The sequence below is a fragment of the Lysobacter sp. ISL-50 genome, assembly GCF_018612875.1.
GTDB lineage: Bacteria > Pseudomonadota > Gammaproteobacteria > Xanthomonadales > Xanthomonadaceae > Lysobacter.
The window spans coordinates 115,604-170,703 of sequence record NZ_JAGGRI010000013.1 but is presented as its reverse complement, the minus strand read 5'-3'; the positions used below and the strand labels follow the sequence as shown (position 1 = coordinate 170,703).

The following is a 55,100-nucleotide window of genomic DNA, read 5'->3' as shown; positions in this document are numbered from 1 at the left end:
GCGGTCGTCGGCGATGGCCGCCGGCGGGCCGATCGGCGCTCTGTTGCCGAGCTTCAGCTACAAGCGCATGGACTACAAGCGCGTCGATAAGAAGAAGCTCAACGTGAACTTCTCCGAGCGCGTGGCGATCAAGCGTTCGATCTATCCGCAGGGGCACCTGGCGGCGTTGTTCAAGACCATCCGCGAAGGCAACGTGCCGCGCGATCGGCTGGTCAAGCAGATCAGCCTGGACAACGACTTCTTCAAGAAGCGCCGGGTCAAGGTGATCTCGCGCGCCGACCTCGCCGCGGACGACATCGGCAGCGTCAACGTGCGCGTGCGCTACGGCGACAAGGCGCAGAACGCGCTGTTGGGCGCCAACGCCGGCGAAGCCAGTTTCGAGTGGCTGAGCCAGCTCGACAAGGGCGTGATGAAGCGCGACGTGCAGGTCGAGTACGAGGTTAGCTTCAAGGGCGTGGATGCGGCCGAACGGCCGACCAGGCTCAAGTCCAAGCCGCAGATCTTCGATGTGGAAAACGTCGAGATCATTCCGCGCGACCTGTACACGATCAACACCGTGCCGGTGTTCGCGGAAAACTTCCCCTGGGAGCGCTACAGCTCGGTGGACGTGTTCCTGCGTTACCGCGATCCAGCCAACAAGATTAATCAGAACGACTTGGTGCGGCTGACCAAAGACGTGCAGTCGGGCGCTTGGAAAATGTTCATGCTCGACCAGAGCAAGACCGCCTATGAAGTGCGCACCGTCTTCCACGGCATCAGCGGCGGCGACACCGTGCGCGACTGGACCGCGCTCGACGAGCCGCAGGTCAGCGTGCGCAATCCGTTCCCTACCCGGCGCGTGGTGCAGGTGATCCCGAACTTCAACTGGAACGAGGTGCAGGAGGCGTTCGTCGATCTGCGCTACGTGGACAAGGCCAACAACCTGCAGGAAGAAATGCAGATGTCGTTCCAGGAAGGCTCGGCCTCGCAGACCTTCGCCGTGGACCTGCGCAATCCCGAGGTCAAGGGCGTGTTCTACAGCGTCAGCATCCTTTACAAGGACGGCCGCGACATCGAGGAGATTCCCGAGTCGGTGACCAACACCAGTCGGATCATGCTCAAGGGCGGCATGAAAGGAAGGCGCATCGTCACCGTCAAGCCGCCCCTGGATTTCGCCAAGCGCAAGATGCGCAAGGTCAAGGTCTCGCTGCGCTTCGAAGACTTCACCGGCGGGCTGTCGTTCGCGGAGGATTTCGAATTCACCGACGCGCAGGCCTCGGGCGAGTTCGAGTACGACTACCTCGACGCGGCGCGCATGCGCTACGAGTACAAGGCCAGTTATCTGCTCGAGAACGGCACCAACAAGAGCGTCAACTGGGCGCCGAGCGAAGTCACCGATCTGGTGTTGAAGATGCCCTGACGCCGACACCCGCCGCGCCGCGACCCTCGCGCTCTGGCTCGTCATCCCCGCGAAGGCGGGGGCGCGGACTTCAGCGTGATGGCGCGATAAAGCCCCGGAGGGATGACGGGGCGAGGGTGGACGGCGGTGGCGGCATCGGTTGCGTCCATCGCACAAGGAAATGTTTCCCCGCGCGCTTCGAGCTGCGTCGGGAGCTCACGATCTACAGGAGTTCGTCATGCTCAGCCTCGAAAAGCCGATCACCATCGACGGCATCACCGTCTTCCGCGATCACGCGGACAAAAGCCAGTTCTGGTACCTGCCGGGACCGGTCGCGCTGGCCACGCGCCAGCCCGACGGGCGCAAGGAATTCAGCTTCCTCAAATACCGCGTCGCCGACGCCACGGCCGCCGACAAGGGCGGCGGCTTCGTGATGTTCGTGACCACGCTGCAACTGCCCTCGTCGATGGAGTCCAGGATCATCGGCCGGCTCAACGCCGAACCGGACGTGAAGCTGCCGGTGCGGTTGACCTGCGCGACATTCGAAGAAGGCTCGGTGCAGTGCGTGGCGTTGAACGTGCAGGGCGCCGGCGGAACCTCGGCGCAGCCCGCGCAGCCGGGCACCTTCAACGCGGTCGAGCACATCCTCGGCGCGTCGGTGCCGTCGATGGATGCGGCCAACCGCGCCGCTTTCAGCCTGAGCCTGTCCTCGGAAGGCGCGACCATCCTGGAGTCCGCGCTCAGCGACGGCATGACCCCGATCGGGGTGATCTACAACTTCAAGTACCTGGCGATGCGGCCGGCCCTGAAGGTCACGATCACCGCCGATTTCGAGCGCATCTACAACCACTTCAGCGCCAGCCTGGAAGGCCAGTACGCCTGGTTCAAGGCCGGCGTCGATGCGGCGTTCGAATCCTTGGTGCAGAACGGCGTCATCGACATCCAGGTCGAGGCCTTCACCGATGCCGACGACAAGCGCGACCAGGAAAAGTGGGCGCTGGATTTCTTCAAGGAAGATCTGCTGAGCAAGTGGTTCGAACCGACCCTGGTGCCGGGCAAGCTCGCGACCGATGCGGCCAACGCCGGCGGTGGTTCGAGCGGCGGTAACACCGGCGGTACGGGTGGAACCGGTGGCGGCACCGGTGGAACCGGCGGCGGCACGGGCGGCACGGGCGGCGGCACCGGTGGAACCGGCGGCGGCACGGGCGGTACGGGTGGCGGCACCGGCGGAACCGGCGGCGGCACGGGCGGCACGGGCGGCGGCACCGGTGGAACCGGTGGCGGCACGGGCGGAACTGGCGGCGGTACAGGCGGTACGGGTGGCACCGGCGGAACCGGCGGTGGCACGGGTGGTACGGGTGGTACGGGTGGCGGCACCGGTGGAACCGGCGGCGGCACCGGCGGTACGGGTGGAACGGGTGGCGGCACGGGCGGAACCGGTGGCGGCACGGGCGGCACCGCCCCCGGGGGCGGCTTCAGCGGCGGTGGCAGCACCGGCGCGAGTTCCGGCGGCGGCACGACGGGCGGCACCGGCGGCGGCACCACGCCGCCTCCCGCGCCGCAGATTCAACGCGCGGCGCTCAGCGTCGATTCGACCGAACCGGCGCCGTTGCCGGCCGGCCTGTCGGTCACGCACACGCCGGCCGCGAGCGGCCTGGCCGAAACCATCACCGTGACCGGCGCAGGCGCGGTGGTGAAGGTGGACGATCAGGTCGTCGCCGCCGACGCGCAGGGACGCGTCGCCATCACGGTCAATCCCGATTCTTCCAAGCGCATCGATGTCGAGTGGCCGGCCACCGCGCAGGAACAGACCTTCGGCTTGTTCTTCGATTTCGACAAACCCGCCGAAGCCGGCTGGAATCCCAACACGCCTTCGCCGCAGTTCCGCGCCTACGTGGACAACACCACCACCGACCCGCGTTATCGTGACGCCTCGGGCACCTTGCGCATCGAAGGCGACGGCAACTGGACCGGCAGCGAACGCGGCGCCGATCGTCTGATGGCGTGGATTCGCGGCTTGCCGGCGCCGCGCAATCTCAACTTCCAGGCCTACGCCAGCCACGAGCATGTCAGCGGCGCGAACGAAACCCAGCGCGAACGCTACAACCGGCGCTTGTCGCAGCGGCGCCTGGATGTCGCGCTCGCGGTGGCGCGTCGCGCCGGCGCGACGTTCACCATCGCGGCGCAGGCCGCCAACGGCGATGTCCCGGCCAGCAGCCGTCCCGGTACGCATTCGGCGATGGGCGGCGATCCGGACAATCGCGTCGTGCACGTGACCGGCCGCGCCGCCGGCACCACGCCCAATCGCTGGCACGGCCGTCTGAGCCGTCCGGCTTCGGTGACGCCGCCGGTGACCCCACCGGTCACGCCGCCGGTGACACCGCCCGTCACGCCTCCGGTGACGCCGCCGGTGACCCCGCCGGTCACGCCGACCTTGCCCACGCCGCCCACGGCGGTGAGCCTGTCGCTCAAGCTCAAGTTCGTGCGCCAGGAAGAACGCAAGAAACTCACCTTGCGCTACAACCGTTCCGAAGCCACGCGCCGCACCTACGCGCCGCAGGGTTTCTTCGGCCTGATGCTGGGCGATCTGCGCGACAAGTCGAAGTACTTCAAGGAAATCGATCTGGACGATCCGTTCTTCCGCCAGTTCGCTGTCGAGGCGAGCATGCCGATCGCGTTCGAGCCGATCGATCTCAAGTCGGCGCAGGTCGCGCTGGATTACGGCGACAAGACCAAGCCGCGCGATCACAAGCACGCCGATTTCGTGTTCACGCCGGGCGAAGTCGGGGTCAAGCGCTTCGAAGTGTTCATGAACCAGACCCGCGACATCGACTACGACGCCGCCTACCAGTACCACTTCGATCCGCAGTCCGATTGGGCCGCGGATAAGACCTCGTACACGATCCCGGCGGCGAAGACCGAAGACCGCACCTTGTTCGTCAATCCTTACGAGCACGTGGAGTTCCGTCAGTTCACCGCGACCCCGGGCGATATCGACTGGGACGTGGTCGAAGCCATCGACGTCAAGCTGCAGGCGCGCGGCTACGCCACGCCCGAGCCCAAGACCACGCTGACCCTGACCGCGAACTCCGGGCCCAAGACCTGGCGTCTGCGCGGCGCCAAGCCGGCGCCGGCCAATCGCGGCGTGACCTATCAGATCGTGCAGCGGCGCAAGGGCGCGGCCAATCCCGATCCGGCGACGCCGCCGGTCGAGATCGATGTGCCCGAGCTGTTGATCCACGACAGCTTCGAGGACGCGCTGCAGCTGGAGTTCATCCCGGTGTTCGATCCGGCCATGGTCAAGCGCGTCTTCATCGACGTGAAGTACGAGGACGGCGCCTACAAGCGCAGCGAACGCATCGAGATGGCCGGCACCCAGACCGACCCGGTCAAGCTGCGCATCGCCCTGAAGAACGCGGACAAGCGCAAGTACCGCCGCCGCTTCACCTTCGTCGGCATGCAGGGCCAGTTCGATCAGCGCGCCTGGGTGGACGACACGGAAGAACTGGTGGCGGTGCAATAAGCCGATGAACGCGACGATCGCCACCACCGGCCAACCACGGCGCGACGCGAGGCAGCCGATGAACCACGATGCGGATGCGGCGATGGGCGCGGGCGCGAGCCCATCGCAGGCGAGGAGTGCGGCGATGTTGGCCGCGCCGGTCGTCGCCACCTTGCAACGCCTGCGCGCGGTGCTGCCCGCGCAGGCCGACGCGGCGCGGGTGATGCTCGCCGGCGTGCTCGCGCCGCTGCACGACTCGTGCTGGCCCGAGGTCGCCTGGAGTTTCAGCCGCCTCACCAACACCGGCCTGCCGGTGGAGTTCGCCTGGACCTCGCGCGAGGCCGCGGTGCGCTGGACCGCGGAAGTCGCCGCGCCCGAAGTCGATGAAAACGAGCGGCTGGCGATCGCCGCGCAAGCGCTGGGATGGCAGGGCGATCTGGCGCCGTGGTTCGAGCATCAGCGCGGCCACCGGCTCAAGTTCGGCGCCTGGGTCTCGGCGCGTCATGGCGATGGTCTGGCGACCAAGCTCTATGTCGATCTGCCCGACGGGCGCCTGCCGCCGGCATGGCGCAAGCGCCACGCGCTGTTCGATTCGGCATTGATGTTCTGGCGCATGTGCGGGGTCAATCCCGACGGCAGCGTGGAATGCTATGCGCGCGCCAGCGAACTCGATCTGGCCGCGCTGCGGATGTTGGCGCAGGCCAGCCTCGGCGATGCCGGACCGATGATGCGGCGCGTGGCGCAGGTGGTGCCGGCGAACGATCTGCCGCGCCCCTCGGGCATCAGTCTGGCCTTGTCCGCCGACGGACAGGTGCGCGCGCTGACCTGGTTCACCTTCGCCAAGGCGATTTTCCGCGACGACGCGCAAGTGGCCGCGTGCATGCGCGGGCTCGGCGAAGGGCTGTCGGCGCAGGTCTACGAGGCCCTGGCCGCCGGTCCCGCGGACGGGCGCTGGCGCCACGGCATGGTCGGCGTCGGCGCGGACATCGCCGGCAACACCTGGGTGCAATGCGGTTTGCGGCCGACGTGAAGCGCGCGAGCGGATGCGCAATGCGGGAGTCCGCGATCGATGGAGCGATCACGATGCATGTTGTGAATAGAACCGACGATGCGGGCCCGCGCCGCGGGCCCGGTCGCGAGCGCAGCGCGTGCTTCGACGTTGCCGCATCCGATGAGCGCATCGCGACCAGCTCCGGCGTAGTCGATCGCCTGCCCAGCGCCTATCTGATCGAAAGCCAGGTCAGCCAGGGCGGGCAACAACGCCGCGACCGCAACGGCTTCGTGACCGCATTGGGCGTGCGTGCGCTGCGTCGCCACGGGCTGCCGGTGCCGGGCGCGATGCTCGATACCCTGCAGGCGTGCCGATCCTCGCGCGGCGGCTTCCGTTTCTGGCCCGAAGGCGCGCAACCCGACTGGGCGCCGGTGTTGCCCGACGATGTCGACGACACCGCGATAATGGCGCTGGAACTGCTGCATGCCGGGCGCATCAATCTGGACGATGCGCGCCGCACCGCCTGCATGACCATCGCGCGGCGGCGCATCGCGCGCTTTCCCGCGCTGCGTCCGCCGTGGCTGCGCGTGGGCACCTTCGCGACCTGGAGCCGCGAGGGCGCGGCTTTCGACATGGTCGATTGCACCGCCACCGCGAACGTTCTCGGCTTCCTGGCCGCGGTCGGTCTGTCGCATCTGCCCGGCGTGCGCGAAGCCACGCAAATGCTGAGCGCGGCCTTGCGCTGGGCCGGCAATGAGGAATTGCGCGCGAGCAGTTTGTCGCCGTTCTATCCCGATCCGATCGAACTGACGCTGGCGCTGGAGCACGCGGCGCGATCCGGCGCGCAGGGTTTGTATGAGCTGCATGCCGCGGCCGCGGCGACCGGTTGGGGTGCGAACGCGGAACTGCGCAGCATGCGCCCGGAGCATCGAGTGTGTTCGAGTCCCTACGGCGTCGCGGTGTGGCGCTCGCCGGAGCTCGCGCGCCTGCGCGGCTGGGCGCGCGAGAGGGGCAAGGCGCGGATTCCCAAACCGTTGCCGCATTGGGTCGGGGATTTCGAATCCGAACTGACGTGCAGCGTGTTCGATTGACCACGCCAAAAAACGAAGCCCGGCGATGCCGGGCTTCGTTTCGAACCATCGCGCTCGGCTGTCGCCGCAACGATCAGGGCTTGGGCGCGTAACGCAGGGTCAGGAACCACTCGCGGCCGGGCTGGTTGTAGTACGACACGGTCTCGTACTCGCGATCGAACACGTTGGCCACGCGCGCCTGCAGGCTCAGCGAATCGCTGAACGCGTACTCGGCGCGCAGGTCCATGGTGCCGTAGCCGCCGACACGGACGGTGTTGGCGACATCGTCGTAACGCGAGCCGTAACCGACCGCGGTGGCGCCGATGCGGAACTTGCCGAACGCGCGATCCAGGTCGATGCGCGCGCTGTGCTTGGCGCGGCGCGGCAGGTCGTTGCCGCGGAAGAAACCGACGCGATTCTCGGTGTCCAGATAGCTCGCGCTCGCCGCCAGGGTCCAGCCGGCGAAGCTCGTGTCGATGCCGATCTCGGCGCCGCGCATGCGCGCGCGTTCGATGTTGTTCGGCAGGTTGATCGCCGAATCGAAGGTGATCAGCTCGTCGACGCGGGTGTCGAAGCCGTCGATGCGCGCGTTGAAGCCGTCGCCGCGGTAGGCCAGGCCGACTTCCCAGGTCTTGGATTCTTCCGGCTTCAGATGGGCGTTGCCGAAGAACGGGAAGTACAGCTCGTTGAAGGTCGGCGCCTTGAACGCGGTGCCGTAACCCACGGTCACGCGCCAGCTCTCGGCGAAGTTCAGGCCCCACGCGGCGCCGCCGGTGGTGTGGCCGCCGAACTGTTCGTTATCGTCGCGGCGCACGCTGGCTTCGAAGGACTGGTTGCCGAAACGGCCCTGGTACTGGACGAAGCCGGCCTTGTTGTCGCGATCGGTTTCGTCGTAGGAGGTGTCGCTGTCGAGGCGGTCGCGCAGCCAATCGAAGCCGGCGGTCAGCAAGTGGCCTTCGGCGAGGGTGAAATCGGCCTGCAAGGTCGCGCTGTCGCGATCGGTATCGAAATGGCCGACGCGCGCGCGGGACGTTGTGTTGGCCGGGCCGACGAGGCCGTTGACCAGGTAATTATCCGAACTGTCGACATTGCGGCCGGCGGTCAACTGCACGTGCACGGCTTCCGACGGACGCCAATCGACCTTGCCGCCGATCACTTGCTGGACCGTCTCGGAATAATTGCCGAAGCTGCCGTCGTACTCGTTCTGGCCTTCCGCGCGCAGCGCCTGGCCTTCGATGCTCCACTGCTCGTTGATCTCGACGCCGCCGCGCAGCGACAGCGCGTGGCTCTCGTAGCCGTCGCGATCGGGCTCGTCGGTGAAGCAGCCGGCGAACACCGGGAAGCCGGCGCCGCGGCAGGCGTTGATGCCCTGGGTCTTGCGGAAGCTGTAGTCGGCGCCGAACCAGCCGCGGCCGCCGCGGCCGCCGAAGCCGCTGCCGTATTCGATGGTGCCGTCGCTGCCGCCGCCGACGTGCACGCGCGGGGCGAAGCCCTGCTGCTCGCGACGGGTGAACACCTGGATCACGCCGCCGATGGCGTCGGCGCCGTACAGGCTCGAACGCGGGCCGCGCACGATTTCGATGCGGTCGATCAGTTCCAGCGGCAGATCCTGCAGCGCAGCGAGGCCGGAGGTCGGCGAGCCGATGCGGATGCCGTCCACCAGCACCAGCACGTGGTCGGATTCGCTGCCGCGCAGGAACAGCGTGGTCAGCTTGCCGGCGCCGCCCTGGTTGGCGATGGTGATGCCGGCGCGGCCGCGCAGCAGATCGTTGAGATCGCGCGCCTGGCTGCGTTCGATGTCGGCGCGGTCCAGCACTTCGACCGGGGTCAGCAGGTCGTTGACGCTGACCGCGGTGCGGTTGGCGGTGACCACGACCTGGTCGAGATCGGTGGCGCCGCCGGCGGGCGCGGCGAGGGCGGTGGCCGGCAGGGCGAGGACGCCGGCAATGGCGAGGGACAGATTCAGGCAACGCATGGGTATGACTCCAACGCACGCGCGATCCAGCGCGTGGCGACAACGGCTGATGGGCGGCGGCGGGGAAGGGACGTGCGGGCAGCGAAACGAGCGCGCAAAGGCGCTGCAGCCGCCGCAATGCCCTCCGCATCGCAACCTGTGGCGCACCGAGGCCGGTCTCCGGACTCGCAAGCGGAGCCGATGCGATCGACTCCCGGGCGCGGCGCCTTCCCGTGCCTGTGCACAGTGGCGGTGGCCGCGACCTGACTTGCTTACCGTTGCGGGGGCAGTGCCGGAATGGGCGGGGCGGGTCGGATCGTCCGACCGGACCTGAGCGCGTCACCGGCTTCCCGTTTCAACCCCGGCGGCCGCAGCCGTGGGGTCACCTCGAAGCGGGGCGCAGTGTACGCGATGTGGGGGCGGGGCGCCTGGGCTGCTCTCACCCAACCCCGCCCCGGCCCGAACGCATGGCGTTCGGGCGTTCGCGGACGCGCGAGCCAATGGCTCGCAAGCGGCGTCCGCTCACCCCGCCTGCGGGAGAAGGTGCCCCGAAGGGGCGGATGAGGGCGCGCGGCCCAACCTACCGCACCGCGAACCCGCACTCGACCCGGATCAATCGTTGCGATCGTCCGCGTCGTGCGAATCATGCCCGTCGTCGTCCGACGGACCGTCGCGGTCGTTGCCGCCGTCTCGATCGCCGTCGTCGCGATCATGCCCAGCGCCGAACGCGGTCGGCTCATCGAACCGCTCTTCCTGCGCATGCATCGTCGTATGCACCGGCGCGGCCGCCGGCTTGTTGCGCGGCGCCGGCAGCAGCGCGGTCGCGGCTTCGGCGGCCAGGATCAGCTCCTGGCGGCGTTCTTCGCTGATTTCCTGCCAGTGGCAGTCCAGCAGCGCGCCCTCGATCGCGTACAGCAGGTTCAAGGTCGGTTTGAAGCCGGCGCGCTTGACCCGCATGAACGCCTCGACGGTGCCGATCGCGGCGATGTCCTCGTGCGTGCGCAGCCCGACCTGGCGCAGCCAGGCCGCGCTCTTCGGGCCGATGTTGCGCATCTTGGGGGCGGCGGTCATGCCAGCGACTCCAGGTAGACCCGCGCCAGCGCTTCCAGCCCGGCCTGATCGTCGGCGTCGAAGCGTTCCGGCACCGGGCTGTCCAGATCGAACACGCCGATCAGCTCCTCGCCCCGCAACAGCGGCACCACCACCTCCGAACGCGAAGCCGCGTCGCAGGCGATGTGGCCGGGGAAGTCGTGCACGTCGGCGACGCGCTGGGTCTGGCGGCTGGACGCGGCCGCGCCGCACACGCCCTGGTCGAGCGGGATGCGCACGCAGGCCGGCAGGCCCTGGAACGGGCCGACCACCAGTTCGCGGCCGTCGTAGAAATAGAAACCGACCCAGTTGAGCTGCGGCAGGGACTGGTTGACCAGGGCCGACAGGTTGGCGGCGTTGGCGACGCGGTCGCGCTCACCGTCGAGCAGCGCACGCGCCTGCTCGACCAATTGCGCGTACTGCTCGGGCTTTGGGCCCGAAAGTGCTGAGGCTGTATACATCTTCGGAGTGTAGCAGCGGTGCTCGCCACGACTACCATGGCCAGCCGGCAGTGCCGGAAAAGCGCGAGGTCAGTCACAAGCGCCAGACTGCTCACGCGCGGCAACCCGCCGTCGTACCGTCCCCCAGCGACTTTTCGGACCCGAATCCCGATGCCTTCGCGAGCGTATCTCCCCGGCCTGTTCGTCACCGGCACCGACACCGGCGTGGGCAAATCCGTCGTCAGCGCCTCGTTGCTGCATGCGATCCGCGCGCTCGGCGCGCGCGCGATCGGCATGAAGCCGGTGGCGAGCGGCTGCGAACCCGGCGCGCAAGGCTGGCGCAACGAAGACGCGCTGCTGTTGCAGGCCGCCAGCGATCCCACGCCGCGCTACGAAGACGTCAATCCGTACGCGCTGCCGCAAGCGCTGGCGCCGGAGATCGCCGCGGCCGAAGCCGGCATCGAGATCGGCCTGGAGCCGATCCTCGCCGCCTACGCGCGCCTGCGGGCGCAGGCCGAGGTGATGGTGGTGGAAGGCGTCGGCGGTTGGGCCGCGCCGATCGACGCACGGCTCGACCAGATCGATCTGGTGCGCGCGCTGGATCTGCCGGTGGTGCTGGTGGTCGGCTTGCGCCTGGGCGCGATCAACCACGCTCGCCTGAGCGCGCGCGCGATCGCCGCCGACGGCGCGCGCTTCATCGGCTGGATCGCCAACGACATCGATCCGCGGATGGCGCGCATGGACGAGAACTTCGAGATCCTGCGCCAGCGCATGCCGGTGCCGTGCTGGGGCCGCGTGCCTTACTCGCAGCGTCCCGATCCGGCGCGGCTGGCGTCGTCGCTGCGGCCGCAGGTGTAATTCGCCGGCATCGCCGCGGCGCGGACAACAAAAAACCCGGCAGCGTGCGCTGCCGGGTTTCGTGTATCCGCGTAACCCGCCGGAGAGAGAGACGTTGCGATTACTTCGCCGGAGCGACGCTCGCCTTGGTCGCGGCCTTGGCGGCCTTCTCGACGTTGGCCTGGGTGGCCTTGGCGGTGGTTTCGATCTGCGACTTGGCGAGTTCGGCGATGGCTTCGTTGGCCTTCAACGTGCGGCCGAAAGTTTCCTGACCGGTGCTGACAGCGCGCTCGACGTTTTCGCGAGCGATCTGCACGCCCTTCGGCCACAGGGTCTTGAAGGCTTCGGCATCGCGCGCTTCGGCGGCTTCGCCGAAGAAAGCGAAGGTCGCGTTGACGCGCTCTTCGATCGCGGCGATCTGCAGACCGAACACGGCCTCGGCGTTGTCGAGGGCCAGGCGGTTGACCTGAGCGGCCGTGTCCGCGAACTGGCGCGTAGCGGCGGCGAACTGTTCGTTGAATTGCTGGTACATGGCTGAGCTCCTGAGGGAAGGTCCAGACGAAGAACGACTGGATTGTGCGGTGCAGCATATGCCCGGGTTTGTTGCGATGCAACATGGAGCCGACGAGCGGTCGCAAGCCGTTCAGAAATCCTGCCTATTCAGCAAGTTGCGGCTCAGTGACCCGCAGCGGCAAAGCGCCCGCAGGGCGCCGCGGTGCGTGCGAATTCGCCGCTCGCGGGCGGCCCCGGCAGCTTGGCGCGTGTGTCAGAAGCGGGGCGGGCGGATGACGGCGGCCGGTGACGGTCGACGCGATGGCGGTCAGTAGCCCTGCGCTGATCGCGATCGCGGAAACCCGCGCCGAAAACACGCACGCCGCGCAAGGGCGCGGCGTGCGGGAAGGGTATTAGCATGGACGCGAGGGCTCAGGCCCGCGCGCCGGTCCGGATCAGCCGCGGTAACGGCAGCCGGCGGTGCAGGTTTCGTGCACGACGATTTCGCTCAGCAGCGGCAGGACCGGCTTGAGCTGATCCCACACCCACACCGCGAGCCGTTCGCTGGTCGGATTCTCCAGGCCCTCGATGTCGTTCAAGTAATGGTGATCGAGCCGGTCGTAGATCGGCTGGAAGGCCTTTTTGACGTCGGCATAGTCCATCACCCAGCCGGTGTGCTCGCCGAGTTCGCCGTGCAGATGCACCTCGATCCGGAACGAATGGCCGTGCAGGCGCGCGCACTTATGCCCCTCGGGCACGTTCGGCAGGCGGTGGGCGGCTTCGAGAGTGAAGACCTTGAAGATGTCGATGGCAGTCATGGAGGCAACCGGTGGAGCGGTGCGGGCGCTGGCCGTCGAGCGGTCGGCGCGTGGGTGATCGGGCGATGCGTGTCGCGCGCGAATCCGGATTCGTTCCGGCCGTTCGCTGCGCGCCAGTGTGCTCCGCGGGCCGCATACGAAAAAGCCCGCTGCGCTGGCGGGCCCGGGTGTTGCGGCGCTTTGTCTTATGGTGGCTATGGGTGGACTCGAACCACCGACCCCAGCATTATGAGTGCTGTGCTCTAACCGGCTGAGCTACATAGCCACGGGGAACCGCGAATTCTTCATGTCCGGGGCCGGGTTGTCAATCCTTACGGCGCGCTTTGCCCGACTTGTCGTCTGCCTCACCCCGTGGCAGAGTCGGACACAGTGAATTTGGAGTCCGCATCGTGATCGATCCGGACGGCTATAGGCCTAATGTCGGCATCGTGCTGATGCACCCGGACGGCCGCCTGTTCTGGGCGCGCCGCGTGCATCGCGACGGCTGGCAGTTCCCGCAAGGCGGGATGAACACCGACGAGACGCCGCTCGAGGCGATGTATCGCGAGTTGCGCGAAGAAACCGGCCTGCTGCCGCAGCATGTCGAAGTCCTGGGCGCAACCCCGGGCTGGCTGCGTTACCGGCTGCCGCGGCGGGCGGTACGGCGCAACGACCGCCTCGTATGCATCGGTCAGAAACAGGTGTGGTTCCTGCTGCGGCTCACCGGGCAGGAATCCGATCTGTGCCTGGACCTGACCGACAAACCTGAATTCGATAACTGGCGCTGGGTCGATTTCTGGTACCCGGTCGAGCACGTCGTCATCTTCAAGCGCGGCGTGTATGCCAGCGCGCTGCGCCATCTGGCGCCGTTCGCCCGCCATGTCGCCGGCCCCCAGGCGGTGCCGGCGCCCGACCCCAATGCGCGGGCCAGCGAAGGCCAGTTCGCCGGCCGGGCCCATCAGCGGCCGCGGGCGCGGCCTTGCGGGCCGGGCACCCCGGTGCGCGGCGGCGGTTCCGAGTCCAGCGGCTGAGGCCCATCGGGGCGGAGTTCCCTTGAACGCCGGCACGGGTTGGGCTGGCATTAATTGACAATCATTCGCATCCGTGGCGGAATGCTTGTGCAGCCAGCCGGCTGCATGCCGAAGACCCCGCCCGTGTACGTCTGCATCTGCAATGGAGTCACCGACCGCGATATCCGCCAGGCCGCCGAGGCCGGTTGCCGCAGCGTGCCGGAACTGACCATGCGTACCGGCGTCGGCGCCAATTGCGGCAGTTGCCTGGAGCTGGCCAGCTCGCTGCTGGAACAGGCGCGCAACGTGCGCGAATTGCCGCTGGCGGTCATGCAACAAGCCGCCTGAGCGGCCGCGGCCGGTCCGGCCGCTGCACACCACACGCAGTGCCTTCCGACCGCCCGCTTCAGGGCGGTTTTCGCATGCGCGCCCGCGAACCCGGCCAGCGGTCGCATAACCCGGGCATGCGCCGACGACACTGATTCTCGACTCCCTTTGCGCACGATTCGCGTTTCGTCATGGCTTTTTCGAAAGGACTACAGTGCCGGCCATTGCAACGTCGGAGCCCGGCCATGAAAGGCGACCCCAAGGTCATCGAATTCCTCAACAAGGCGCTCTTCAATGAGCTGACCGCGATCAACCAGTACTTCCTGCACGCCAAGATGCTGAAGAACTGGGGCCTGAAAGAACTGGCCGAGCACGAGTACCACGAGTCGATCGACGAGATGAAGCACGCCGACAAGTTGTCGGACCGCATCTTGTTCCTCGACGGTCTGCCGAACTTCCAGGCGCTGGGCAAGCTGCGCATCGGCGAAAATCCGCGCGAGCTGCTGGCCTGCGATCTGGCGCTGGAACTCGAAGCGATTCCGCTGCTGCGCGAAGCGATCAAGTACTGCGAGACTGTCAGCGACTACGTCAGCCGCAAGCTGTTCGCGGACATCCTGGATTCGGAAGAAGAGCACGTGGACTGGATCGAAACCCAGCTCGCGCTGATCGAGCGCCTGGGCGAGCAGAACTATCTGCTGACCAAGATCGAGGAATGAGTTCGAAGCATTGAGAAGACGGCGAGCGCGATGTTCGCCGCTTCCTCGCGGTTCCACGGTTCAGCCAGCCAGCGACGTTCACACCGAAGCCAGCAAGCCAGCGCCGTACTGAGGCCATCGCGAATTTCGTGCTGTCATCAAACAAAAAGCCGTCGGCGCTGAGCCGGCGGCTTTTTTGTTTGCTCAAAGATTCGATTGTCGCTGGCCGAAAAGCATCGGGGCTGAAGCCCCTCCCACAAGAGCCGGCGTCGCATCGAGGGCTCTTGTGGGAGGGGCTTCAGCCCCGATGCCTTCGGCTCAGATCGCAGCAGACCCAAACCCCGCACTTCACCCCGACGCCGCGACACCGGCCTCGGGCTTGCGCCAGATCCACCACAGCGCCATCGCGACCAGCACGCTGATCAGCATCTTGTTTGCTGGAAGATTCGATTGTCGCTGGCCGAAAAGCATCGGGGCTGAAGCCCCTCCTACAAAAGACTTCGATGCGACGCTGGCTCTTGTGGGAGGGGCTTCAGCCCCGATGCCTTCGGCTCAGATCGCAGCAGACCCAAACCTCGCGCTTCACCCGACGCAGCGACCCCGGCCTTGGGCTTGCGCCAGATCCACCACAGCGCCATCGCGACCAGCACGCTGATCAGCATCTTGTTTGCTGGAAGATTCGATTGTCGCTGGTCGAAAAGCATCGGGGCTGAAGCCCCTCCTACAAAAGACTTCGATGCGACGCTGGCTCTTGTGGGAGGGGCTTCAGCCCCGATGCCTTCGGCTCAGATCGCAGCAGACCCAAACCCCGCACTTCACCCCGACGCCGCGACCCCGGCCTTGGGCTTGCGCCGGAACAGCTTGCGCCAGATCCACCACAGCGCCATCGCGACCGCTACGGTGATCAGCGCCACGATGCCCAGCGTGATCCAGGGGTAGGCGAACACCAGTGCCAACCCACCAACCACCGCGGTGTCCTCGGCCACCGACGCGGTCCAGTTGCTGACCGGTTCGGGCGAGGTGTTGAGCAGGGCGCGGGTGCCGGACTTCAGCACGTGGCTGGTCAGCGCCACGCCCGCGCCCGCGGCCAGGGCGCCGGCGCCCAGGTGACCGTCGGGCGACATGGTCGCGGCCGCCAGAAACGCGCCGACCGGCACGCGCAGCAGGGTATGCAGCAAGTCCCAGCCCGAGTCCACGCCGGGAATCTTGTCGGCGAAGAACTCGCCCACGGTCAGAAGGCCGCACACGCCCAGCACCCACGGCGACTGGGTCGCCTGCAGCGCCTGCGGCAATTCCAGCCAGCCCAGGGCGCCGGCGATGCCGACTCCGAAGACGGTCAGATAGACCCGGACCCCCGACAGCCAGGCCAGAACTACGCCAACTGCGAACAGGTGCGCATCGGACATCGTGGCGTTCCCGTTAAGATTTAGGGTTGAGTATAGGGAAAGCCGGCGGTGTGAGCCGTCGTAGTCCGCATGATCCAGTCCGCATGAGCAAGACCCCGCCGCCGCGCTTCGTCATCGTCCAGCAGCAGCCGGACAAGCGCCCTTATATCTGGTCCGCCGTCGGCGTGGCGTGGGCGCTGTCGCTGGTCGTGGCCTGGCTGTGGTCGCAGTCGCTGGCCGCGCCGAAGCTGCCCAGGCTCAGCGCCGAGCTCGACCAGACCAAGCGCGAGCTGCGGGTCCGCTCCAAGGCGCTGGAACAACTGGAACAGCGCGAAGCCAATTTGCAGCGCTCCGACCAGGTCAGCCGGGCGGCCAACAAGCAGGTGCAGAACTCGTTGGCCCAGCGCGAGGAGGAAATCTCCGATCTGCGCGCCGACGTGGCCTTCTACGAACGCCTGGTCGGCGCGACCGCGCCGGCCAAGGGCCTGAACGTGCACTCGGTGGAGTTCACGCCCGAGACCGGCGGCACCTGGCGCTACCAGATCGTCCTGACTCAGAATCTCAACCGCGGCGCGGTCAGCAGCGGGGGGCTGCAGTTCCAGGTCGAAGGGGTTCGCGGCGGCAAGCTGGCCGCGATCGGCTGGGACGAACTGCACCAGAAGTCCAAGGCGCCCGCCCAGGACTATTCCTTCCGCTACTTCCAGCAACTCGACGGCAGCGTGATGCTGCCGGCCGGCTTCACCCCGCAACGCGTGCGCATCTCGCTGCACGGGGAAAACGCCGCGATCGAGCAGCATTTCGCCTGGAAGAGCGGCGTCACCGTAACCGGGGAAACTTAAGCGATGTTCAAGACCAACAGTAAACCGACCCAACTGCGCGAAGGCCAGGTCGACACCATGATCGGCTCGCAGGTGGTGATTCGCGGCGACCTGCATTTCAGCGGCGGGCTGTATATCGAAGGCCGCGTGATCGGCAAGCTGGTGGCCCTGGACGGGCAGCCGGCCAGCCTGACCCTGGCCGAGAACGGCGTCATCGAGGGCGAGGTGCGCGCCCCGGTGGTGATCATCAACGGCCAGCTCGACGGCGACGTGTATGCCAGCGAGCGGATCGAACTCGCCGCCAAGGCGCGCGTTCAAGGTAATGTGCACTACAAGGTGGTCGAGATGACGGCCGGGTCGATGCTCACCGGACGACTGATCCACGCCGAATCGCCGACGGCCGCGCTGCCGGCGCCTGAAGCGCTGATTACCGCGGACGCCCGGATGGATTGAGGGCCGCCGCTCCAGCCCCCAGACGGTGCGGATGAGCGACGAAACCTCACAGTCCGCGCCGTCTCCGGGAACCCCGGCCGATCGTCCCGCGACGCAGCGGCCGGCGAGTGCCGCGCCCGATCCGGCCACTGGCCACGACCACGCTCCCGCCGGAGCGACGGCTCCGCCGCCGTCCGGCGCGGGCGATGCGGGTCACCATCGCTGGCGCCTGCCCGCCGCCGTGCTGTTGGCCGCCGCGCTGGGCTTCGGCGCCTGGGGGCTATGGCGATCGCTGAGCGAAACCCAGGACACTCCGCCGCCGCCCGGCCCGCAGGCGGCCAGCCTGACCCCGCGGCAAATGCAGGCCGACCTGGAACAACTGCAGCAGCGCGTGGCCACCCTGGGCCGTTCCGACGCCATCAGCCGCCAGGCCAATCGCGATCTGCAAAGCGCCCTGGCCGAGCGCGATGAGGAAATCGCCGGCCTGCGCGCCGACGTGGCCTTCTACGAGCGGCTGGTCGGCGCCACCGGCCAGCGCCGCGGCCTCACCGTGCACACCCTGAAGATGCAGCCGCAGGATGGCGCGCCCTCGGCCTGGCACTTCACCACCACCCTGACCCAGAACCTCAACCGCGGCGCGGTCAGCGCCGGCCGCCTGACCCTGGCGCTGGAAGGCACCCGCGCCGGCAAGCTCGAAAAGCTCGCCTGGGCCGACCTGCGCCAGCAGCCCGACGCGCCGGGCACCGCGTATTCGTTCAAGTACTTCGAACAGGTCGAGGGCGACGTATTCGTCCCCGCCGGCCTGACCCCGGTCCGGGTCACGGTGCGGTTGACCCCGCAATCGGGCGCGGCGGTCGAACAATCCTTCAGCTGGGCGGAGGCGACCCGCGAGACCGTCGTCCCGGCGGCCACGGCCAATCCGGCCGGCTGAGGCCGCGGGCCGGCCCGATCCGGCCGCCGCGGCCGGCGATATCGCCGCGATCGGCCGCCCAGGCGCGCCATCGGACCGCACCAGCCAATCGCAGTGTTCGTCTGGCGCGCTTGAATGCGCGCGCGGCGGCCTTATCCTTTCAACATGGAAATCACCACGCTCAATGCCGCGCCGGGCTACCAGTCCCTGGATCGGCCGCTGCAATTCACCTCGTCGGCGGCCAGCAAGGTGCGCGAGCTGATCGCCGAGGAAGGCAACGATGCGCTCAAGCTGCGCGTCTACATCCAGGGCGGCGGCTGTTCGGGCTTCCAGTACGGTTTCGAATTCGACGAGCAGCAGGGCGAGGACGATCTGGCCGTGCAGACCGACGGCGTGACCCTGCTGGTCGATCCGCTGAGCCTGCAATACCTGATGGGCTCGGAAGTCGATTACACCGAAAGCCTGCACGGCTCGCAGTTCGTGATCCGCAATCCGAACGCGAAGACCACCTGCGGCTGCGGTTCCTCGTTCGGCGTGTGACGACTACCGCGCAAGCCGCTTCCGCGACCGATCGGCCGTTCGCCTTCGTCGAGGGCGATGCCGCGTGGCAGGCGGCGCTGGATCGCGCCGACCATCTTCGCGATCAACCCGAAGCCTTGTCCGAGCTGTGGCCGCGGGCGCGGGTGATCGTGCTCGACGACTCCGGCAACGCGCTGGCCGACGACGACGGCAGCCTGCGCGCGCCGCTCGGCCGCGAACTCAGCGACGGTCCCGGCGGCGTGGGCGCGGCGGTGTTTCTCGGTCTGGCCGCGGACGGGCAGGCCTGGTTTTCCATCGACGCCGAACTGGTCGCCTTCGACGCGCCGCGCCGGGTCGATCTGCGCAGCGCGGCCGGGCACTGGCCGTTGCTGCAGGCCAGCGTGTTCGCCCAGGCGCGCGCGCTGCAGCATTGGCGCAGCCGCCATCGCCATTGCGGTGTGTGCGGCGGCGAAGTCGCCTCCGCGCGCGCCGGCTGGCAGGGGCGTTGCGGGCAATGCGGCACCGAACATTACCCGCGCACCGATCCGGCGGTGATCGTCGCGGTCAGCGACGGCGAACGCCTGCTGCTCGGCCGCCAGGCCGGCTGGCCGGCGCGGCGTTATTCGGTGATCGCCGGTTTCGTCGAACCCGGCGAATCGCTGGAGCAGACGGTCGCGCGCGAAGTGCTGGAGGAAACCGGCGTGCGCGTGCGCAGTTGCCGTTATCTGGGCTCGCAGCCGTGGCCGTTTCCGAGCGCGCTGATGCTGGGCTTCGCCGCCGAAGCCGAGCCCGACGAACCCAAGACCGGCGATGAGCTGGAAGAAGCGCGCTGGTTCACCCTGGACGAAATCCACGCCGCCTGCGCGCGCGGCGAACGCGCCGCCACGGCCGAGCCGGGCGATGACGACGGCCCGCTGCTGTCGCCGAGCATTTCCATCTCGCGCTGGCTGATCGAACACTGGCGCGTGGCCGCGCAGGCGCGCGCGGGGCGTTGAACCACGCAAGGGCGTGCGTGGTCGCGCCGGTTCTGAGCGGTCATTCTGCTGAGTTTTGTAGGAGGGGCTTCAGCCCCGATGCTTTTCGATCAGCAGCCGCGAACCATCGAAGCGATCGGATCGAAAAGCATCGGGGCTGAAGCCCCTCCTACACAGACCTCGAAGGCTCGCGACCGCGCCTGCACGCGGTCGCGCTAGAATCCGGCCAGTTCATGTTTTTCTTCGCCTCGCCAGGAGCGTCGCCCCGATGTCCGTCACGCTGATCGCCGCCGTCGTCGCACTCGTGCTCGGCCATCTCGCGCAGTCCCTGGCCGCGTCGGTGCGTCATTACGGCTGGTACGGCGACTGGCTGCGCTGGATCGACAGCCGCTTTCCCGAAGGCAGCTTCTGGCGCGGACGCTGGGGCCTGCTGATCGCGCTGGTGCCGCCGCTGCTGGCGGTCGGCCTGTTCCAGTTGGCGCTCGATGAACCCCTGATCGGGCTCGGCGGGCTGGTGTTCGGCATCGTCATCCTGTTCTACGCCTGGGGCCCGCGCGATCTGGATCTGGACGTGGAAGCGCTGGCGTCGGCGCGCGACGGCGCCTCGCGCCGCGAAGCCGCCGCCCGCCTTTGGCCCGAGGGCGCCACGCCCTTGCTCGACGGCGGCTCGCTGGTCGAGGCGGTGTTCCGCAGCGCGTTGCGGCGCTGGTTCGGCGTGCTGTTCTGGTTCCTGCTGCTCGGCCCGGTCGGCGCGCTGGGCTATCGGCTGGTCGCGCTGGCCGCCGAAGGCGAGGCCTCCAAGCAGTTGTCCGGCGACACCCTGGCCGGCGCGCGCACCTTGCTCGCGCTGCTGGACTGGCCGGTGGCGCAGCTGCTGACCCTGGCGCTGGCCCTGGTCGGCAATTTCGATACGGTGCTCGGCGCCTGGCGCGAAGCCGGCGGCGCGCGTTTCAGCCTGGACAACCGTTTCCTCGGCGCGGTCGCCCGCGCCAGCGTCAAATGCGAGCTGGCCGAGGAAGCGGCCGACTACGTGAACGAATCCGGCGTCGCCGCTCCCGCGCAGGGCGTGGCGCTGATGACTACCGGCGAAGTGCCCGAACTGCGCGACGCGATGAGCCTGGTCTGGCGCAGCCTGCTGGTCTGGCTGGCGGTGTTGGCCTTGTTCGTGATCGCCGGCTTCGTCGCCTGAACCCCGGCGCGGTGGCCCTGCGCCGCCGCGATGCCGCGTATCCCCGGAATGCGACCGCCTGAGCGGAAACCGAACGCCGGCGCACGTTCGGGGTAGGGGGGGCTCGTCTGGACTGCGTTTAGACGCACAGGTTCCGCGTAAACCGCCGCGCATTGTCGTTCGCCGCCGGCCACCCCGGTGTCGGGCGACGGTCCTGCCGAGGGGGCTGGACACGACTCTTGCGCGACGGCTTTCACGGAACCTGATTCGCGCGTTGGTCAGCGCGATCGCGGCAGCAGCCAGACGGCGCGGCGGCGATGAGGTAACGCTTTACCCGCGCACGAGAGTCCGGCGATCAAGACCGGGCCTCGTGTGCGGACTAAACCTCACTCATCGGATGCGCGCTTCATCACGCTAGCGGAGGATTCGGATTGGTGAATCGCTTCACGTCCCAGCTTCTGGTCGGTCTGAGTCAGACCGATCCCGGCCCCACGGGTTTTGCGCCCGGCGTTACCGCGCAAGACGACCTGAGCTTCGTTCACCCGCCCGTTGCGGCTGGGCTAGTATCGAAGCAGGTAACCAGGGCATGGGTGAAGGTGGACGTGGGCCAGGATTCATCGGCGGCGAATCAGCCCGCGACGACGCGGCAGGAGGACGATCACTTCGTCGGCTTCCTGCGCGATCACCGCGAGCCGCTGATCGCGTTTTTGCGCAAGTCCGCCGCCTCGCACGAGGACGCGCAGGACATCGCGCAGGAAACGATGATGCGCATGCTGCGTTATCGCGACCAGCCAGCCGACGCGTTGAAGATCCTGATGTACCGCATCGCGATCAACGCGCTCAACGATCGCGGCCGGCGGCAGAAAACCCGGCATGCGCCCGAGCACGTGAGTCTGGATGAGGATTACCACGCGCTGCCGTCGCAAGAACCCAGCCACGACCAGCGCGTGGCGACCGAGCAGGAACTGGCGCTGGTGCGCGCGGCGATCATGCAATTGCCGATGCGCAGCCGGCAGATTTACCTGCTCAACCGCGTCAACGGAATGAGTTACACGCAGATCGCACGTCACTGCGGTATTTCTGTAAAGGCGGTGGAGAAGAATATAGGCCGGGCGCTCGCGCTGTTGCGCGTGCGCATGAAGGAAAGCGGCTACGAGAGCTTGCAAGAACAATGACTACTACACTGCCCACATCGACGACGACCCCGACAGCCGATCCCGCAGACGGCCGCGCGGAAGCGTGGGTGGCGCGGCTGGATTCGCCCGAATGCACCGCGCACGATCGCGCCGAGTTCGATCGCTGGCTCGACGCCGCGCCCGAGCACGTCGCCGCCTACGTCGCCGCCGAGCGCGCGCACCAGGCCGCGGCGCAACTGGCCAGCGACGAAATGCTGCAGGCCGCCGCGCGCATCGCCTGGCGCGCGACCGGCCGCGAAAGCGCGCGCTCGCGCTGGTGGATGCCGGCGGCGATGGCCGCCTCCTTGCTCGTCGCGACCGCGGTCGGGGTCAACTGGCTGCGCACGCCGGCGCCGGCCAGCGACGCTCGCTACCTCACCGCGGTCGGCGAACAGCGCTCGCTGCGTCTGGCCGACGGCACCCAGGTGATGCTCGACACCGACTCGGTCATCGTCGCGCGCTTCAGCGACGAGCGCCGCGAGGTCGAGGTCGATCGCGGCCGCGTGCAATTCCAGGTCGCCGCCGACGCCGCGCGCCCGTTCTCGGTCAAGGCCGGCAACGGCCTGATCCGCGACATCGGCACCACCTTCCAGGTCATCAAGACCGACAGCACGGTCAACGTCGGTTTGCTGGAGGGCGAGGTGATCGTCTCCAACGGCGTCGCCCAGGCCGGCAGCACGCTCAAGCCCGGTCAGCAGCTCAGCTACGACCACAGCGGCCGCATGAGCCCGCCCGAGCCGCTGGACCTCAGCGCCGCGCAGGCCTGGCCGACCGGCGATCTGGTGTTCAAGAACCGGCGTCTGGACGCGTTGCTCATCGAGATGAACCGCTACTCGGCGACCAAGCTGCGCCTGGCCGATCCGGCCCTGGGCAAGATCACCGTCAGCGGCGTATTCCACATCGGCGACCAGGCCGCGTTGCTGGAGGCCCTGGAGCAGGGCTGGTCGTTGCAGTCCGAACAGCGCGCCGACGACGAGATCGTCCTGCATCGCAAGTCCGGTTGAGTCCCCTGTGTGCCGTAGCGATGCTATGGTTGGATCGCGCCTACAGACAGGGGGCGTACCGGTTCAGCTGTAGCCCGATCGATGCGGTTGGTGGATGGCCAAGATTGCGTATGCGTTCATCGTTTCCGTCGCGCTGACGTTCTCGCCTGTTGCCGGGGCTTTGCAGGCCCCCGAAGGCGATATTCCAGCCGATGGCTACAACATCCCTCCCGGCGCGTTGGACGACGCGCTGAACGCGTTCGCGTCCCGTAACCGTTTGCAGCTGATCTACGCCCCGGCCCTGGTGGCGCGGCGGCGCAGCGCGGGCCTGAAGGGCCGGCCCGGCATCCGCGAGGGCCTGGCCCAGTTGCTGGACGGGACCGGCCTCACCGCAGTGGCCGTAAAAGCCAATGTCTACTTGCTGCAGCCGGCGCCGCGTCCGCGGCCCAGGCCGGTGCCGCAGGCGTTCGTTCAGAAGCCTCAGGCAATGCCCAAGGCACCTACTACGACGGAATTAGACACGGTCCATGTGACAGGAACACGCATCGGCCGCGCCGCGTTCGAAAGCTCGCTGCCGCTGACCCTGATCACCAACGAACAAATCCGCGCCAGCGGCCACCAGACCCTGTTCGATCTGCTGCGGCTGACCCCGGGCATGACCGGCCATCACCCGCGCAATGTCGCCACCGAAGGCGGCGCCAGCCAGGTGCCGTCGGCGGCGGCGGCCTCGGCCAGCCTGTATTCGCTGGGGCCGCGCGCGACCTTGTTCCTGGTCGATGGTCGGCGCATGGCCAACTACGGCTTGGTGTCCACCGACATGGGCGCGCTGACCGATCTCAACGGCATTCCGCTGAGCATGGTCGATCACATCGAGATCGCCCACGGCGGCGCCTCGGCCATCTACGGCGCCGACGCCATGGCCGGCGTGGTCAACATCATCCTCAAGAAGGACTACCGCGGCGCCGAAGTCGGCGGCAGCTACGGCGTGTCCCAGCGCGGCGACGCCGAGCAGCAGCGCGAGTACGCCAGCTTCGGCGAGCAAACGCCCGGTGGCGGCAGCGTGTTCGTCAGCATCGACCACTTCACCCGCAATCCGCTGATCGGCAGCCAGCGCGAGTGGAGCACGCTGGACCAGCGCCGCTACGGCCTGCTCGACGGACGCATCCCGTCGGGTTTCGACGACTTCGAGGCCGGCGGCATCCGCGCCGTCAACGGCTGCAAGAGTCGCGACAAGACCGCCCGCGGCATCGACTGCAGCCTGGACATTCCGCAGTACGTCAGCCTGCAGCCGGGCATCACCAGCAACGCCTTCTACACCCACTTCCGCCAGCCGATCGGCGAGAACGCGGAGTTCTATGCCGACCTGCGCGCGACCCGGGTCGGCCTGGAGATGCAGAACGCGCCGTTCTACGCCTCGGTCAACCTGCCCGAGGATCATCCCGACGCGTACAAACCCAAGCCCTACCTCGATCTGAACTACTGGTTCTCCGAAGTCGGGCCGGTGCGCAACCGCACCGTCACCTCCACCCGCGATTTCACCGCCGGCCTCAAGGGCTACCGCGACAAGTGGGAGTGGGACGTGAGCCTGTCGCGCCGGCGCAACAAGGTGGTCAATCGCATCGACGGCCTGATCAACGAGCCGGCGATCAACGCCGAGGTGAAGACCTTCCACTTCAACAAGACCGAAGGCAACGCGCCGGAGGTGCTCGACGAGATTTCGCCGCAGGTCACGATGGGCGGCCAAATGATCCTCGATACGGCTTCGGCCAGCATCGAAGGGCCGCTGTTCGCGTTGCCGGCCGGCGACGTGCAGATCGCCGCCGGCGTCGAAACGCGCCGCGAGCGCCTGAGCAACCGCCCGGACCAGTCCTTCGTGCAGGGCAACGTGGCCTTGGCGCAGCAACTGGACGAACGCGAGGCCAGCCGCAACACCTCGGCGATCTACGGCGAGGTCAACGTGCCCTTGCACGACAAGCTGTGGGTGGACGCGGCGTGGCGGCTGGATCACAACGGCGGTTACGGCAATCAGATCTCGCCGATGTTCGGCGTTCGCTGGCAACCATGGCAGTCGCTGATCCTGCGCGCGTCGATGGGCGAGGGCTACCGCGCGCCGACCCTGGCCGAGTTGCGCCGTCCGCTGGTGATCGATTCGGAAGGCTACGTGCGCTCGGACCCGAGCACCCAGCCGTGCCTGATCGATCTCGGCCCGGTGTGCATGATCGATCGCCGCGCGACGATCAACGCCGATCTGCGCCCGGAAACTTCCACCAGCCGCAGCCTCGGGCTGATCTGGACGCCGAGCGAAGACTTCACCGCCACCGTCAACCGCTACCGCATCCGCCGCCGCAACGAGATCCTCGCCATCGACGCGGTGTCGCGCCCGGACCTGTTCCCCAAGGCCATGGTGCGCGACGAAGAGGGCTACCTGATCGCGGTCGACACCTACCTGGACAACATCGGCAGCACCGAAGTCAGCGGTTGGGAAATCGACACCGAATACCGGCTGCAGACCCAGCGCCGCGGCAACTTCGCCTTCCGCCTCAACGGCCATTACATGGACCGTCTGCTGCGCCGGCCGCACCCGGCGGAGAAGGAACTGGACTACTCCGGTTTCGGCACGCCCAACCGCACCGTGCTGGGCAGCGTGCGCTGGACCTATCGCGACTGGATCGCCACGCTCAACCTGCGCTACATGGGCCCGGCCACGGTGTGGATCACCGAGCCCGGCCAGACCTGCCCGACCATCAACGGCGTCGTCGGCCGCTGCCGCACGCCCAGCGCGACCTTGCTCGGCATGGATCTGGCCTACGGCGGTTTCGACAAATGGCTGATCGGGCTCAACGTCAGCAACCTCAACGATCGCCGGCCGGTCAATTACGACTACAGCTACGGCGGCTACAGCATCGTCGATGACGACCCGGTCGGGCGTTATTACCTGGTCAGCGCGATGTACCGCTTCTAGCGCCGGCGGCTCGCGGCGGCGCCGCGGTTCAGCCCGGCGCGAGCCAGGAAAACGGCGGCCACGGCAGATTGCGCAGCACCCAGAACGCGGCCAGCAATCCCAGCCAGGCCTTGCCGTTGCCCAGGATCGCCAGCGCGCGCCGCGGCAGCGGCAGGCGATAGCCGAGCCCCTGCAACACCAGCAGCGGCAGCGCCGGGATCAACAGGCCCAGCAGCGGATTCATCGCCATCATCTGCGCCAGATCGCCGTGCGCCAGCGCGTGCAGCGCGCGGGTCATGCCGCAACCGGGGCAGTACAGGCCGGTGAGGTGATAGAACATGCAGCCCGGCAGCGGGCTGCCGGCGGCATTGGGATCGACATGGCGCAGCACCCACACCCCGGCCGCCGCCGCCGCGGTGGCCGCGGTCGCGGCGACGGTGAGGGTGAGATGGCGCTGGCGGGCGCTGCGGTCCATATCGATGCGTGCGGCGGCGCGCCTCAGCGCGACTGCACTTTTTGCAGTTCCTGCAGGAACTCGTCGGACATCATCGACATGCCGTTGATGAAGAACGACAGGATCGTCCAGATCAGGCCCAGCGCGACCAGCCCGGTGCCGACCCAGCACCAGATCTTCGCGGTTTCCGACGCGCGCCGCGCGCCGTCTTCGTCGCCGGCGGCGTACTTGCTGTTGACCTGATTGCCGAACACCAGCGCGACGATGCCCGGCGCGGCGCCGATCAGGCAGCAGAAACACGCGCCCAGCACGGTCAGGGTGATCGACCACGGCAGGTAGTTCGGATACGGCGAGGCGGCGGTGACGACGGGCTGATTCATGGTGTCCTTCCCAGGGCGATGGCCGGACGCCGACGGCGTCCGCTCGCGGGCATCCTAGCAGCGCTCCGCCGCGCCGGCACGCCGCGCGTGGAGGCGATCAGGCCTGATCGCCGCGCAACGCGCGCACCTGCGCCTCCAGCGACGGCGCGGTAACCTGCGCGCCGTCGCGCGGCGCATCGGCGATCACCTCGACCTGGGCGCGGAACCGCCGTGGCACGCGCATGCGCGCCAGCCGCGAGTCGCGCTTGCTCCACATGCTGGACCACATGCCGCGCAAGGCCATCGGGATCACCGGAACCGGGTTGTTCGCCAGTATCCGCTCCACGCCCGACTTGAACGGCGCGATCTCGCCGTCCTTGGTCAGCGCGCCCTCGGGGAAGATGCCGACCAGTTGGCCGTCGGCAAGCGCGGCTTCGATGTCCTCGAACGCGCGCCGCATCAACTCGGGATCTTCCTTCGCGCCGGCGATCGGAATCGCCTTGGCGGTGCGGAAAATCCAGCTCATCACCGGGATGTTGAAGATCTTGTAATACATCACGAAGCGCACCGGCCGCGGGATGCTTGCACTGAGGATCAACGCGTCCATGTAGCTGACGTGGTTGCACACGATCAGTCCCGCGCCCTCGTCGGGAATGCGTTCGGTGCCCGACACGCGCAACCGGTACAGGGCGCGCACCAGCACCCAGCTCAGGAAGCGCATCAGGAATTCGGGCACGAGGGTGAAGATGTAGATGGCCACGATCGCATTGGCGATCGCCAGGGCCAGGAACACCTGCGGAATGGTCCAGTGGAAGAAGCGCTGCACCACCACGCCCAGCACCGCCGCCAGCACGATGAAGGCCGCGTTCTGGATGTTCATGCCGGCGATCACGCGCGATAGTTCGTTCTTCGGCGAACGGTTCTGGATCAGCGCGAACAGCGGCACCACGAAGAAACCCGCGAACACGCCGATGCCGACCAGGTCGATCATGATCCGCCACGCGCCCGCGCTGTGGACGAAGGCGGAGACGTTCAGGCCGGTCGCGGTCGCGGCGCCGGTGCGGGCGAAATACAGATCGATCATGAAGGCACTGATGCCGAACGCGCCCAGCGGCACCAGGCCGATTTCGACCGTGCGCGCCGACAGCCGCTCGCACAGCATCGAGCCCACGCCGGTGCCGATCGAGAACAGCGCCAGCGCGAAGATGTACAAGGTCGGGTCGCCGCCGAGATTGGTCAGCGCATAGCCCGGCAATTGCGAGGTCAGCACCGTGCCGACGAACCAGAACCACGACACGCCCAGCACCGAATTGCGCACCGCCGGCTGGCGCCGGGTCATGCGCATGATCTTCACCGACTCGGGAATCGGGTTCCACTGGATCTTCAGGTCCGGCTCGCCGGCGTCGGCGCGCGGAATCAGGCGGCTGACGAGGTTGCCGGTCACCGCCAACACGATGATCGCGGTCGCCGCGACCACCGGCCCGTGCGTACCGGCGAGAGTGAAGATCAGGCCGCCGAAGATCATGCCGGTGAGGATCGCGATCGAGGTGCCCATCTCGACCAGACCGTTGCCACCGGTGAGTTCCTCCGGCTTGAGCACCGAGGGCAGGATCGAATACTTGACCGGCCCGAACAGCGTCGATTGCAGGCCGGTGCAGAACAGCGCGATCAGCAGGACCGTCATGCTCTGGGTCAGGAACCCGACCGCGGCCAGGCTCATGATCGCGATCTCCATCGAGGTCGTGATCCGGATCAGCTTGTGTTTTTCCAGCTTCTCCGCGATCTGCCCGGCGGTGGCCGAGAACAGGAAGTACGGCAGGATGAACAAGGCCGGCGCCAGGTTGGTGTAGAGCGTGCGCTGCGCATCGTCCACGCCCAGATAGAACAGCAGCCCGATGATCGCCTGCCGGTAGACGTTGTCGTTGAAAGCGCCGAAGGCCTGGGTCAGGAAGAACGGCAGGAACCGCCGTTGGGTGAGCAACGCGAACTGGTTGTGCGCCATGCCGTCCTGCTTTGTCGGATCTGGTCCGCACATCGATGTGCGGCTCGCGCGAAGGATTCGCGTGGGGAGCCTAGCAAACCCGGTATCGCGGGGTGTAGCGGGTTCGGGCGGGTAGCGGAAAAGTAGCCCCGGCATTGCGTGCGCCTAGACCCCCGCCATCCACGCCAACCCGATCCCTCACGTCCCCGCCTTTGCCGTTCCCCCCTTTGAAAAAGGGGGGGAAGGGGGGATTCGCTCTTGCTCCCCTCACCCAGCCGCCGCATCCCGCCAATCCGCCCCTTCCGCCGCTTTCGCATGCGCGATCCGGCTCCACTCCGGCTCCTGCCGCCAACGCCGCGTGCTGCGCTGGAAGAACTGGCTGTTGGGCACCTGCAGCACCGTGTCGTCGCCATTGGCATGGCTCTCCTGCAAGGTGGTGAAGATGAAGTTGATATCCACCACCCGCCCGCGCAGCCCCGGCTTGTCGCCGCCCTCCAACACCTCGATATAGTCGTACAGCCGGAACGGCCGCGTCGTCAGAATCAACAGCGCGCAGAAAATATTCGACAGCACGCTCCAGGCCGCGAAGAACGCCACCGCGCCCACCGCGACGAACCCGGTCAAGGTCGTCCACACCACCGAACCGGAGATGCCCATCCGATTGAGGAACAGCAACAGCGCGCTGATGTAGATCACCGTGCTCAGCACCCGGCGCACGCCGATGGCGAACGCCGGCGCCAGGTCGTAGCGCGTGGACAGCCGGCGCAGCAGATGCCGCAGCACAGTGGCCAGCAGCCACGCCGCGACGAGGATCGCCAGCGCTTCGCCCAGTTTCGCGGCGATGTAGGCGGCTTGGGCGATGGTGGGGTACATGGTGTGGGTCGCCTCATGGCTGCGGGGTGGCCCGACAGTGTAAGAAGGCGGGAGTTAGGGCGCCGTGCCTGAGAAGCATGGTGCCTGCGCCGACGCCGGAAGGAACCGCAACGCGTCAGGGGTATGGCAAGCGATCGCGGTCCGGCAGTGGATCGTCCACTTACCGGCGAATCGAATCAGGCAATGAGTCGGCGTCTAGCCGCCATCGCGCGGACGGCCGCTCAGCTGGTAAACGTAGGCCTTCACTTCCGCGCCGTCGCGCAGCGTGGCCGAGGTGAGTACGCGTTCGTAGCCCTCGCCCTCGAACTCATCCAGGCGCGGCCAATGCTCGGCCAGCGCGTCCGAGCTGAAAACCAGCCCCTGGACTTCATCGCCGAGCGCATCCAGGACGATGCCCGGATAGCCGGCGGCCGCGCCCCAGCCTTCTGGATGCAGCGTGCCGCGAACGAAGGCCGGCACCCAGGTGCCGGGCACCTGCGCGAGCACATGCGCGTTGGGCTTGCCGGGGGCGAGTGTTCCGTAGACGAAGAGTCGTTGCGTCATGGTCGTGACCTAGAGCCGATGCCTGCGTCCGGCCGCTTGCGCGATGTGGAAACCGTCAGCCGGCGGGTTGGTGCGCGAGCGCGGCCACGGCGATGATCGCGGCGAGAGCCAGCATAACCACCCAGCCGTGGCGTTGATAGAACGGTATCGGATTGCGGCCGATCAGCGCCTCGGCGGCGCGCGGATTCACCACCCAGCCATGCGTGCAATCCGGGCACACCAGCTGATACTGCCTCGACATCACCCAGCCGAACAGATGGTAGAGGTGGCCGTGCTCGTACTTGAGGCGAAGTCCGAAATCCTGGTCCTGCCGGCATTGCTGGCAGTGCTCGCGCTGCGACAGGTCGAAGTCCAGTACCCGCTTGCTGGTGCCCCAAAGAATCATCCGCCGTCTCCCTGGCAATCGATTGCCGTCCAATGCCGGAATTATGCCGGCCGGCGCAGGCCGGGGCGATGGGGGCGCCGATTGGGATATCGTCCATCGGCCCAAGATCGCCGCCGTCTTGTCTCTTGAGACGGGCCGGTGCTGTAGTTGGAAGTCGCGCAGACGTTGCAGCCGAGGGCCAACCTGGCGCGGCACGCGCAGTCGCCCGAGAATGCGCCCCTTTGAGCACCACAGACGATCAGCCATGACCTACGTCGATCCAAACCTCGTTTTCGCCTGGCAAGCCGCGCATTCCATCGCCCGCGGCTCCCCGCCTCCGGTCCACGATCGCGGCGGCTTCCGGGTAGATACCCATTCGGAAAAAGAAGTGAAGCGCTGGGTATTTCCGGAGCTATGCGATGGGTTGCGCGAAATCGCCAATGAGGTCGTGGCGCCACGGCATTACCTGAAGCTGTGCGGCTCCGACGAGGACCTGCGCAGCGCCCTGCCTGCGCGCTGGGAGATTCAGCCCGCGAACTATTTCATGACGGCGGCGACAACCCCCGATACCAAGCCGCTGCCGGATGGCTACAGGATGGAGCTTCATCGCGCCGGCCCTGTCGCCCGGGCTTGCGTCATCGCACCGGACGGCATTGTGGCGGCCAACGGATGCGCGGCGGAAACCGCGGAGGTCTTCATCTACGACCGAATCGAAACCGCGCAGGAACACCGGCGGAAAGGCTTGGGTATCGCGGTGATGGCCGCTCTCGGGACTGCGAGAAACTCTCTCGCAAGCACGCAGCTTCTGGTCGCGACAGAAGACGGCCGCGGCCTTTACGCCAACCTTGGCTGGACGGTGCTCGCACCGTTCGCTGCCGCAACGCTTCCGGACAATTGAATCGATACGCGGACTGACCCTTCAGTCCGGCCAAAGCTCGCTTGCGACTGAGGCGGCAGGGGCCGCCCACGCGCTTACCCGCGCATTTGACTATCTACCTACCAATAGGTAGTCTGCCGCTTCCTCAGGCTGAAACGACTCTCATGGCCATCTCCCCCCTTGGTTGGCTCCACACGCTGGGAAGCCTTCCCGCGATCCCTCTCGCCGCCTACATGCTGGTCAAGCAGGGGCGGATCGCCCCCGAAACCCGGGCCGGACGCGCCTACTTCTGGTTCATGCTGCTGGGTGTGCTCACGGTCTACCCGATCGCGCATCAGCCCATCAGCTCGATCGTCGCGACCGTCACTCTGGCGGTGCTTCTTGTGGGCTACGGGATCTCGCGATGGCGCACGGCGCCGCGCGCGTGGAAGTACATCGAGACCGCATCGCTCAGCCTCAGCGTATTCCTGCTGATGATCCCCACCGTAAGCGAAACCTTGCGCAGGCTGCCGGTGGGCAAGCCGCTGGTGACGGATTTGAAAGACCCGCTTCTGCTCGGTACGCAGGGCGCGCTGTTCCTGGCGCTGATCGTCGGCACCGCCTTGCAGATGCGCGCGTTGTATAAGCACAGACCCATTCGAAGCAAGGCAGGCGGTTGATGTCCCCATCCAGATCCGATCCGCAGGCGCCGTACTCGCCCAAAGCCCTGGAAATCATTCAGCGCACGAATGAGCTGCTGGCGTCGGGCGGCTACAACGGTTTCAGCTATGCGGACATCGCCGAGCTGGTCGAGGTGAGAAAGGCCAGCATCCACCATCACTTCCCCACCAAGGCGGATCTGGTGAAGGCGACGGTCGTGCTCCATCGGGAGGCGACGCGGCGTGGCCTGCAGTCGCTCGATCAAGCGATGCCCGATCCTTTGGAACGGCTCATCGCCTACAGCCGTTTCTGGGCGCAATGCATCGAGCAGTCCAGCCCTCCGATTTGCATTTGCGCGCTGCTGGCGGCGGAACTGCCGGCGGTTCCGGCGGAAGTCGCGGACGAAGTCAAAGGGCATTTCAACGATCTGCACGCCTGGATGACCGCGGTCATGGACGAAGGCGAGTCGGCCGGCAAGATACGATTGACCGACACCGCATCGGCCGAGGCCGCCGTGTTCATGGCGTCGATACACGGCGCCATGCTGGCCGCCCGGGCCGCGGGCAACGCGTCGCTGTTTTGGGACATCGCGAAGCTGTCCACCGATCGGCTGAGGAAGCCGTAGCGGCATCGACGACTCGCGCGATGCCGCGCGCACGGACAGAAGCACTAAGCCGCCGGCGATGATTCCCCGGCCGACTGGGCCTGCTGAAACGCCGCCAACTGCGCTTCGAACGCGCGCTGATAGGCGGGCCGCGCGGTCGCGCGGGCGACATACGCGGCGAGGTTCGCAAACTCGTCCACGATGCCGGAGCTTTGCAGTCGCAGCAGTACCGTCACCATCAGCAGATCGCCGGCGCTGAAATCGCCGTCGAGCCAGTCGGCATCGCCGAGGCGGCGGGAAAGCTCGCCGAGCCGACCGCGCGCGCGCTCATCCAGGATCGCCAGACGCTGCGCATACCACGTCTGCTCGCGATCGAAAAGCCAGGCCGTGGAGCGTTCGACGATCGGGGGCTCCACCGTGTTGAGCGCGGCGAACATCCAGGCGATGGCGCGCATGCGCGCGTTCGCATCGGTCGGCAGCAGGCCCGCGTGGCGTTCGGCGAGATGGAGCACGATCGCGCCGGACTCGAACAGCGCGAGATCGCCTTCCTCGTAAGTCGGAATCTGCCCGAAAGGATGCAGCGCCAGATGCCCGGGCTGCTTCATGTCGCGGAAAGAAAGGAAGCGGACCTCGTAAGCTTGCCCGACCTCTTCGAGCGTCCAGCGAATGCGCATGTCGCGCGCCAGTCCCTTGCCGCGGTCGGGCGAGCGTTCGAATGCGATGATGGTCGGGGTCATTCGGTCTTCTCCAGTTGATTCGAAGTCGTGAGCGCGCCGGGCCGGGCATTTCGGGCCCGCCTGCAGGGGGCAATAGTCAGCCTTTCTTGTTTAGACGAATGGCCGGAACGGAAATCGACAGGAGCCGAAGCGTTATCTGTTTCGCGACCTAGCATCCGCTTCTGGCCGAAAGCCGGCGTCCGGTTCGACGGGCAGGTCTTGTTCGACGCGAAGAAGTTCGACCGTTTCCAACGGCATCCCCGGCCTCGGCTATGGTGGCGAAGCGCGATATACGCGCGGCGGTATTCGTAGCCGCAGCTGTCCACCATTGATCGAGACGCCAACGCATGAATACGTCGCCATCGCCAACCGGAACGCAGCGAACCGATGGCTTGGCCGTCCGGATCGGCGCACTGGTTCCGCTGAGCCGGCCGGGTTGGGTCGAGGCGGGGCGACACTTGCTGGCGGGACTCGAACTGGCCGTTCGCGACATCAACGACGCCGGCGGGATCGTCGGAAGACCTCTCGAACTGATCGTCCGCGACACCGCCGCCGATCCGCAGCGGGCCGCGGCGGCCGTGGACGAACTGGCGGACCTGGGCGTGGCGGCCTTGGCCGGGGAGTATCACAGCGTCGTCGCTCGCGCCGTCGCCGCCAGGGCCGATGCCCTGCGCCTGCCGTTCCTGTGCTCGTCGGCGGTGCTCGACGCGCTGACCGAACAGCCGACGCAATGGGTCGCGCGCCTCGCTCCGGCGCAGTCCCGCGGTTGGCGGATCTACGCCGACTTTCTCCTCAGCGCGGGCCATAGCCGAATCGCCGTGGCCATCGCGCCGAGCGTCTACTGGGCATCGGGCGTCGGCATTCTGCGCGACCGCCTCGCTCCACACGGTGGCAGCGTCATCGAGCTCGACATCAGCGCGCTCACCGCCACGCAGGTGTGCGAGCAAGTCGTCGCCCATGGCGCGACCGCTGCGCTGCTTCTGGTCGGCTACCCGGAACCGGCCGCGTCGATCGTCAAATTGGTTCGCAGCGATCCGCACTTGGCTGCGCTAATGCTGGGCGCCCCGGCCGGACAACCGGAATTCGCCGAATGGGCGAGCCTGCTCGGCGTCGACGGCGCCGCGATCCCGTTCTTGCGCTACCTGCCCGAGCGCCTCGGCCCGCTGGGCGCGCGAGTCGAAGAGGCCTTACGCGAGCGGCTGACCGAAGCGCCGTCCTTCGTCGCTTTCGAGGGTTACGACACGATCACCGTCCTAGCCGATGTACTGCGGTCCCACGGTGCGGACCGGGCGCGCATCGCCGAAGCCTGGCCGCAGGTTGACGTCGAAGGCACCCGCGGGCGGATTCAGTTCGCGCGCACGCCGGGCATCAGCGTCTGGCAATGGGCTTGGGCGCCGATCCAGGTCGTGGATCGGGACCCGGCGGAACCGGAGCGGTTTCGGATACACCACGCCGGCTGAGCGTGGCCGCCGCGGCGTCGTGCCTGCGGTTGTCGTTCTCCGTGAGCCTGATCAAGAAGGCGGGCTACCGGGTGGCGCTGTTGGTCCGTTACGCAAGCGTGCGACAGCCTGAGCGTGCATCGCCGGCTCGCGTCGCGGGCCGGTCCTGAGGTCATTCCTCGCGTTCGAAAATGTCTGCGCCAAGTGAAGATTCCTGCGCGCTGGCCGATCTTCGCCATCGTTCATTTCGCGTCCAGCCAGCTTCCCCTGGCTACTCTGGGCCGTCACCTTGCGAAGAGGAGGTCCGTATGTCCGCCGACACCAAGACGCCGTTGGATCACGTCAACGCGACGCTGAATCAGCTCAAGGAAATGCGCCATTACTCCAAGAACTACGTGAAGCAGTTGACCGCGCAGTGGCTGCTGTTCGATGGGGAACTGTCGAAGTTGAAGCAGGCCGAGCGGATCGAGGAGTTGATGACGCGGCAGGGCGAGTTGTATGACGCCCTCGACGCGGAGATCGCCGAGTTGGAGGAGGTGGCGGTTTCGCTGCAGCCGGTTTCCGATGAGCCGGCCGGGACGGTGCACTAGTCCATCTGGTGCGGCAACGGTTGCGCCGCCCCTGCGGGCAGAAACGATAAGGCCGGGAGAACTGAGTTCTCCCGGCCTTTTTCTTGCGAATAACCGCAGCGGCGACGTCGCTCGCGCAGGCGAAATAAAAAACGGCCGGGAGCGTCGCGCTCTCCCGGCCGTTCTGGTTCTCGAAGCGATCGGCTGCGCTCAGCTCGCCGCGCTTCCCCGCTCGCGCTCGATCGCGCGCCAGCCGATATCGTTGCGATGGAACTCGCCGTCCCAATGGATCTTCGCGAGCGCGGCGTAGGCCTCGCGCTGCGCCTGCGCGACGTCGTCGCCGATCGCGCATACGCACAGCACGCGGCCGCCGGCGGTCAGCGTTTCGCCGTCCGGGCCGAGCTTGGTGCCGGCCTGGAACACTTTCGCGTGCGCGGGCTGCGCTGCGTCCAGCCCGTGGATGACGTCGCCGGCCTTCGGCGTTTCCGGATAATTCGCCGCGGCCATCACCACACCCAGCGAGGGGCGCGGGTCCCACTGCGCTTGGGCGCGGTCGAGCTTGCCGTCGAGCGCGGCTTCGACCAGGTCGAGCAGATCCGAGTCCAGGCGCAACATCACCGGCTGGGTTTCCGGGTCGCCGAAGCGGACGTTGAACTCGATGACTTTCGGCGCGCCGTGCGCGTCGATCATCAGCCCGGCGTAGAGGAATCCGGTGAACGGAACGCCGTCGGCGATCATGCCGTTCACGGTCGGCATCACCACTTCGCGCATGACGCGTTCGTGCACTTGCGGCGTCACCACGGGAGCGGGCGAGTACGCGCCCATGCCGCCGGTGTTGGGGCCGGTGTCGCCGTCGCCGACGCGCTTGTGGTCTTGCGAGGTCGCCATCGGCAGCGCGTTCCGGCCGTCGACCATGGAGATGAAACTGGCTTCTTCGCCGTCGAGGAATTCTTCGATCACCACGCGCGCGCCAGCGGCGCCGAAGGCGTTGCCGGAGAGCATGTCGGTGACGGCGGCTTCGGCCTCGGCCAGCGTCATCGCCACGATCACGCCCTTGCCGGCGGCGAGGCCGTCGGCCTTGACCACGATCGGCGCGCCTTTCTCGCGGATGTAGGCCAGCGCCGCATCGACCTGCGTGTGCACGGCGTAGTACGCGGTGGGAATGCCGTGGCGGGCCAGGAAGTCCTTCGCGTAGGCCTTGCTGCCTTCGAGCTGCGCGGCCGCGGCGGTGGGCCCGAAGATGCGCAGGCCGGCGGCGCGGAAGCGATCGACCACGCCGGCGACCAGGGGCGCTTCCGGGCCGACCACGGTCAGGGCGATGTTTTCCTGGCCGACCAGTTCGAGCAGGCCGTCGATATCGGTGGCGGCGACGGCGACGTTGCGGCATTTGCGCTCGTACGCGGTGCCGGCGTTGCCGGGCGCGACCAGCACTTCCTCGATGCGCGGCGACTGGGCGAGCTTCCAGGCCAGCGCGTGTTCGCGTCCGCCGGAACCGATTACGAGGACTTTCATGCTTGCTCCGAAGAAACGAGGGGAAGGAGGCGCGGAAGGTGGATTTTACGACGGTGGGAGACAGGCGATGGTGCTGCGGCGGTCAGTGAATCGTCGAACCCGGCGCGATCACCCCGTCCTTGCGCATCCGCGCGATCGCCAGATCCGCCAGGCTGTCCCACAACGGCGGCGGCAATTGGTTCTTGCGCAGGTTCCACAGCAGGGCGATCGACTGGAAACGGCCTTCGCGCCAGGTCAGCGTCGCGCGCCAGGACGGTTGCAGGTTCTGCGGGTCCAGCAGCTCGACGCGGTAGTTCTGTTCGCTGACGGTGTGGCCGTCGAATTTCAGATCCTGCAGCGACACGCGCAGCACCGGCGCGTTGGCGTCGCGGATCGCCTGCGCAGTCTGGGTCTGGTATTGCGCGGCGGCATGGCGGTCGGACAGGCGCGTGGTCTGGCCGAAGCGTTCTTCATCGCTGCGCGCGGCCACCTCGCGGGTTTCATAACCCAGTTGTTCGAAGCGCTTGGCCAGTGCGCGCGCGACTTGCACGGTGTAGTCGCGGCGCAGGCCGGCGCCGATTTCCAGCGCGACGTCGGGTTCGACCACCATCACCGTGACCGCGCGGCCGCCGAGGCGGTAATCGCCCAGCGATTCGCTTTCCACCGCTTGCCGGCGCGAGTACTGCCACGCGCCCCACACCGCCATCACCGCGATCAGCACGGCGAGCACGCTGAGTTTGCGGACCAGCGAGCGCATCAGGTTGCGGCCCAGCGACGGCGCCGCGCCGGTCGCGGCGGCCGGATTCACGACCACCGGCGTCGGCCGCGGCTTGGCGCGGCCGTTCTTGCCGGAGGAATCGGATTTGGAAGGATCGGACATACGCGTTGGAAGGCGGGCGCGAAAGCGATTCGCGCCCGCGCGGATCTCAGTGACGGAAGTGGCGCACGCCGGTGAACACCATCGCCAGGCCGTGTTCGTCGGCGGCGGCGATGACCTCGCCGTCGCGCATCGAGCCGCCCGGTTGGATCACCGCCTTGATGCCGGCCGCGGCGGCGGCGTCGATGCCGTCGCGGAACGGGAAGAACGCGTCGGAGGCCATCACCGAACCGGGAACGACCAGGCCGGCTTCCTCGGCCTTGAGCGCGGCGATCTTGGCGCTGACCACGCGGCTCATCTGGCCGGCGCCGATGCCGATGCTGCGATGGTCGCGCGCATAGACGATGGCGTTGGACTTGACGAACTTGGCGATGCGCCAGGCGAACAGCAGATCGCTCAACTGCGCATCGGTGGGCGCGAGCTTGCTGACCACCTTGAGCTCATCGCGGCGCACTTCACGCAGATCGCTGCTCTGCACCAGCAGGCCCGAGCCGATGCGCTTGAAATCCAGGGCGTTGCGGCCCTCGCCGTGGGGGATGCGCAGCACGCGCACATTGGCTTTCTTCTTCGCGTACTCGACTGCGGCGTCGTCGAAGTCCGGCGCGATCAGCACTTCGACGAACTGGCGGTCAAGGATGACTTTCGCCGTGGCCGCGTCGAGCTTGGTATTGAACGCGATGATGCCGCCGAAGGCCGAGGTCGGGTCGGTGGCGTAAGCCAGTTCGTAGGCATCGCCGCAGGCCACGCCTTGCGCGACGCCGCAGGGGTTGGCGTGCTTGACGATCACGCAGGCCGGGTGCTCGAACTGGCGCACGCAGTCCCAGGCGGCATCGGCGTCGGCGAGGTTGTTGTAGCTCAGTTCCTTGCCCTGCAGCTGGACGAAGGTGGCCAGGCTGCCCGGCAGCGGCTGCAGGTCGCGGTAGAACGCGCCCTGCTGGTGCGGGTTTTCGCCGTAGCGCAGGTCCATGACCTTGACGAAGCTGGCGTTGTGCTGGGCCGGGAAGGCTTGCGCGCTGCCGTCTTCGGCGATCGCCGACAGATGGTTGCTGATCGCCGCGTCGTACTGGGCGACGCGGTTGAACGCGGCCACCGACAGGGCGAAGCGGGTCTTGGCGCTGAGCGCGCCGGCGTTGGCCTGCAGCTCGGCGATCAGGCCGGCGTACTGCGCCGGGTCGGTCGCGACCGCGACGCGGGCGAAGTTCTTCGCCGCCGAGCGCAGCATCGCCGGGCCGCCGATGTCGATGTTCTCGATGATGTCTTCGAAGCTGCTGGCCGGGTTGGCCGCGACTTTCTCGAAGGGATACAGATTCAGCACCAGCAGGTCGATCGCGCCGATGCCGTGCTGGGCCATCACCGCGTCGTCGATGCCGGCGCGGCCGAGCAGGCCGCCGTGGACGATGGGATGCAGGGTCTTGACCCGGCCGTCCATCATTTCCGGGAAGCCGGTGACCTCGGATACGTCGCGCACGTTCAGCCCGGCGTCGCGCAAGGCCTTGGCGGTGCCGCCGGTGGACAGCAGTTCCACGCCGTGTGCGGCCAGGGCCTGGGCGAGTTCGAGAAGGCCGGTCTTATCGGACACGGACAGCAGGGCGCGACGGACGTGAACCGGCGTGCCGGTGGAGCGATCGGAGGTCATGCGGGGAGGAGGGCAGCGAAGGGCGCGGGAATTATAGCTGGGCCGTGCTGGTGGGCCGGGGGCGCTCGTGCATGGAAGGGGTTTTTCGGGGGATTGGGGCGTCGGGCGGGTCAAGATCAAAGGCTCAAATCTCCCGCGTCCTGCGGACGCTCGCCCCCTTTTCTAAAGGGGGCAAAAGGCAGAGGCGTCGGTCCCTTCCCGCCCCGCCTTTGCCGTTCCCCCCTTTGAAAAAAGGGGGGCAGGGGGGATTTGCTCTTCCCCAACCCACTACCCAGGCCACCCACGCTGGCCCCAAAGTCGAGCATTCCGATACCGCCCCAACCCGCCGCCCTCGCGCCCACCCTCGCCCCCCAGCCGCTAAGCTGGTCCCCGACCGCCCGAGAGGGTGCGGAGGAACGCACAAGGAATGGCATCGATCTACGCGTTGAAGGGACGCTTCCAGGCGCTGTTGCGGCCGATGGTGGGCGCAATGCACGCGCTGGGCGTCACCGCCAATCAGGTCACCGCCGCCGCGGCGCTGATCTCGCTCGCGCTCGCCGCGCTGGTGTACTGGGGCGCGCCGCGCCAGCCCTGGTTGTTCGCGCTGTTGCCGGCATGGATGTTCGTGCGCATGGCGATGAACGCCATCGACGGCATGCTCGCGCGCGAATTCGGCCAGCAGTCGCGGCTGGGCGCCTACCTCAACGAATTGTGCGACGTCGTCTCCGACAGCGCGCTGTATCTGTCGCTGTTCGCGCTGGCGGGCCTGCATCCGGCGCCGTTGCTGGCGTTCGTGTTGCTGGCGGTGTTGACCGAATACGCCGGCGTGCTCGGCCCGATGATCGGCGCGCCGCGCCGTTACGATGGGCCAATGGGCAAGAGCGATCGCGCCTTCGTGATCGGTCTGCTCGGCTTGCTGCTGGCGTTGGGATGGATCGGCGCGCGCACGACGGAACTTGCGCTGACGCTCGGCAGTCTGATGTGTGCATGGACCGTGGTGCGCCGCGTGCGCGCCGGTTTGCTGCATGATGCCGCGCAGGAAGTCGTGCGCCGACAAGGAGAACAATCATGAGGACGTGGTCATGAGCGAAGCCCAGGAACATTATTTCGCCAGTTTCGACGGGGTCGAACTGTTCTATCGCCACTGGCCGGCGGGCAAGAGCGACGGCGGGCCGCGCAAGGCGCTGGTGTTGCTGCATCGCGGTCACGAGCATTCCGGACGCGTGCAGCATCTGGTCGCCGAACTGGGGCTGGACGGTTTCGACGTGTTCGCCTGGGACGCGCGCGGCAACGGCCGCTCGCCCGGCGAGCGCGGCGACGCGCCGGGTTTCGAAGCGCTGGTGCGCGATCTGGATCGCTTCATCGCCCACATCCACGCCCGCCATCAGGTCGCGGTCGAAGACATCGCCCTGATCGCGCAGAGCGTCGGCGCGGTGGTCGCGGCGACCTGGGTGCACGATTACGCGCCGCGCCTGCGCGCGCTGGTGCTGGCCTCGCCGGCGTTCAAGGTCAAGCTGTACGTGCCGCTGGCGCGGCCGGGCCTGAAGCTGATGCAGAAGCTGCGCGGCAACTTCTTCGTCAACAGTTACGTCAAGCCGCAATGGCTGAGCCACGATCCGGAGCGGATCGAAAGCTATCGCACCGACCCGTTGATCGCCCGGCCGATTTCGGTGCGGGTGCTGCTGGGCTTGTACGAAGCCGCCGACCGCATCGTCGCCGACGCGCAGGCGATCACCGTGCCGACCCAGTTGCTGGTGTCCGGCGCGGATTTCGTCGTCCATCGCGGCCCGCAGGACCGGTTTTACGAACGCCTGGGTTCGCGCATCAAGGAACGCCACCTGCTCGCGGATTTCTACCACGACACCCTGGGCGAGAAAGGCCGCGCCGCCGCGGTCAACCGCATCCGTGCGTTCGTGCAGGCGCGTTTCGCCGAGCCGCTGCAGCGCGCCGATCTGCTCGACGCGCATCGGCACGGGCCCAGCTTCGAGGAATCGGAAAAACTGTCGTGGCCGCCGCAGCGCTGGTCGCTGGCCGACCTGCGCTGGCGCTTCGTCCGCGCCAGCCTGCGTTTCGGCGGTAAATTGTCGCAAGGTATCAAGCTGGGGCTGGATACCGGTTTCGATTCGGGCAGCAGCCTGGACTATGTGTACCGCAACGAGGCGCGCGGCAGCGGGCCGCTCGGCCGCATGGTCGATCGCAATTATCTCGAAGCGATCGGCTGGCGCGGCATCCGCGTGCGCCGCACCCATTTGCACGAATTGCTGCGCGAAGCCATGCGCCGCCTGCGCGCGGACGGGATGGCGGTGGACGCGGTGGACATCGCCGCCGGTCACGGCCGTTACGCGCTCGAAGCGCTGGCCGGCGGCGCCGAACGCGCCGACTCGATCCGCTTGCGCGACTACAGCGAGCTCAACGTCGATAAGGGCCGCGCGCTGATCGAGGAGCTCGGCGCCAGCGCGCTCGCCCGCTTCGATCAGGGCGACGCCTTCGATCGCAACGCGCTGGCCGCGCTCGATCCCAAGCCGACCCTGGCGGTGGTGTCGGGCCTGTACGAACTGTTTCCCGACAACGCGCTGGTGCGGCGTTCGCTGGACGGTCTGGCCGCGGCGGTGCCGCCGGGCGGCTTCCTGGTCTACACCGGCCAGCCCTGGCATCCGCAACTGGAGTTCATCGCCCGCGCGCTGACCAGCCATCGCGGCGGCGAGGCCTGGGTGATGCGCCGGCGCAGTCAGCAGGAGATGGATGACCTCGTGCGCGCGGCGGGCTTCGTCAAGATCGACCAGCGCATCGACGCCTGGGGCATCTTCACCGTATCGCTGGCGCAGCGAGTCCAGCCATGACCGTCGCGACCGCGCGCCGCCCGTGGGCGCGGGCGGCGTTGTGGCTGCTGTTGCTGGGGCCGCTGTTCTTCCTCAGCTACGGCTACGCCAACTCGGTCGCGGCCGCGCGCGCGGACTTGCCCAGCATCGTGTTCGGCTGGGAACACGCGATCCCGTTCTGGGCCTGGACCATCGTGCCGTACTGGTCGATCGATCTGTTCTACGGCATTTCCCTGTTCGTGTGCCGCGACAAGCGCGAGCTGGACACGCAGGCGTTTCGCCTGCTGACCGCGCAGGCCATCGCGGTCGGCTGCTTCCTGCTGTTTCCGCTGCATTTCACCTTCACCCGTCCGGACACCGGCGGCGTGTTCGGCTGGCTGTTCGACGTGCTGCTGGGCTTCGACAAGCCGTTCAACCAGGCGCCGTCGCTGCATATCGTGTTGCTGATCGTGCTGTGGGTGCGGTTCGCCCAACATCTGAGCGGCGTCTGGCGCTGGCTGTTGCATGGGTGGTTCGCGCTGATCGGCGTGTCGGTGCTGACCACGTATCAGCATCACTTCATCGACCTGCCTACCGGCGTGCTCGCCGGCTGGCTGTGTGTGTGGCTGTGGCCCGAGCGCATGGCCGCGCCGTGGCGCGACGCGGCGCTGGCGCGCGATCCGCAGCGCTGGAAATTGGCGGCGATCTATCTGGCCGGCGCGGCGCTGTGCGCGTGGGTCGCGATCAATCTCGATGGCTGGGCGCTGTGGTTGCTTTGGCCGGCGGCGTCGCTGCTTTTGGTCGCGGCCGATTACGCCGTGTTCGGCGCGAACGGCTTCCAAAAGCGCGACGACGGCCGCCTGAGCCACGCCGCGCGCTGGCTGTACGCGCCGTATCTGCTCGGCGCCTGGGCCAACTCGCGCTGGTGGACGCGGCGCGCGCCGCAGCCGGTGTGGGTCATCGACGAACTGTGGCTGGGCCGGGTGCCGGCGCGCGGGCAGCGCGATGGGTATGCGCGCGTGGTCGATGTCAGCGCGGAGCTGCCGCTGCGGCCGTGGCGCGAGGGCGATGTGGTGCGGCCGATGCTCGATCTGGTCGCGCCGACGCCGCGGCAACTGCGCCGGGTCGCGGCCGATATCGAATCCGCGCGCGGCCGCGGTGAAATTCTGGTGTGCTGCGCCCTGGGCTATTCGCGCAGCGCCGCAGCGGTCGCGGCTTGGCTGCTGCGCAGCGGACGCGCGGCGACGGTCGATGAGGCGATCGCGATCCTGCGCCGGGCGCGTCCGGCGATCGTGCTGCGCGAGCGCCATCGGCGCGCGCTGGGCCTGATGATGCGCGAGGCGGCGCCGCCGCCGGCCGCGCTCGGAGAACAGACGGCATGAGCGCGGACCGACCCAACGACGCGGCCGACGTCGCGCCTATCTCCGCCTTCGAACTGCGGGCGATGGCGGCGCTGCTCGCGCAAGGGCGCTGGTTGTGCGCGGCGTCCTTGCTGCTCTGGCTGGCGGCACTGCTGGGATTGATCCTGGGCGCGGCAACGCCGCCGTGGGTGCCGATCGCCTGGCCGCTGAGCCTGTTGGCGGGGCTGGCGCAGCTGTACTACGCGATCCGCGTGGATTTCGACGCGCGCCTGCTGCAAGCGCTGGCCGAATCCGGCGACGACGCACACGCCGCCCGCCGCCTGGACGCCGCGCTGCTCGGCTTGGGCTTACTCAAGCCCGGCCATGAAGGCCGCGATTGGCCGCGGCGCTGGCGTGGCGCGCGCGGCCTGCTGTTGCGGCAGGCGCTGGTTTTGATCGTACAGTTCGCGGCACTGATCGCACCCTTTGGACGAGTGTGGCTATGAATCCGACCGACGCTGCGCAATGGACCGAGGAGGATCGCGCCCTGTGGCAGCGGCTGCGCGACTACCGTTTCGGCGGCGAACATCCGCAGGCCTATGTGGACCGCATCGCCCACGCCATCCAGTCTTCGCGCGAAACCGCCGAGGCGGCGCTGGAGGAGTACCGCCGCTTCTGTTTCCTGGCCGTCGTTGCGACGCACCCGGTGACGCCGAGCGAGACCATCGACAAGGTCTGGCACGCGCACATGACCGACACGCGCGACTACTGGCTGCGGTTCTGCCCGCAGGTGCTCAAGCGCGATCTGCACCACACCCCGTCGTTGGGCGGGCAGGTCGAGGATTCGCGCCATCAGCAGCAATACCGCGACACGCTGGACAGCTACCGCAGCTACTTCGACGAGCCGCCGGCCGCATTGTGGCCGCCGGCGCGGGTCGAGCCGCCGCCGCGCAAGCCGACGGCGCGCGATGAGGCGCGGCTGCGCCTGCTGACGCCGTGGGCGTCGGCGCCGGGCGGGATCGGCATCGGCGTATGGGTGGCGAGCGCGGCGCTGATCGCGCTGTGGGTGCTGCTCGCCCCGGCGCAGGGAACCTTCAACGTACTGAACTGGCGCGGCGGAGCGTTCCTGGCGTTTTATTTGTTCGCGCTGGTGTGGGGCTTCCTCGCCGGCAGCGCGGTCAAGCGGCTGATGCGCGGGCCGAACACGCGCGACGGCAAGAGTTACGACGACTTCGTCGAACTCGGCTTCCTCGCCGGCGGCGCCGAGCGCGCGGCCGATGTGGCCATCGTCGAGCTGATGGAGCGCGGCGTGCTGACCCTGGACTATCAGGGCACCGCCTACGCCGCCGCGCAGCAGCGCGATGAAGTCTGGCTGCGCATCGACGCCGCCCAGGCCGCGCGACTGACGCCGCCGCTGCGCACCGCCGCCGACGTGGCCGCGCGCGAGCAGACCATGAGCGCGACGCTGAAAGCGCTCGAGCGCGCCTACACGCCGATCGCCGCGCAACTGCGGCGCAAGGGCTGGTGGCTGCCGGCGGCGCGCGAATGGCAGATCCGCCTGATCGGCAGCGCGCCGTTGCTGGCGCTGGCGGCGCTGGGCGTGATGAAACTGATGATCGGGCTGGCGCGCGACAAGCCGGTCGGGTTCTTGTTCATTCTGCTGATCCTGACCGTATTCATGTACCTGGGCCGGCTGCTGCGCGCGCAACCGCGCACGCGCGCCGGCGAGTGGGTGTTGTACGACGCCAGCGAGGAGCTGTCCGGCGCGGAGCCGATGCATCGCGCCGCGTTGATGGGCACGATCGGCCTGATCGGCACCGACTACAGCGAGTACCACACCTTGCGCACGCCGGTATCGAGTTCGTCCAGCAGCGATTCGAACAGCAGCGGCAGCGGTTGCAGCAGCGGCGATGGGGGCGGCGGTGGCTGCGGCGGTTGTGGCGGCGGTGGCGATTGAACGCGGCGCGGGTGAAGGCAGCACGATTGAGTGGAGCACGACGATGACGAGCGAACACGGACCTGACGAGCAATCCCGCGACGGCCATGAGGCCTCGCCGCGGCCGCCAGCCGGCGCCACGGCCACGCCGCGCGACGAATGGTTGACGGCGCTGGCCGCGCGGTTGCGCGCGCGCGGCGCCACGCCCAACGGCATTTCGCTGTTCGCCATCGGCCTGTCGGCGCTGGCCGGCGCTTCGTTCTTCTTCGCCTTGCGCGATCCGCCGCATTACGGCGCGGCCTTGCTGCTGTTCGCGGCGCTGTGCCTGGGCGGACGCCTGCTGTGCAACCGGCTCGACGGTTTGCTCGCGCGTCGCGGCGGCATGGTCGGCAAGGCCGGCGAGGTCTACAGCGACGCGCCCGACCGCCTGGCCGATGCGCTGGTGTTTCTCGGCGTCGGCTACGGTCTGGCGGCGTGGTTGCCGTGGGCCTCGGACCTGGGCTGGGCGGCGTCGCTGCTCGCGGTCGGCACTGCCTACGTGCGCGTGCTTGGGCTGGCCTGCGGCCTGCGCGAACACGACGAAGGGCCGATGCCGCGGCGCACGCGCATGATCGCCACCGCGATCGCGGCGCTGCTGTCGGCGGTGGGGCTGGCGCTCGGGCATCAGATCGTGGTCGCGTGGTTGCTGCTGGCCGCGCTGGGCGCGGTGATCGCCGGCGCGGCGTGGACCATCGGCCTGCGTCTGCGCGCGATCGTGCGCGAGCTGGAGGCACGATGATCTCGCAACTGCTGGCCGACGGCTTCAGCGCCGCGATCCGGCTGCTGACCGGCGCGCGCGCGCTGTGGCGCTGCTCGCCTTCGGCCGATCACCGGGTCTATTACGGCAATCACGTCAGTCACGGCGATTTCGTCATGATCTGGTCGGCGTTGCCGCCGTCGCTGCGCCGCGACGTGCGGCCGGTGGCCGGCGCCGATTATTGGCAGCGCGATGTCCTGCGCCGCTATCTGATCCGTGAAGTCTTCAACGGCGTGCTGATCGAACGCGACCCGGCGCAGCGCAAGCAGGACGCGATCGAGACCCTGTGCGAGGCTGTCGATGGCGGCAGTTCGCTGATCCTGTTTCCGGAAGGTACGCGCAATCAGAGCGATGAGCCGCTGCTGCCGTTCAAGAGCGGCCTGTATCACCTGGCGCGCAAACGGCCGGAGCTGGAATTCGTGCCGGTGTGGATCGACAACCTGGCCCGGGTGATGCCCAAGGGCAAACTGCTGCCCTTGCCGCTGCTGTGCACGGCGACCTTCGGCGACACCCTGCGGCTGGAGGCCGACGAAGACAAGCAGGCCTTTTTGCAGCGCGCGCGCAACGCCTTGCTGGCCTTGTCCGAGCACGGCCAGGGGACGGCGGCATGAACCAATGGCTGGGATTCGCCCGCGAGTTGCCGCATTCGGTGCTGTTGTTCTCCGGCGTGGCCGGCGTGCTGCTGATCGCGACGGTGATCGCCGAATGGCTGCGCTGGAAAACCCGCGACCGGCCGAGCGCGGTGATCGCCAATCTGGTCGCGCGCATCCGCGCGTGGTGGGTGATGGCGCTGGTGGTCGGGGTGGCGTTCGTGATCGGCCGCAGCGGCATGATCGTGTTGTTCGCGCTGGTGTCCTTGTTCGCGCTGCGCGAATTCATCACCCTGGCGCCGACCCGGCGCGGCGATTACTACGCGCTGCTGGCGGCGTTCTATCTGGCGCTGCCGTTGCAGTACTGGCTGGTCTATATCGACTGGTACGGGCTGTATACGCTGTTGATTCCGGTGTATGCGTTCTTGCTGCTGCCGATCCTGTCCACGATCGGCGGCGACACCACCCGCTATCTGGAGCGCACCGCCAAGGTCCAGTGGGGCCTGATGATCTGCGTGTTCTGCATTTCCCATGTGCCGGCGCTGATCAACCTGAATATTCCCGGTTATGAAGGGCGCAATCTGCTGTTGATCGCGTTCCTGGTGATCGTGGTGCAATCCTCCGACGTGCTGCAGTACGTATGGGGCAAGCTGTGCGGCAAGCGCCTGATCGCGCCGAAACTGTCGCCGTCGAAAACGCTTGAAGGCTTCATCGGCGGCGTCGCCTCGGCGACCGCGCTCGGCGCGGCCTTGTGGTGGATCACCCCGTTCAATCCCTGGCAGGCCGCGGCGCTGGCGCTGGTGATCAACCTGATGGGCTTCTACGGCGGCCTGGTGATGTCGGCGATCAAGCGCGACCGCGGCATCAAGGATTGGGGGCATATGATCGAAGGCCATGGCGGCGTGCTCGATCGATTGGATTCGGTGTGTTTCGCTGCGCCCGTGTTTTTTCATTTGATACGGTATTGGTGGGTGTAGCCCGACGCTTTGCGCGCACTGCGCGCAGTCGGGCTACACGCCCGGCCATGGATGGCCGGGCCGGGCGATCCGAAGCCCGCGCAAGTCTCACCATGGACGGCAGCGAGTAACGCAAGAAGCGCCGTACGCGCGCACTGCGGAGCAACCCACACGATTCAAGAATGAGTCCAATGAATTCCCAGTCGCTACAAATGGACGACACCGTCTACAACCACCTCAACCGCCTGTGCGAAGCCGGCAACCAACTGACCGAGCAAGGCCGTTTCGACGCCGCGGTGACCCAGTTCAACGACGCCTGGGAACTCGTGCCGGAGCCGAAGAAAGACTGGGAAGCCTCGACCTGGATACTGACCGCGATCGGCGATTGCTATTTCCACCTGCGCGATCTCAAGTCGGCGCGCTCGGTGCTGGAATACGCGATGCAATGCCCCGGCGGCGTGGGCAATCCCTTCATCCACCTGCGCCTGGGTCAGGTGTTGCTGGACACCGGCGAAGCCGATGCGGCCGCCGATCAACTCATGCGCGCCTACATGGGCGCCGGCGCCGAGCTGTTCGCGACGGAAGACCCCGAATACCTGCGCTTTCTCGGCACCCGCGCGCAACTCTAGGCATCCGGCGCGAACTCAGGTCCAGTCGAAAGTCAGCAGCGCCCGCTGTTCGACCGGCTCGTAGAACAGCACGATCAGATCCGCGCCGGTCTTGCGGTAATTCCAGCCCGGCACCGAGGCCACGTGTTCGAAGCGGCGGCCGCTGGGACTGAGCGGCCACACCGCTTGTTCCACGCCTTCGGCTTCGCCGTATTCGAGCGGGAATTCGACCGTTTCTTCCCAGTTGTAGCCGGCATCGGCGAAGCCGCCGAGTCGCTCGACCAAGTCCAGTGCGGTGGTGTCGTCCGAGGGCGCGTTGCCGAACCGGTTGAGCCGCACAAGACGGCCGTGTTCGCGGTAATAATCGCGCGACACGCGGTAGGCCCGCTCTTCGGCGAGGTAATGCTTTTCCAGTTCGGCGCGATCCGCGCGCAGTTGCGGCGGCGTTTCTTCCAGGCTGCGTTCGAGCAGGAAATAGCGCGCGTCGCCGAGCAGGCGGTAACGGCCGTCCTCGATCGCGAAACCGATCCAGTTGCTGCGCAGCAATTCGCCGTGGAATTCGTCTTCGGTGTATTGGCCGACCAGCCCGTCGCAGGGCTCCAGCGGGCTGAGCAGATGCAGCCAGCCCGACCATTGCGGACGCACCGCGCTCAGGTCGATCGACACCAGCGGATGCAGATGGCGGTGCAGCGATTCCTGACCGGGCGCGAACACGCTGTCGGCGTCCGGAAACGGCCGCAGGATGAAACCGGGTCGGGTGAAGTCGTCCTGCATGTCGCGTGCCGGCCGGAGGGACCGGCGGATCATCGCATGGACATGATGACGCGCAGTCGGCGGCGCGATCAGTGCGCGGCGGTGGATTGCGGGATGAATCGTCGCGGCGGGGGCCTGCGCGGCCGCCGTGCGATGCGGCGGTTATTCCAGGCCGTATTCGCGCAGCTTCTTGCGCAGGGTCGCGCGATGGATGCCGAGCATCGAGGCGGCGCGGCTCTGGTTGCCGTCGCAGTGCAGCAGCACTTCGGCGAACAGCGGAATTTCCAGCTCGCGCAGCGCGATTTCGTACAGGTTCTCGGTGCCGCTGCCGTTGAGGTCGCCCAGGTAACGACGGATCGAAGTCGCGACGTGATCGCGCAACGGAACGCGAGGTCCGGAGCGGGCGGCTTCGTTGCGGTCGTTGAGTGCGTTCAAGTGCTTCCCCGTAGCAGGTTCTGTCCGCCGGTTGCGCCGACGGGAGGGGGAGTCTAGCGCGCTGGAGTCGCTATAAACAACGCGACGGTTCGATATTTCAACGGAAATCGAAAGTGAACGCGACTACGTGCGGCGCCGGTTCGCGCACGTCGAACTGCACCGCGGCGCTTTGCCCCGGTGCGATCAGTTCCTGCGGCCGAAAACCCTTGCGGTAGTCCCTGGGAGAGAACGCGCGCTGGCCGACCCGGCGGCCATCCACGTCCTCCAGACTCAGCACCAGGGTCGGCCAGGGCTGGGGCCAGCGCGCATCGTTGCGGAATCCGGCGGAAACGCGCAGCACGCCCGCGCGGTCGGCGACCGGCAGCACGTTGCGATTGAGCATCGTCAGCGCGGCCGGTTCGCGCCACGGCGGAATCTCGCACGGCAGCACGCCGCACAGCGTCGCCACCAGCGGCCGCCAGCGCGCGTCGGCGGCGAGTTCGTCGCGCTGCGCGAGCAGCAATTGCAACGACAAGATCAGCGTGAGCGCGACCGCGAGCAGCGGCCCGCTCCAGTGCATGCGCGGCGCGGCGGCGCGCGCGCGCGCCTGCTGGCGGGCGAAGCTCGGCGCGCGCCGGCCACTGGATACGGCGGTCTCGGGTTTGCCGTTGCGCGCGGCGCCGCGCTTGGCCGGCCGCGCCGGCGCGGGCGCTGCTTCGGTGAGCGGCGGCAGCGGCGCGGATGGAATTTGTGCGGATGCGACGGGCGGCTCGGTCGACGCGGACGGATCGGATGACGATGAGTCCGCCGGTGCGTCGGCATGCGCTGCCGCGGGCGTGGATTCGTCGCCGGCCTGATGGGCGTCGTCGTCGCCGACATCGGCGATGACGATTTCGCGCTCGGCGCTCGCGTCCGCGCCGGCGCTTGCGGCCGGCGTGTCAAGCGGCGGCTTGGGCGCGCGCTGCGTCGTCGCCACGGTGCCGGGCCGGCGCAACTCGCCGGGCTCGATGGCGTGCGCGGCCGTTGGGGCGACCGGCGTTGCGGCCGGCGGGTCCGGCGGGTCCGGCGTCGCGCCGGGTTCAACCTCGGCGCTGAGCGGCGTCGCCGCGGCCGCATCGCCCGCATCCGCGGGTTCGCTTTGCAGCGCGCCGTTGCAACGCGGACAGGTCCGCGGCGGACCGTCCTTGGCGACGATCAGCGCGACCAGATATCCGCAGTGAGGGCAGGCGACGAACATTCGCGTTATTCAACCATGTCGCCGCGCTCAGCGACGACGGATGCCTGTGACGCGGATCCAGTCTTCGAGACGGTCGGCGCGCAGCTCGTCGAAGTCGGCGGCGTAGCGCGCCAGCACCTCGTCCTCTTGTCCGGCCAGGATGCCCGACAAGGCGATGCGTCCGCCCGGCGCGACGCGCGCGGCCAGGGTGTCGGCCAGCGCGATCAGCGCCGAGGCGAGGATGTTCGCGACCACCACCGGATAGGTCGCCGCCGGTTCGTCCTGCGGCAGATGCACCTCGATGCGCGCGTCCACGCCGTTGCGCTCGGCGTTGTCGTGGGTGGCGATCAGCGCCTGCGGGTCGTTATCCACGCCGACCGCGTGCGCGGCGCCGAGCTTGAGCGCGGCCAGGGCGAGGATGCCCGAGCCGCAGCCGAAGTCGAGCACGCGGCGGCCGTCGAGCTGGCCTTCGTCCGCCAGGGTGTCCAGCCAGGCCAGGCACAGCGAGGTGGTCGGGTGGGTGCCCGAGCCGAACGCCAGCCCCGGGTCCAGCCGCACCACCGCCGCTTCGGGCGTGTCGGCCTGCGCGGGCAGTTCGTGATTCCACGGCACGATCCAGGTGCGGCGGCCGAACTGCAGCGGCTCGTATTGGTCCATCCACGCGCGTTCCCAGTCCTGGTCTTCGACCTGGCGAAAGCGCACCTGGGTCCAGTCCAGGCCGGGGTCGAAGGATTCCAGCGCCGCCAACACGATCAGCGCGTCGGTCTCGTGCGGGAACAAGGCGCTCAGGACGATGGACTGCCACAGCGGGGTTTCGCCCACGCCCGGCTCGAGGATCGCGTGCTCGTCGCTGGTGTCGGCATCGGCGTCGAGCATGGTCACGGCGAGCGCGCCGACATCGTCCAGCGCGGCTTCGAAACGCGGTTGTTCGGCTTCGCTGCAGCGCAGGGTGAGTTCGAGAAAGGGCATGAGGCGCGGTGGGTGATCGAAAGCGGCGGCCATTATTGACCCGTTTGGCCGCGATCAGATAGCGCGCGGCGGGCTCGCGTGTCGTGGGCGGCGGGGTCTTGCGGGTGGAAGCGGCCGCTGCGGCGGGCTTGGCGGCCGCGTCGTGGGCTGCCTGGGCTGAACAGGGCCCCGGCAGATCCCGGCCGCGTAACGCGCCAGGCAAGCGTGCGCGGGCGCTTAGGCCGGATTCCATGCGGCGCCTGGTCCGCGCCCTGTATCGGCTGCGCCGACCTGTTCAGGCCGGGCATGCCCGCATCGTGATGTCTGGCACATTTTATATGGACGCGGACATCTGTCGGGAGCTTGACTTATCATCGGTGCCTCAACGATGAGCCGATGTGCCTCTCCAGCCCGCGTGGCCGGTCCGGTACGGCGGCCATCACGTCCGTGCCGGCCCCGCGCCGCCGCCGTCCGCCCGCCAGGATCCCGAGTCACGCACTTGATGTCCGATGCCTACACGACCGGCTACCTGCAGACTCCGCATGAAAGACCGGCGGTCGCGCGCGTGAGCGGGCGTTCGCTGGCCGCGTTCGTGGGCCTGACCCTGCTGGCCGGCGCTTTCGTCTATGCCGGCCGCGGCGGCGTGCCGGACGACACCGCTGTGGCAGCGCCGGAGATCGGCCAGTCGCCGCAGGCGCGGCCCCAGCCGTCGGCGCGGCAGGGCGACCTGGGCCGCGACGACACGATCCGCGCTCCCGCGCCGCGCAGCAAAGCGCACCTGCCGGCGCAATCGCCGCTGCGTCAGCAGTTCGAACAGGCGCCGGACCTGTACGCCTATGCGCAGACGCTGCGCACGCGCGCCGACGCCGGCGAGCCGGAGGCGATCTGGCTGCTGACGCGCGTGTACGACTACTGCGCGAACTATTCCAACGCGCCGGTCGATTACAGCAACGACACCCGCACGATCGATGCGATGAAGATGCGCAGCTCCGCCGCGATGGCGGCCGCGCGCGCGCGCGTAAGCCAGCGCTGCGCGCGCTTCGCGCCCGAGGACAACCTCAGCTACTCGATGATCGTGGTCAAGCGCACCGAAGCGGCCAAGGCCGGCAGCCTGCCCGCCGAAGCCTCGCTGCTGGCCGCCGGCAAGCCCTTGGAGGAGACCGAGGAATACCGACAGAACCTGGTCGATCGCGTGGTGCGCTCCAAGGACGCGGAGGCGTATTCCGCGCTGGCGCCGGGCATGGGCATCGCCTCCAACGGGCGCAGCGCCGGATTCGGATACAACCGCGTCGCCGGCACCCAGTTCGCCGAACTGGCCTGGCAGCTCGCGGCATGCAAATTGGGCCAGGACTGCGGTCCCAAGGGCTCGTTGATGACCTCCTACTGCGCCAACGGCGGCATTTGCTCGCAAGACCCGCAGCAGGATTTCGCAAGTTTCGTTTACGACGCGGCGATCCCGCGTCAGGGGGCGGACGTGGTGCAGGAAATGGTCGATTCGCTGACTGGCGAAGAGAGGACGAAATGAAACGCGAGCACGTGATAAGCACGGCCAAGGTCGGGTTCTGGGCGCTGTTGTTGAGCGCCTACTCGGTCGGCGCCGCGGGCGTAATGATCGATGTGTTCGGCGAGGACTATCGCGACCTGTCGCAGGTGGCGGTGACCTCGGTGGACTCCAAGGCCGAACAGCGCTCGCTCAGCGCGGCGCAGATCGCGGCGGTCTACCGCGCGCAGAGCGGCGCGCCGTTCTCGTCGCTGCCGCCGGGCAGCACCTTCAAGGTGGTGTGGCCCGACGGCTCCAGCGAGTACGTGATGGTCGTCAGCCCCTCGTCCACCGGCGGCGTGCAGCCGATTCCGGGCACCCAGGTGGCGGCGGGCAAGAGCGGCAAGCGCTCGAACCAGCCGCGCAACGTGCCCGGCGCATCGGACCTGACCGAGACCGACGTACAGGAAATGGCGACCTGGCTGGAAGCGGCGAATTGATCCTTGCCGGTTCTGTCGCCGATGCATGCGCGCCGCTTGCGCGCGGCGGGCGGCTGTCGCGGGTGGGTGCCATGGCCGGGGCGCAAGGCTCCGGGCCGCGCGGTCGCGTCTGATCCGATCGCGGTAAGCCGTGGCGGGATGCCGGTTGTCCGCATCCGCTGCAAAAGCACGAAATCTTTTGTAGGAGGGCCTTCAGGCCCGATGCTTTTGTTTCCGCTCGCACCGAAGCTTCCCGGCTTTTGAACGAAAGGCATCGGGCCTGAAGGGCCCTCCCACAAGAAACCTCGTCGTTGCGAATGAGTCCGCGGATTCGCGAAGTCTTTTGTAGGAGGGCCTTCAGGCCCGATGCTTTTGTTTCCGCTCGCATCGAAGCTTCCCGGCTTTTGAACGAAAGGCATCGGGCCTGAAGGGCCCTCCCACAAGAAACCTCGTCGTTGCGAATGAGTCCGCGGATTCGCGAAGTCTTTTGTGGGAGGGCCTTCAGGCCCGATGCTTTTGTTTCCGGTCGCATCGAAGCTTCCCGGCTTTTGAACGAAAGGCATCGGGCCTGAAGGGCCCTCCCACAAGAAACCTCGTCGTTGCGAATGAGTCCGCGGATTCGCGAAGTCTTTTGTAGGAGGGCCTTCAGGCCCGATGCTTTTGTTTCAGATCGCACTGAAGCTTCCTGGCCTTTGATCGAGAGGCATCGGGCCTGAAGGGCCCTCCCACAAGAAACCTCGTCGTTGCGAATGAGTCCGCGATTCGCGAAGTCTTTTGTAGGAGGGCCTTCAGGCCCGATGCTTTTGTTTCCGCTCGCACCGAAGCTTCCCGGCTTTTGAACGAAAGGCATCGGGCCTGAAGGGCCCTCCCACAAGAAACCTCGTCGTTGCGAATGAGTCCGCGGATTCGCGAAGTCTTTTGTAGGAGGGCCTTCAGGCCCGATGCTTTTGTTTCCGCTCGCATCGAAGCTTCCCGGCTTTTGAACGAAAGGCATCGGGCCTGAAGGGCCCTCCCACAAGAAACCTCGTCGTTGCGAATGAGTCCGCGGATTCGCGAAGTCTTTTGTGGGAGGGCCTTCAGGCCCGATGCTTTTGTTTCCGCTCGCATCGAAGCTTCCTGGCCTTTGAACGAAAGGCATCGGGCCTGAAGGGCCCTCCCACAAAAACAAAAAGCCCCTTCTCGCGAAGGGGCTTTCGTCACCGCTCAGGAAGCTCCGCGACCCCATCGCAAAACCGCGCGACGGGCCCGCCGGATCAGACGATCGAAATCGTCTTCTCCTTCTGCTCCTTGAGCCGCTTTTCCAGGTAATGGATGTTCATCCCGCCCTGCTGGAAACCGGCATCGGACAAGATGCGCTGCTGCAGCGGGATGTTGGTCTTGATGCCGTCCACCACCATCTCGCTGAGCGCCACGCGCATGCGCGCGATCGCGGTGTCGCGGTCGGGGCCGTGCACGATCAGCTTGCCGATCATCGAGTCGTAATTCGGCGGCACGCGAT

Annotated in this window: 54 protein-coding genes, 1 tRNA gene, 2 pseudogenes and 1 riboswitch (2 of these 58 running past the window's edge); of the genes and pseudogenes, 33 read left to right on the top strand and 24 right to left on the bottom strand. The window is 67.7% G+C overall.

Annotated features, from left to right (window positions below):
- From J7J50_RS08985 to J7J50_RS08970, 4 genes are all read left to right on the top strand, one after another.
- Nucleotides 1-1,399 carry the 3' portion of a hypothetical protein gene (locus J7J50_RS08985; protein ID WP_215055743.1) on the top strand. The gene continues 881 nt to the left of window position 1, outside the view, so only the last 1,399 of its 2,280 coding nucleotides appear in the window; the start codon falls outside the window, past its left edge; its stop codon occupies nt 1,397-1,399.
- A gap of 217 nt (nt 1,400-1,616) precedes the next feature.
- Nucleotides 1,617-4,901, top strand: coding sequence for a hypothetical protein (locus J7J50_RS08980; RefSeq protein ID WP_215055742.1), 3,285 nt, complete (start codon nt 1,617-1,619; stop codon nt 4,899-4,901).
- A gap of 58 nt (nt 4,902-4,959) precedes the next feature.
- Nucleotides 4,960-5,910 (top strand): hypothetical protein, encoded by a 951-nt coding sequence (locus J7J50_RS08975; protein ID WP_215055741.1) that lies wholly within the window; start codon nt 4,960-4,962, stop codon nt 5,908-5,910.
- 62 nt (nt 5,911-5,972) lie between these two features.
- On the top strand, nt 5,973-6,962 hold the full coding sequence (locus J7J50_RS08970; protein WP_215055740.1) for a hypothetical protein: 990 nt from the start codon (nt 5,973-5,975) through the stop codon (nt 6,960-6,962).
- A 73-nt stretch (nt 6,963-7,035) separates the two neighbouring features.
- Here the strand turns inward: J7J50_RS08970 and btuB are convergent, their stop codons facing one another.
- The 3 genes from btuB to J7J50_RS08955 form a co-directional block, all read right to left on the bottom strand.
- Nucleotides 7,036-8,916 carry a TonB-dependent vitamin B12 receptor gene (gene btuB, locus J7J50_RS08965; protein ID WP_215055739.1) on the bottom strand — a complete coding sequence of 627 codons (1,881 nt, stop codon included), beginning with the start codon at nt 8,914-8,916 and terminating at the stop codon, nt 7,036-7,038.
- 132 nt (nt 8,917-9,048) lie between these two features.
- A riboswitch (cobalamin riboswitch) is annotated at nt 9,049-9,300 on the bottom strand.
- A gap of 207 nt (nt 9,301-9,507) precedes the next feature.
- The gene (locus J7J50_RS08960; RefSeq protein ID WP_251044008.1) at nt 9,508-9,966 is read right to left on the bottom strand and encodes a TfoX/Sxy family protein; all 459 of its coding nucleotides are present in this window, start codon (nt 9,964-9,966) and stop codon (nt 9,508-9,510) included.
- Nucleotides 9,963-10,445, bottom strand: coding sequence for a GAF domain-containing protein (locus tag J7J50_RS08955; RefSeq protein WP_215055738.1), 483 nt, complete (start codon nt 10,443-10,445; stop codon nt 9,963-9,965). The genes J7J50_RS08960 and J7J50_RS08955 overlap by 4 nt, the downstream gene beginning before the upstream one ends.
- A gap of 150 nt (nt 10,446-10,595) precedes the next feature.
- On the opposite strand from J7J50_RS08955, the gene bioD reads away from it, so the two are divergent.
- Complete coding sequence (bioD, locus tag J7J50_RS08950) at nt 10,596-11,282, top strand: dethiobiotin synthase (RefSeq protein WP_215055737.1); 687 nt, start codon at nt 10,596-10,598, stop codon at nt 11,280-11,282.
- Between the two features lie 100 nt (nt 11,283-11,382).
- Here bioD and J7J50_RS08945 read toward each other — a convergent pair whose 3' ends face one another.
- The 3 genes from J7J50_RS08945 to J7J50_RS08935 all read right to left on the bottom strand — a co-directional run bounded on the left by J7J50_RS08945 (nt 11,383) and on the right by J7J50_RS08935 (nt 12,836).
- Complete coding sequence (locus J7J50_RS08945) at nt 11,383-11,793, bottom strand: phasin family protein (RefSeq protein ID WP_215055736.1); 411 nt, start codon at nt 11,791-11,793, stop codon at nt 11,383-11,385.
- Between the two features lie 415 nt (nt 11,794-12,208).
- On the bottom strand, nt 12,209-12,562 hold the full coding sequence (gene queD / locus J7J50_RS08940) for a 6-carboxytetrahydropterin synthase QueD (RefSeq protein WP_057945243.1): 354 nt from the start codon (nt 12,560-12,562) through the stop codon (nt 12,209-12,211).
- A 197-nt stretch (nt 12,563-12,759) separates the two neighbouring features.
- A tRNA-Met gene (locus J7J50_RS08935) sits at nt 12,760-12,836 on the bottom strand.
- A gap of 124 nt (nt 12,837-12,960) precedes the next feature.
- Between J7J50_RS08935 and J7J50_RS08930 the strand changes: the two are divergent.
- From J7J50_RS08930 to bfr, 3 genes and pseudogenes are all read left to right on the top strand, one after another.
- A pseudogene (locus J7J50_RS08930) lies at nt 12,961-13,440 on the top strand (RNA pyrophosphohydrolase); the annotation flags it as partial.
- A gap of 264 nt (nt 13,441-13,704) precedes the next feature.
- Nucleotides 13,705-13,908: a (2Fe-2S)-binding protein gene (locus J7J50_RS08925; protein ID WP_215055762.1), complete on the top strand. Its 204-nt coding sequence runs from the start codon at nt 13,705-13,707 to the stop codon at nt 13,906-13,908.
- Between the two features lie 224 nt (nt 13,909-14,132).
- The gene (gene bfr, locus J7J50_RS08920) at nt 14,133-14,603 is read left to right on the top strand and encodes a bacterioferritin (protein WP_056116104.1); all 471 of its coding nucleotides are present in this window, start codon (nt 14,133-14,135) and stop codon (nt 14,601-14,603) included.
- Nucleotides 14,604-14,930: 327 nt separating this feature from the next.
- Here bfr and J7J50_RS25115 read toward each other — a convergent pair whose 3' ends face one another.
- From J7J50_RS25115 to J7J50_RS08910, 3 genes are all read right to left on the bottom strand, one after another.
- Complete coding sequence (locus J7J50_RS25115) at nt 14,931-15,053, bottom strand: hypothetical protein (RefSeq protein WP_285222270.1); 123 nt, start codon at nt 15,051-15,053, stop codon at nt 14,931-14,933.
- Between the two features lie 17 nt (nt 15,054-15,070).
- The gene (locus J7J50_RS08915) at nt 15,071-15,286 is read right to left on the bottom strand and encodes a hypothetical protein (protein WP_215055734.1); all 216 of its coding nucleotides are present in this window, start codon (nt 15,284-15,286) and stop codon (nt 15,071-15,073) included.
- A 111-nt stretch (nt 15,287-15,397) separates the two neighbouring features.
- Complete coding sequence (locus J7J50_RS08910; RefSeq protein WP_215055733.1) at nt 15,398-15,988, bottom strand: DUF4126 domain-containing protein; 591 nt, start codon at nt 15,986-15,988, stop codon at nt 15,398-15,400.
- A gap of 83 nt (nt 15,989-16,071) precedes the next feature.
- Here J7J50_RS08910 and J7J50_RS08905 point away from each other — a divergent pair, with 83 nt between their 5' ends.
- The 9 genes from J7J50_RS08905 to J7J50_RS08865 all read left to right on the top strand — a co-directional run bounded on the left by J7J50_RS08905 (nt 16,072) and on the right by J7J50_RS08865 (nt 25,908).
- Nucleotides 16,072-16,806, top strand: coding sequence for a DUF6776 family protein (locus J7J50_RS08905; RefSeq protein ID WP_215055732.1), 735 nt, complete (start codon nt 16,072-16,074; stop codon nt 16,804-16,806).
- Between the two features lie 3 nt (nt 16,807-16,809).
- Nucleotides 16,810-17,238, top strand: coding sequence for a polymer-forming cytoskeletal protein (locus tag J7J50_RS08900; protein ID WP_215055731.1), 429 nt, complete (start codon nt 16,810-16,812; stop codon nt 17,236-17,238).
- Between the two features lie 31 nt (nt 17,239-17,269).
- Nucleotides 17,270-18,148: a DUF6776 family protein gene (locus J7J50_RS08895; protein ID WP_215055730.1), complete on the top strand. Its 879-nt coding sequence runs from the start codon at nt 17,270-17,272 to the stop codon at nt 18,146-18,148.
- Nucleotides 18,149-18,292: 144 nt separating this feature from the next.
- Nucleotides 18,293-18,667 (top strand): iron-sulfur cluster insertion protein ErpA, encoded by a 375-nt coding sequence (erpA, locus tag J7J50_RS08890; RefSeq protein WP_057945245.1) that lies wholly within the window; start codon nt 18,293-18,295, stop codon nt 18,665-18,667.
- A 77-nt stretch (nt 18,668-18,744) separates the two neighbouring features.
- Nucleotides 18,745-19,641: an NAD(+) diphosphatase gene (gene nudC / locus J7J50_RS08885; protein ID WP_251044020.1), complete on the top strand. Its 897-nt coding sequence runs from the start codon at nt 18,745-18,747 to the stop codon at nt 19,639-19,641.
- Nucleotides 19,642-19,888: 247 nt separating this feature from the next.
- Nucleotides 19,889-20,809 carry a hypothetical protein gene (locus J7J50_RS08880; RefSeq protein WP_215055728.1) on the top strand — a complete coding sequence of 307 codons (921 nt, stop codon included), beginning with the start codon at nt 19,889-19,891 and terminating at the stop codon, nt 20,807-20,809.
- 413 nt (nt 20,810-21,222) lie between these two features.
- Entirely contained in the window at nt 21,223-21,963 is a 741-nt protein-coding gene (locus J7J50_RS08875) for an RNA polymerase sigma factor (protein WP_343222463.1), read from the top strand.
- Complete coding sequence (locus tag J7J50_RS08870) at nt 21,960-22,967, top strand: FecR domain-containing protein (RefSeq protein ID WP_215062887.1); 1,008 nt, start codon at nt 21,960-21,962, stop codon at nt 22,965-22,967. The genes J7J50_RS08875 and J7J50_RS08870 overlap by 4 nt, the downstream gene beginning before the upstream one ends.
- Nucleotides 22,968-23,061: 94 nt before the next feature.
- Entirely contained in the window at nt 23,062-25,908 is a 2,847-nt protein-coding gene (locus tag J7J50_RS08865; RefSeq protein ID WP_215055726.1) for a TonB-dependent receptor, read from the top strand.
- Between the two features lie 28 nt (nt 25,909-25,936).
- Here J7J50_RS08865 and J7J50_RS08860 read toward each other — a convergent pair whose 3' ends face one another.
- From J7J50_RS08860 to J7J50_RS08835, 6 genes are all read right to left on the bottom strand, one after another.
- Nucleotides 25,937-26,362 (bottom strand): DUF2752 domain-containing protein, encoded by a 426-nt coding sequence (locus J7J50_RS08860; RefSeq protein ID WP_215055725.1) that lies wholly within the window; start codon nt 26,360-26,362, stop codon nt 25,937-25,939.
- Between the two features lie 23 nt (nt 26,363-26,385).
- On the bottom strand, nt 26,386-26,721 hold the full coding sequence (locus tag J7J50_RS08855) for a CD225/dispanin family protein (protein ID WP_215055724.1): 336 nt from the start codon (nt 26,719-26,721) through the stop codon (nt 26,386-26,388).
- Nucleotides 26,722-26,818: 97 nt separating this feature from the next.
- Nucleotides 26,819-28,702, bottom strand: a complete 1,884-nt coding sequence (locus J7J50_RS08850; RefSeq protein WP_215055723.1) for an MFS transporter — start codon at nt 28,700-28,702, stop codon at nt 26,819-26,821.
- A 246-nt stretch (nt 28,703-28,948) separates the two neighbouring features.
- The gene (locus J7J50_RS08845; RefSeq protein WP_215055722.1) at nt 28,949-29,554 is read right to left on the bottom strand and encodes a mechanosensitive ion channel family protein; all 606 of its coding nucleotides are present in this window, start codon (nt 29,552-29,554) and stop codon (nt 28,949-28,951) included.
- 195 nt (nt 29,555-29,749) lie between these two features.
- Nucleotides 29,750-30,097: a gamma-glutamylcyclotransferase family protein gene (locus tag J7J50_RS08840; protein ID WP_215055721.1), complete on the bottom strand. Its 348-nt coding sequence runs from the start codon at nt 30,095-30,097 to the stop codon at nt 29,750-29,752.
- A gap of 55 nt (nt 30,098-30,152) precedes the next feature.
- Complete coding sequence (locus J7J50_RS08835; RefSeq protein ID WP_215055720.1) at nt 30,153-30,482, bottom strand: hypothetical protein; 330 nt, start codon at nt 30,480-30,482, stop codon at nt 30,153-30,155.
- Nucleotides 30,483-30,726: 244 nt separating this feature from the next.
- On the opposite strand from J7J50_RS08835, the gene J7J50_RS08830 reads away from it, so the two are divergent.
- From J7J50_RS08830 to J7J50_RS08820, 3 genes are all read left to right on the top strand, one after another.
- A complete protein-coding gene (locus tag J7J50_RS08830) occupies nt 30,727-31,359 on the top strand; it encodes a GNAT family N-acetyltransferase (protein ID WP_215055719.1) in 633 nt (210 codons plus the stop codon).
- A 143-nt stretch (nt 31,360-31,502) separates the two neighbouring features.
- Complete coding sequence (locus tag J7J50_RS08825; protein WP_251044001.1) at nt 31,503-31,997, top strand: hypothetical protein; 495 nt, start codon at nt 31,503-31,505, stop codon at nt 31,995-31,997.
- Nucleotides 31,997-32,602, top strand: coding sequence for a TetR/AcrR family transcriptional regulator (locus J7J50_RS08820; protein WP_215055759.1), 606 nt, complete (start codon nt 31,997-31,999; stop codon nt 32,600-32,602). Before J7J50_RS08825 ends, J7J50_RS08820 begins: the two co-directional genes overlap by 1 nt.
- A gap of 44 nt (nt 32,603-32,646) precedes the next feature.
- Here J7J50_RS08820 and J7J50_RS08815 read toward each other — a convergent pair whose 3' ends face one another.
- Complete coding sequence (locus J7J50_RS08815; protein ID WP_215055718.1) at nt 32,647-33,318, bottom strand: glutathione S-transferase family protein; 672 nt, start codon at nt 33,316-33,318, stop codon at nt 32,647-32,649.
- A 326-nt stretch (nt 33,319-33,644) separates the two neighbouring features.
- On the opposite strand from J7J50_RS08815, the gene J7J50_RS08810 reads away from it, so the two are divergent.
- Nucleotides 33,645-34,757, top strand: coding sequence for an ABC transporter substrate-binding protein (locus J7J50_RS08810; protein ID WP_215055717.1), 1,113 nt, complete (start codon nt 33,645-33,647; stop codon nt 34,755-34,757).
- Between the two features lie 287 nt (nt 34,758-35,044).
- Entirely contained in the window at nt 35,045-35,326 is a 282-nt protein-coding gene (locus J7J50_RS08805; protein ID WP_215055716.1) for a hypothetical protein, read from the top strand.
- Nucleotides 35,327-35,515: 189 nt separating this feature from the next.
- On the opposite strand, the gene purD is transcribed toward J7J50_RS08805, so the two are convergent.
- From purD to purH, 3 genes are all read right to left on the bottom strand, one after another.
- Nucleotides 35,516-36,817: a phosphoribosylamine--glycine ligase gene (gene purD, locus J7J50_RS08800; RefSeq protein WP_215055715.1), complete on the bottom strand. Its 1,302-nt coding sequence runs from the start codon at nt 36,815-36,817 to the stop codon at nt 35,516-35,518.
- Between the two features lie 82 nt (nt 36,818-36,899).
- Nucleotides 36,900-37,676, bottom strand: a complete 777-nt coding sequence (locus J7J50_RS08795) for a hypothetical protein (protein WP_215055714.1) — start codon at nt 37,674-37,676, stop codon at nt 36,900-36,902.
- Nucleotides 37,677-37,722: 46 nt separating this feature from the next.
- Nucleotides 37,723-39,309 carry a bifunctional phosphoribosylaminoimidazolecarboxamide formyltransferase/IMP cyclohydrolase gene (gene purH / locus J7J50_RS08790; RefSeq protein WP_215055713.1) on the bottom strand — a complete coding sequence of 529 codons (1,587 nt, stop codon included), beginning with the start codon at nt 39,307-39,309 and terminating at the stop codon, nt 37,723-37,725.
- A 406-nt stretch (nt 39,310-39,715) separates the two neighbouring features.
- On the opposite strand from purH, the gene J7J50_RS08785 reads away from it, so the two are divergent.
- The 9 genes from J7J50_RS08785 to J7J50_RS08745 all read left to right on the top strand — a co-directional run bounded on the left by J7J50_RS08785 (nt 39,716) and on the right by J7J50_RS08745 (nt 48,333).
- Nucleotides 39,716-40,360, top strand: coding sequence for a CDP-alcohol phosphatidyltransferase family protein (locus tag J7J50_RS08785; RefSeq protein WP_215055712.1), 645 nt, complete (start codon nt 39,716-39,718; stop codon nt 40,358-40,360).
- A 10-nt stretch (nt 40,361-40,370) separates the two neighbouring features.
- On the top strand, nt 40,371-42,128 hold the full coding sequence (locus tag J7J50_RS08780) for a bifunctional alpha/beta hydrolase/class I SAM-dependent methyltransferase (RefSeq protein ID WP_215055711.1): 1,758 nt from the start codon (nt 40,371-40,373) through the stop codon (nt 42,126-42,128).
- A complete protein-coding gene (locus J7J50_RS08775; RefSeq protein WP_215055710.1) occupies nt 42,125-43,468 on the top strand; it encodes a phosphatase PAP2/dual specificity phosphatase family protein in 1,344 nt (447 codons plus the stop codon). Before J7J50_RS08780 ends, J7J50_RS08775 begins: the two co-directional genes overlap by 4 nt.
- On the top strand, nt 43,465-43,932 hold the full coding sequence (locus J7J50_RS08770) for a hypothetical protein (RefSeq protein WP_215055709.1): 468 nt from the start codon (nt 43,465-43,467) through the stop codon (nt 43,930-43,932). The genes J7J50_RS08775 and J7J50_RS08770 overlap by 4 nt, the downstream gene beginning before the upstream one ends.
- A complete protein-coding gene (locus J7J50_RS08765) occupies nt 43,929-45,383 on the top strand; it encodes a TIGR04222 domain-containing membrane protein (protein WP_215055708.1) in 1,455 nt (484 codons plus the stop codon). The genes J7J50_RS08770 and J7J50_RS08765 overlap by 4 nt, the downstream gene beginning before the upstream one ends.
- Before the next feature lie 43 nt (nt 45,384-45,426).
- A complete protein-coding gene (locus tag J7J50_RS08760) occupies nt 45,427-46,140 on the top strand; it encodes a CDP-alcohol phosphatidyltransferase family protein (protein ID WP_215055707.1) in 714 nt (237 codons plus the stop codon).
- On the top strand, nt 46,137-46,769 hold the full coding sequence (locus J7J50_RS08755) for a lysophospholipid acyltransferase family protein (protein ID WP_215055706.1): 633 nt from the start codon (nt 46,137-46,139) through the stop codon (nt 46,767-46,769). Before J7J50_RS08760 ends, J7J50_RS08755 begins: the two co-directional genes overlap by 4 nt.
- On the top strand, nt 46,766-47,725 hold the full coding sequence (locus J7J50_RS08750) for a phosphatidate cytidylyltransferase (RefSeq protein WP_215055705.1): 960 nt from the start codon (nt 46,766-46,768) through the stop codon (nt 47,723-47,725). Before J7J50_RS08755 ends, J7J50_RS08750 begins: the two co-directional genes overlap by 4 nt.
- Before the next feature lie 170 nt (nt 47,726-47,895).
- Complete coding sequence (locus tag J7J50_RS08745) at nt 47,896-48,333, top strand: tetratricopeptide repeat protein (protein ID WP_215055704.1); 438 nt, start codon at nt 47,896-47,898, stop codon at nt 48,331-48,333.
- A 15-nt stretch (nt 48,334-48,348) separates the two neighbouring features.
- Here the strand turns inward: J7J50_RS08745 and J7J50_RS08740 are convergent, their stop codons facing one another.
- The 4 genes from J7J50_RS08740 to prmA form a co-directional block, all read right to left on the bottom strand.
- Complete coding sequence (locus J7J50_RS08740) at nt 48,349-49,086, bottom strand: hypothetical protein (RefSeq protein WP_215055703.1); 738 nt, start codon at nt 49,084-49,086, stop codon at nt 48,349-48,351.
- A gap of 141 nt (nt 49,087-49,227) precedes the next feature.
- On the bottom strand, nt 49,228-49,500 hold the full coding sequence (gene fis / locus J7J50_RS08735) for a DNA-binding transcriptional regulator Fis (RefSeq protein ID WP_215055702.1): 273 nt from the start codon (nt 49,498-49,500) through the stop codon (nt 49,228-49,230).
- A gap of 97 nt (nt 49,501-49,597) precedes the next feature.
- Nucleotides 49,598-50,716 (bottom strand): DUF3426 domain-containing protein, encoded by a 1,119-nt coding sequence (locus J7J50_RS08730; protein ID WP_215055701.1) that lies wholly within the window; start codon nt 50,714-50,716, stop codon nt 49,598-49,600.
- A gap of 27 nt (nt 50,717-50,743) precedes the next feature.
- Nucleotides 50,744-51,664, bottom strand: coding sequence for a 50S ribosomal protein L11 methyltransferase (gene prmA, locus J7J50_RS08725; protein ID WP_215055700.1), 921 nt, complete (start codon nt 51,662-51,664; stop codon nt 50,744-50,746).
- Between the two features lie 481 nt (nt 51,665-52,145).
- Between prmA and J7J50_RS08720 the strand changes: the two genes are divergently transcribed.
- Both J7J50_RS08720 and J7J50_RS08715 read left to right on the top strand, forming a co-directional pair.
- Nucleotides 52,146-53,168, top strand: a complete 1,023-nt coding sequence (locus J7J50_RS08720; protein ID WP_251043999.1) for a hypothetical protein — start codon at nt 52,146-52,148, stop codon at nt 53,166-53,168.
- Nucleotides 53,165-53,506 (top strand): annotated as a pseudogene (locus J7J50_RS08715) (hypothetical protein); the annotation flags it as partial. The gene J7J50_RS08720 and the pseudogene J7J50_RS08715, both read left to right, overlap by 4 nt.
- 1,349 nt (nt 53,507-54,855) lie before the next feature.
- On the opposite strand, the gene accC reads toward J7J50_RS08715, so the two are convergent.
- Nucleotides 54,856-55,100, bottom strand: partial view of an acetyl-CoA carboxylase biotin carboxylase subunit gene (accC, locus tag J7J50_RS08710; RefSeq protein ID WP_057941638.1) — the 3' end only. It continues 1,123 nt past the right edge of the window; the window shows 245 of its 1,368 coding nt (coding positions 1,124-1,368); its start codon lies beyond the right edge, outside the window — the gene reads right to left on this strand; the stop codon is at nt 54,856-54,858.

Excerpts from the sequence above, each read along its gene's own strand:
- J7J50_RS08980 (WP_215055742.1), top strand. The coding sequence starts at position 1,617 with ATGCTCAGCCTCGAAAAGCCGATCACCATCGACGGCATCACCGTCTTC.
- J7J50_RS08975 (WP_215055741.1), top strand. The coding sequence starts at position 4,960 with ATGAACCACGATGCGGATGCGGCGATGGGCGCGGGCGCGAGCCCATCG.
- btuB (WP_215055739.1), bottom strand. The coding sequence starts at position 8,916 with ATGCGTTGCCTGAATCTGTCCCTCGCCATTGCCGGCGTCCTCGCCCTG.
- J7J50_RS08960 (WP_251044008.1), bottom strand. The coding sequence starts at position 9,966 with ATGACCGCCGCCCCCAAGATGCGCAACATCGGCCCGAAGAGCGCGGCC.
- J7J50_RS08955 (WP_215055738.1), bottom strand. The coding sequence starts at position 10,445 with ATGTATACAGCCTCAGCACTTTCGGGCCCAAAGCCCGAGCAGTACGCG.
- bioD (WP_215055737.1), top strand. The coding sequence starts at position 10,596 with ATGCCTTCGCGAGCGTATCTCCCCGGCCTGTTCGTCACCGGCACCGAC.
- J7J50_RS08945 (WP_215055736.1), bottom strand. The coding sequence starts at position 11,793 with ATGTACCAGCAATTCAACGAACAGTTCGCCGCCGCTACGCGCCAGTTC.
- bfr (WP_056116104.1), top strand. The coding sequence starts at position 14,133 with ATGAAAGGCGACCCCAAGGTCATCGAATTCCTCAACAAGGCGCTCTTC.
- J7J50_RS25115 (WP_285222270.1), bottom strand. The coding sequence starts at position 15,053 with ATGCTTTTCGGCCAGCGACAATCGAATCTTCCAGCAAACAAGATGCTG.
- J7J50_RS08915 (WP_215055734.1), bottom strand. The coding sequence starts at position 15,286 with ATGCTTTTCGACCAGCGACAATCGAATCTTCCAGCAAACAAGATGCTG.
- J7J50_RS08910 (WP_215055733.1), bottom strand. The coding sequence starts at position 15,988 with ATGTCCGATGCGCACCTGTTCGCAGTTGGCGTAGTTCTGGCCTGGCTG.
- J7J50_RS08905 (WP_215055732.1), top strand. The coding sequence starts at position 16,072 with ATGAGCAAGACCCCGCCGCCGCGCTTCGTCATCGTCCAGCAGCAGCCG.
- J7J50_RS08900 (WP_215055731.1), top strand. The coding sequence starts at position 16,810 with ATGTTCAAGACCAACAGTAAACCGACCCAACTGCGCGAAGGCCAGGTC.
- J7J50_RS08895 (WP_215055730.1), top strand. The coding sequence starts at position 17,270 with ATGAGCGACGAAACCTCACAGTCCGCGCCGTCTCCGGGAACCCCGGCC.
- erpA (WP_057945245.1), top strand. The coding sequence starts at position 18,293 with ATGGAAATCACCACGCTCAATGCCGCGCCGGGCTACCAGTCCCTGGAT.
- J7J50_RS08880 (WP_215055728.1), top strand. The coding sequence starts at position 19,889 with ATGTCCGTCACGCTGATCGCCGCCGTCGTCGCACTCGTGCTCGGCCAT.
- J7J50_RS08870 (WP_215062887.1), top strand. The coding sequence starts at position 21,960 with ATGACTACTACACTGCCCACATCGACGACGACCCCGACAGCCGATCCC.
- J7J50_RS08865 (WP_215055726.1), top strand. The coding sequence starts at position 23,062 with ATGGCCAAGATTGCGTATGCGTTCATCGTTTCCGTCGCGCTGACGTTC.
- J7J50_RS08860 (WP_215055725.1), bottom strand. The coding sequence starts at position 26,362 with ATGGACCGCAGCGCCCGCCAGCGCCATCTCACCCTCACCGTCGCCGCG.
- J7J50_RS08855 (WP_215055724.1), bottom strand. The coding sequence starts at position 26,721 with ATGAATCAGCCCGTCGTCACCGCCGCCTCGCCGTATCCGAACTACCTG.
- J7J50_RS08850 (WP_215055723.1), bottom strand. The coding sequence starts at position 28,702 with ATGGCGCACAACCAGTTCGCGTTGCTCACCCAACGGCGGTTCCTGCCG.
- J7J50_RS08845 (WP_215055722.1), bottom strand. The coding sequence starts at position 29,554 with ATGTACCCCACCATCGCCCAAGCCGCCTACATCGCCGCGAAACTGGGC.
- J7J50_RS08840 (WP_215055721.1), bottom strand. The coding sequence starts at position 30,097 with ATGACGCAACGACTCTTCGTCTACGGAACACTCGCCCCCGGCAAGCCC.
- J7J50_RS08835 (WP_215055720.1), bottom strand. The coding sequence starts at position 30,482 with ATGATTCTTTGGGGCACCAGCAAGCGGGTACTGGACTTCGACCTGTCG.
- J7J50_RS08830 (WP_215055719.1), top strand. The coding sequence starts at position 30,727 with ATGACCTACGTCGATCCAAACCTCGTTTTCGCCTGGCAAGCCGCGCAT.
- J7J50_RS08825 (WP_251044001.1), top strand. The coding sequence starts at position 31,503 with ATGGCCATCTCCCCCCTTGGTTGGCTCCACACGCTGGGAAGCCTTCCC.
- J7J50_RS08820 (WP_215055759.1), top strand. The coding sequence starts at position 31,997 with ATGTCCCCATCCAGATCCGATCCGCAGGCGCCGTACTCGCCCAAAGCC.
- J7J50_RS08815 (WP_215055718.1), bottom strand. The coding sequence starts at position 33,318 with ATGACCCCGACCATCATCGCATTCGAACGCTCGCCCGACCGCGGCAAG.
- J7J50_RS08810 (WP_215055717.1), top strand. The coding sequence starts at position 33,645 with ATGAATACGTCGCCATCGCCAACCGGAACGCAGCGAACCGATGGCTTG.
- J7J50_RS08805 (WP_215055716.1), top strand. The coding sequence starts at position 35,045 with ATGTCCGCCGACACCAAGACGCCGTTGGATCACGTCAACGCGACGCTG.
- purD (WP_215055715.1), bottom strand. The coding sequence starts at position 36,817 with ATGAAAGTCCTCGTAATCGGTTCCGGCGGACGCGAACACGCGCTGGCC.
- J7J50_RS08795 (WP_215055714.1), bottom strand. The coding sequence starts at position 37,676 with ATGTCCGATCCTTCCAAATCCGATTCCTCCGGCAAGAACGGCCGCGCC.
- purH (WP_215055713.1), bottom strand. The coding sequence starts at position 39,309 with ATGACCTCCGATCGCTCCACCGGCACGCCGGTTCACGTCCGTCGCGCC.
- J7J50_RS08785 (WP_215055712.1), top strand. The coding sequence starts at position 39,716 with ATGGCATCGATCTACGCGTTGAAGGGACGCTTCCAGGCGCTGTTGCGG.
- J7J50_RS08780 (WP_215055711.1), top strand. The coding sequence starts at position 40,371 with ATGAGCGAAGCCCAGGAACATTATTTCGCCAGTTTCGACGGGGTCGAA.
- J7J50_RS08775 (WP_215055710.1), top strand. The coding sequence starts at position 42,125 with ATGACCGTCGCGACCGCGCGCCGCCCGTGGGCGCGGGCGGCGTTGTGG.
- J7J50_RS08770 (WP_215055709.1), top strand. The coding sequence starts at position 43,465 with ATGAGCGCGGACCGACCCAACGACGCGGCCGACGTCGCGCCTATCTCC.
- J7J50_RS08765 (WP_215055708.1), top strand. The coding sequence starts at position 43,929 with ATGAATCCGACCGACGCTGCGCAATGGACCGAGGAGGATCGCGCCCTG.
- J7J50_RS08760 (WP_215055707.1), top strand. The coding sequence starts at position 45,427 with ATGACGAGCGAACACGGACCTGACGAGCAATCCCGCGACGGCCATGAG.
- J7J50_RS08755 (WP_215055706.1), top strand. The coding sequence starts at position 46,137 with ATGATCTCGCAACTGCTGGCCGACGGCTTCAGCGCCGCGATCCGGCTG.
- J7J50_RS08750 (WP_215055705.1), top strand. The coding sequence starts at position 46,766 with ATGAACCAATGGCTGGGATTCGCCCGCGAGTTGCCGCATTCGGTGCTG.
- J7J50_RS08745 (WP_215055704.1), top strand. The coding sequence starts at position 47,896 with ATGAATTCCCAGTCGCTACAAATGGACGACACCGTCTACAACCACCTC.
- J7J50_RS08740 (WP_215055703.1), bottom strand. The coding sequence starts at position 49,086 with ATGCAGGACGACTTCACCCGACCCGGTTTCATCCTGCGGCCGTTTCCG.
- J7J50_RS08730 (WP_215055701.1), bottom strand. The coding sequence starts at position 50,716 with ATGTTCGTCGCCTGCCCTCACTGCGGATATCTGGTCGCGCTGATCGTC.
- prmA (WP_215055700.1), bottom strand. The coding sequence starts at position 51,664 with ATGCCCTTTCTCGAACTCACCCTGCGCTGCAGCGAAGCCGAACAACCG.
- J7J50_RS08720 (WP_251043999.1), top strand. The coding sequence starts at position 52,146 with ATGTCCGATGCCTACACGACCGGCTACCTGCAGACTCCGCATGAAAGA.